The sequence below is a fragment of the Mesorhizobium sp. M1163 genome (assembly GCF_040318415.1).
GTDB lineage: Bacteria > Pseudomonadota > Alphaproteobacteria > Rhizobiales > Rhizobiaceae > Mesorhizobium.
Genome location: NZ_JAMYMF010000032.1, coordinates 1 through 56,509 on the forward strand (window position 1 = coordinate 1; position 56,509 = coordinate 56,509).

Annotated in this window: 54 protein-coding genes, 1 tRNA gene and 3 pseudogenes; 20 read left to right on the forward strand and 38 right to left on the reverse strand. The window is 60.5% G+C overall.

Annotated features, from left to right (window positions below):
* The first annotated feature begins 395 nt into the window (after window positions 1-395).
* The gene (locus NKH43_RS26130) at window positions 396-572 is read left to right on the forward strand and encodes a hypothetical protein (RefSeq protein WP_352479403.1); all 177 of its coding nucleotides are present in this window, start codon (window positions 396-398) and stop codon (window positions 570-572) included.
* A 658-nt stretch (window positions 573-1,230) separates the two neighbouring features.
* Here NKH43_RS26130 and NKH43_RS26135 read toward each other — a convergent pair.
* Together NKH43_RS26135 and NKH43_RS26140 are read right to left on the reverse strand one after the other, a co-directional pair.
* A complete protein-coding gene (locus NKH43_RS26135; RefSeq protein ID WP_352494340.1) occupies window positions 1,231-1,536 on the reverse strand; it encodes a hypothetical protein in 306 nt (101 codons plus the stop codon).
* A gap of 638 nt (window positions 1,537-2,174) precedes the next feature.
* Window positions 2,175-3,059 carry a hypothetical protein gene (locus NKH43_RS26140; RefSeq protein ID WP_352860677.1) on the reverse strand — a complete coding sequence of 295 codons (885 nt, stop codon included), beginning with the start codon at window positions 3,057-3,059 and terminating at the stop codon, window positions 2,175-2,177.
* Between the two features lie 359 nt (window positions 3,060-3,418).
* Here NKH43_RS26140 and NKH43_RS26145 point away from each other — a divergent pair, with 359 nt between their 5' ends.
* Window positions 3,419-3,661 (forward strand): DUF2905 domain-containing protein, encoded by a 243-nt coding sequence (locus tag NKH43_RS26145; protein ID WP_352494339.1) that lies wholly within the window; start codon window positions 3,419-3,421, stop codon window positions 3,659-3,661.
* A 381-nt stretch (window positions 3,662-4,042) separates the two neighbouring features.
* Window positions 4,043-4,168: a hypothetical protein gene (locus NKH43_RS26150; RefSeq protein ID WP_352860548.1), complete on the forward strand. Its 126-nt coding sequence runs from the start codon at window positions 4,043-4,045 to the stop codon at window positions 4,166-4,168.
* A 241-nt stretch (window positions 4,169-4,409) separates the two neighbouring features.
* Here NKH43_RS26150 and NKH43_RS26155 read toward each other — a convergent pair whose 3' ends face one another.
* Window positions 4,410-4,628, reverse strand: coding sequence for a DUF3072 domain-containing protein (locus NKH43_RS26155; protein WP_352860679.1), 219 nt, complete (start codon window positions 4,626-4,628; stop codon window positions 4,410-4,412).
* A gap of 310 nt (window positions 4,629-4,938) precedes the next feature.
* Here NKH43_RS26155 and NKH43_RS26160 point away from each other — a divergent pair, with 310 nt between their 5' ends.
* Window positions 4,939-5,979, forward strand: a complete 1,041-nt coding sequence (locus NKH43_RS26160; RefSeq protein WP_352860550.1) for a GSU2403 family nucleotidyltransferase fold protein — start codon at window positions 4,939-4,941, stop codon at window positions 5,977-5,979.
* A 227-nt stretch (window positions 5,980-6,206) separates the two neighbouring features.
* Here NKH43_RS26160 and NKH43_RS26165 read toward each other — a convergent pair whose 3' ends face one another.
* Entirely contained in the window at window positions 6,207-6,593 is a 387-nt protein-coding gene (locus NKH43_RS26165) for a type II toxin-antitoxin system VapC family toxin (RefSeq protein WP_352860552.1), read from the reverse strand.
* A complete protein-coding gene (locus tag NKH43_RS26170) occupies window positions 6,593-6,850 on the reverse strand; it encodes a type II toxin-antitoxin system VapB family antitoxin (RefSeq protein WP_352860554.1) in 258 nt (85 codons plus the stop codon). The genes NKH43_RS26165 and NKH43_RS26170 overlap by 1 nt, the downstream gene beginning before the upstream one ends.
* A 509-nt stretch (window positions 6,851-7,359) precedes the next feature.
* Here NKH43_RS26170 and trbB point away from each other — a divergent pair.
* The 11 genes and pseudogenes from trbB to NKH43_RS26225 form a co-directional block, all read left to right on the forward strand.
* Window positions 7,360-8,355: a P-type conjugative transfer ATPase TrbB gene (trbB, locus tag NKH43_RS26175; RefSeq protein WP_352860556.1), complete on the forward strand. Its 996-nt coding sequence runs from the start codon at window positions 7,360-7,362 to the stop codon at window positions 8,353-8,355.
* Between the two features lie 95 nt (window positions 8,356-8,450).
* The gene (locus NKH43_RS26180; RefSeq protein WP_254818676.1) at window positions 8,451-8,714 is read left to right on the forward strand and encodes a TrbC/VirB2 family type IV secretion system protein; all 264 of its coding nucleotides are present in this window, start codon (window positions 8,451-8,453) and stop codon (window positions 8,712-8,714) included.
* Window positions 8,714-8,977 (forward strand): VirB3 family type IV secretion system protein, encoded by a 264-nt coding sequence (locus NKH43_RS26185; RefSeq protein ID WP_352860558.1) that lies wholly within the window; start codon window positions 8,714-8,716, stop codon window positions 8,975-8,977. Before NKH43_RS26180 ends, NKH43_RS26185 begins: the two co-directional genes overlap by 1 nt.
* 10 nt (window positions 8,978-8,987) lie before the next feature.
* Window positions 8,988-11,495: a conjugal transfer protein TrbE gene (trbE, locus tag NKH43_RS26190; protein WP_352860559.1), complete on the forward strand. Its 2,508-nt coding sequence runs from the start codon at window positions 8,988-8,990 to the stop codon at window positions 11,493-11,495.
* Window positions 11,492-12,241 (forward strand): P-type conjugative transfer protein TrbJ, encoded by a 750-nt coding sequence (gene trbJ, locus NKH43_RS26195; RefSeq protein ID WP_352860561.1) that lies wholly within the window; start codon window positions 11,492-11,494, stop codon window positions 12,239-12,241. Before trbE ends, trbJ begins: the two co-directional genes overlap by 4 nt.
* Window positions 12,242-12,253: 12 nt before the next feature.
* Entirely contained in the window at window positions 12,254-12,619 is a 366-nt protein-coding gene (gene trbK-alt, locus NKH43_RS26200; protein WP_352860563.1) for a putative entry exclusion protein TrbK-alt, read from the forward strand.
* The gene (gene trbL, locus NKH43_RS26205) at window positions 12,616-13,986 is read left to right on the forward strand and encodes a P-type conjugative transfer protein TrbL (RefSeq protein WP_352860565.1); all 1,371 of its coding nucleotides are present in this window, start codon (window positions 12,616-12,618) and stop codon (window positions 13,984-13,986) included. Before trbK-alt ends, trbL begins: the two co-directional genes overlap by 4 nt.
* A complete protein-coding gene (trbF, locus tag NKH43_RS26210) occupies window positions 13,983-14,669 on the forward strand; it encodes a conjugal transfer protein TrbF (RefSeq protein ID WP_352860566.1) in 687 nt (228 codons plus the stop codon). The genes trbL and trbF overlap by 4 nt, the downstream gene beginning before the upstream one ends.
* Before the next feature lie 62 nt (window positions 14,670-14,731).
* Complete coding sequence (gene trbG, locus NKH43_RS26215; protein WP_352860681.1) at window positions 14,732-15,730, forward strand: P-type conjugative transfer protein TrbG; 999 nt, start codon at window positions 14,732-14,734, stop codon at window positions 15,728-15,730.
* A complete protein-coding gene (locus NKH43_RS26220) occupies window positions 15,727-16,938 on the forward strand; it encodes a TraB/TrbI/VirB10 family type IV secretion system protein (RefSeq protein WP_352860568.1) in 1,212 nt (403 codons plus the stop codon). Before trbG ends, NKH43_RS26220 begins: the two co-directional genes overlap by 4 nt.
* A pseudogene (locus NKH43_RS26225) lies at window positions 16,935-17,060 on the forward strand (DUF2274 domain-containing protein); the annotation flags it as partial. The gene NKH43_RS26220 and the pseudogene NKH43_RS26225, both read left to right, overlap by 4 nt.
* A 33-nt stretch (window positions 17,061-17,093) precedes the next feature.
* Here NKH43_RS26225 and NKH43_RS26230 read toward each other — a convergent pair.
* From NKH43_RS26230 to NKH43_RS26270, 9 genes and pseudogenes are all read right to left on the reverse strand, one after another.
* Window positions 17,094-17,240, reverse strand: a pseudogene (locus NKH43_RS26230) (DUF2274 domain-containing protein).
* A 27-nt stretch (window positions 17,241-17,267) separates the two neighbouring features.
* Window positions 17,268-17,651, reverse strand: coding sequence for a hypothetical protein (locus NKH43_RS26235; protein WP_352860571.1), 384 nt, complete (start codon window positions 17,649-17,651; stop codon window positions 17,268-17,270).
* A 36-nt stretch (window positions 17,652-17,687) separates the two neighbouring features.
* On the reverse strand, window positions 17,688-18,107 hold the full coding sequence (locus NKH43_RS26240; RefSeq protein WP_352642323.1) for a LysR family transcriptional regulator: 420 nt from the start codon (window positions 18,105-18,107) through the stop codon (window positions 17,688-17,690).
* 99 nt (window positions 18,108-18,206) lie between these two features.
* Entirely contained in the window at window positions 18,207-18,815 is a 609-nt protein-coding gene (locus tag NKH43_RS26245) for an acyl-homoserine-lactone synthase (protein WP_352860573.1), read from the reverse strand.
* Between the two features lie 81 nt (window positions 18,816-18,896).
* Window positions 18,897-19,703, reverse strand: a complete 807-nt coding sequence (locus tag NKH43_RS26250; RefSeq protein WP_352860575.1) for a helix-turn-helix transcriptional regulator — start codon at window positions 19,701-19,703, stop codon at window positions 18,897-18,899.
* A 126-nt stretch (window positions 19,704-19,829) separates the two neighbouring features.
* On the reverse strand, window positions 19,830-20,675 hold the full coding sequence (locus NKH43_RS26255) for an enoyl-CoA hydratase/isomerase family protein (RefSeq protein WP_352860576.1): 846 nt from the start codon (window positions 20,673-20,675) through the stop codon (window positions 19,830-19,832).
* A complete protein-coding gene (locus NKH43_RS26260; RefSeq protein WP_352860578.1) occupies window positions 20,672-21,286 on the reverse strand; it encodes a thiolase family protein in 615 nt (204 codons plus the stop codon). The genes NKH43_RS26255 and NKH43_RS26260 overlap by 4 nt, the downstream gene beginning before the upstream one ends.
* A 20-nt stretch (window positions 21,287-21,306) precedes the next feature.
* Window positions 21,307-22,074 carry an SDR family NAD(P)-dependent oxidoreductase gene (locus NKH43_RS26265; RefSeq protein WP_352860580.1) on the reverse strand — a complete coding sequence of 256 codons (768 nt, stop codon included), beginning with the start codon at window positions 22,072-22,074 and terminating at the stop codon, window positions 21,307-21,309.
* Entirely contained in the window at window positions 22,074-23,744 is a 1,671-nt protein-coding gene (locus NKH43_RS26270; protein ID WP_352860582.1) for an AMP-binding protein, read from the reverse strand. Before NKH43_RS26270 ends, NKH43_RS26265 begins: the two co-directional genes overlap by 1 nt.
* A gap of 329 nt (window positions 23,745-24,073) precedes the next feature.
* On the opposite strand from NKH43_RS26270, the gene NKH43_RS26275 reads away from it, so the two are divergent.
* Complete coding sequence (locus NKH43_RS26275) at window positions 24,074-24,688, forward strand: TetR/AcrR family transcriptional regulator (protein ID WP_352860583.1); 615 nt, start codon at window positions 24,074-24,076, stop codon at window positions 24,686-24,688.
* 93 nt (window positions 24,689-24,781) lie between these two features.
* Here NKH43_RS26275 and NKH43_RS26280 read toward each other — a convergent pair whose 3' ends face one another.
* The 20 genes and pseudogenes from NKH43_RS26280 to NKH43_RS26375 form a co-directional block, all read right to left on the reverse strand.
* Window positions 24,782-26,512 carry a CocE/NonD family hydrolase gene (locus NKH43_RS26280; protein WP_352860585.1) on the reverse strand — a complete coding sequence of 577 codons (1,731 nt, stop codon included), beginning with the start codon at window positions 26,510-26,512 and terminating at the stop codon, window positions 24,782-24,784.
* Window positions 26,513-26,568: 56 nt separating this feature from the next.
* A complete protein-coding gene (locus NKH43_RS26285; RefSeq protein ID WP_352860587.1) occupies window positions 26,569-27,375 on the reverse strand; it encodes an ATP-binding cassette domain-containing protein in 807 nt (268 codons plus the stop codon).
* Entirely contained in the window at window positions 27,372-28,445 is a 1,074-nt protein-coding gene (locus NKH43_RS26290) for an ABC transporter permease (protein WP_352860589.1), read from the reverse strand. The genes NKH43_RS26285 and NKH43_RS26290 overlap by 4 nt, the downstream gene beginning before the upstream one ends.
* Before the next feature lie 50 nt (window positions 28,446-28,495).
* The gene (locus tag NKH43_RS26295; RefSeq protein WP_352860590.1) at window positions 28,496-29,560 is read right to left on the reverse strand and encodes a substrate-binding domain-containing protein; all 1,065 of its coding nucleotides are present in this window, start codon (window positions 29,558-29,560) and stop codon (window positions 28,496-28,498) included.
* A gap of 434 nt (window positions 29,561-29,994) precedes the next feature.
* On the reverse strand, window positions 29,995-30,768 hold the full coding sequence (locus NKH43_RS26300) for an HAD-IIA family hydrolase (protein WP_352860592.1): 774 nt from the start codon (window positions 30,766-30,768) through the stop codon (window positions 29,995-29,997).
* Between the two features lie 653 nt (window positions 30,769-31,421).
* Window positions 31,422-32,174, reverse strand: a complete 753-nt coding sequence (locus NKH43_RS26305; protein WP_352860594.1) for an ATP-binding cassette domain-containing protein — start codon at window positions 32,172-32,174, stop codon at window positions 31,422-31,424.
* 10 nt (window positions 32,175-32,184) lie between these two features.
* The gene (locus NKH43_RS26310) at window positions 32,185-33,384 is read right to left on the reverse strand and encodes an alanine racemase (protein WP_352860595.1); all 1,200 of its coding nucleotides are present in this window, start codon (window positions 33,382-33,384) and stop codon (window positions 32,185-32,187) included.
* Window positions 33,385-33,396: 12 nt separating this feature from the next.
* A complete protein-coding gene (locus NKH43_RS26315; protein ID WP_352860596.1) occupies window positions 33,397-34,371 on the reverse strand; it encodes an ABC transporter permease in 975 nt (324 codons plus the stop codon).
* A 35-nt stretch (window positions 34,372-34,406) separates the two neighbouring features.
* Window positions 34,407-35,468 (reverse strand): substrate-binding domain-containing protein, encoded by a 1,062-nt coding sequence (locus NKH43_RS26320; RefSeq protein ID WP_352860597.1) that lies wholly within the window; start codon window positions 35,466-35,468, stop codon window positions 34,407-34,409.
* 61 nt (window positions 35,469-35,529) lie between these two features.
* Window positions 35,530-36,591 carry a substrate-binding domain-containing protein gene (locus NKH43_RS26325; RefSeq protein ID WP_352860598.1) on the reverse strand — a complete coding sequence of 354 codons (1,062 nt, stop codon included), beginning with the start codon at window positions 36,589-36,591 and terminating at the stop codon, window positions 35,530-35,532.
* Between the two features lie 34 nt (window positions 36,592-36,625).
* Complete coding sequence (locus NKH43_RS26330; protein WP_352860600.1) at window positions 36,626-37,882, reverse strand: M20 family metallopeptidase; 1,257 nt, start codon at window positions 37,880-37,882, stop codon at window positions 36,626-36,628.
* Complete coding sequence (locus NKH43_RS26335) at window positions 37,879-39,093, reverse strand: ROK family transcriptional regulator (RefSeq protein ID WP_352860602.1); 1,215 nt, start codon at window positions 39,091-39,093, stop codon at window positions 37,879-37,881. The genes NKH43_RS26330 and NKH43_RS26335 overlap by 4 nt, the downstream gene beginning before the upstream one ends.
* Window positions 39,094-39,191: 98 nt before the next feature.
* A pseudogene (locus NKH43_RS26340) lies at window positions 39,192-39,322 on the reverse strand (transposase); the annotation flags it as partial.
* A gap of 153 nt (window positions 39,323-39,475) precedes the next feature.
* On the reverse strand, window positions 39,476-39,904 hold the full coding sequence (locus NKH43_RS26345) for a type II toxin-antitoxin system VapC family toxin (protein ID WP_352451707.1): 429 nt from the start codon (window positions 39,902-39,904) through the stop codon (window positions 39,476-39,478).
* Window positions 39,904-40,149: a type II toxin-antitoxin system VapB family antitoxin gene (locus tag NKH43_RS26350; RefSeq protein ID WP_023722247.1), complete on the reverse strand. Its 246-nt coding sequence runs from the start codon at window positions 40,147-40,149 to the stop codon at window positions 39,904-39,906. The genes NKH43_RS26345 and NKH43_RS26350 overlap by 1 nt, the downstream gene beginning before the upstream one ends.
* Window positions 40,150-41,019: 870 nt before the next feature.
* Window positions 41,020-42,933, reverse strand: a complete 1,914-nt coding sequence (locus tag NKH43_RS26355; RefSeq protein ID WP_352860604.1) for a CHASE2 domain-containing protein — start codon at window positions 42,931-42,933, stop codon at window positions 41,020-41,022.
* A gap of 15 nt (window positions 42,934-42,948) precedes the next feature.
* Window positions 42,949-43,767, reverse strand: a complete 819-nt coding sequence (locus NKH43_RS26360) for a FecR family protein (RefSeq protein ID WP_352860605.1) — start codon at window positions 43,765-43,767, stop codon at window positions 42,949-42,951.
* An 11-nt stretch (window positions 43,768-43,778) separates the two neighbouring features.
* The gene (locus NKH43_RS26365) at window positions 43,779-45,050 is read right to left on the reverse strand and encodes a tetratricopeptide repeat protein (protein WP_352860607.1); all 1,272 of its coding nucleotides are present in this window, start codon (window positions 45,048-45,050) and stop codon (window positions 43,779-43,781) included.
* Between the two features lie 490 nt (window positions 45,051-45,540).
* Window positions 45,541-46,722: a magnesium transporter gene (locus NKH43_RS26370; protein WP_352860608.1), complete on the reverse strand. Its 1,182-nt coding sequence runs from the start codon at window positions 46,720-46,722 to the stop codon at window positions 45,541-45,543.
* Window positions 46,723-46,919: 197 nt separating this feature from the next.
* Window positions 46,920-47,297 (reverse strand): hypothetical protein, encoded by a 378-nt coding sequence (locus NKH43_RS26375; RefSeq protein WP_352860610.1) that lies wholly within the window; start codon window positions 47,295-47,297, stop codon window positions 46,920-46,922.
* Between the two features lie 28 nt (window positions 47,298-47,325).
* Here NKH43_RS26375 and NKH43_RS26380 point away from each other — a divergent pair, with 28 nt between their 5' ends.
* Window positions 47,326-47,526: a hypothetical protein gene (locus NKH43_RS26380; protein ID WP_352860612.1), complete on the forward strand. Its 201-nt coding sequence runs from the start codon at window positions 47,326-47,328 to the stop codon at window positions 47,524-47,526.
* Between the two features lie 748 nt (window positions 47,527-48,274).
* Entirely contained in the window at window positions 48,275-48,820 is a 546-nt protein-coding gene (locus tag NKH43_RS26385; RefSeq protein WP_352860614.1) for a hypothetical protein, read from the forward strand.
* 277 nt (window positions 48,821-49,097) lie between these two features.
* Here the strand turns inward: NKH43_RS26385 and NKH43_RS26390 are convergent, their stop codons facing one another.
* The 4 genes from NKH43_RS26390 to NKH43_RS26405 all read right to left on the reverse strand — a co-directional run bounded on the left by NKH43_RS26390 (window position 49,098) and on the right by NKH43_RS26405 (window position 53,388).
* Complete coding sequence (locus tag NKH43_RS26390) at window positions 49,098-51,167, reverse strand: calcium-binding protein (RefSeq protein ID WP_352860616.1); 2,070 nt, start codon at window positions 51,165-51,167, stop codon at window positions 49,098-49,100.
* A gap of 1,069 nt (window positions 51,168-52,236) precedes the next feature.
* Window positions 52,237-52,605 carry a VanZ family protein gene (locus tag NKH43_RS26395; RefSeq protein ID WP_352860618.1) on the reverse strand — a complete coding sequence of 123 codons (369 nt, stop codon included), beginning with the start codon at window positions 52,603-52,605 and terminating at the stop codon, window positions 52,237-52,239.
* A gap of 252 nt (window positions 52,606-52,857) precedes the next feature.
* Window positions 52,858-52,932: transfer RNA gene (locus NKH43_RS26400), tRNA-Gln, on the reverse strand.
* A gap of 195 nt (window positions 52,933-53,127) precedes the next feature.
* Window positions 53,128-53,388 (reverse strand): hypothetical protein, encoded by a 261-nt coding sequence (locus NKH43_RS26405; RefSeq protein ID WP_352860620.1) that lies wholly within the window; start codon window positions 53,386-53,388, stop codon window positions 53,128-53,130.
* Between the two features lie 14 nt (window positions 53,389-53,402).
* On the opposite strand from NKH43_RS26405, the gene ppdK reads away from it, so the two are divergent.
* Together ppdK and NKH43_RS26415 are read left to right on the forward strand one after the other, a co-directional pair.
* A complete protein-coding gene (gene ppdK / locus NKH43_RS26410; RefSeq protein ID WP_352860622.1) occupies window positions 53,403-56,078 on the forward strand; it encodes a pyruvate, phosphate dikinase in 2,676 nt (891 codons plus the stop codon).
* An 86-nt stretch (window positions 56,079-56,164) separates the two neighbouring features.
* Window positions 56,165-56,350, forward strand: a complete 186-nt coding sequence (locus NKH43_RS26415) for a hypothetical protein (RefSeq protein ID WP_352860624.1) — start codon at window positions 56,165-56,167, stop codon at window positions 56,348-56,350.
* Window positions 56,351-56,509 lie beyond the last annotated feature (159 nt).

Here is a 56,509-nt window from a genome sequence, read left to right on the forward strand (position 1 = left end):
ACTGGATGAGCTGCCGGCAAGACAGGCGCTTCAACAGCCCAAACCCCCGGTGCCGGATTGCGGAGCTATTTTGCGCGCAGCTGATACCCATCAGATCACCCTTCATCGGAGCGGCGGACCTCGGCATTCGTCTCCACAGTCGATCTCGGCTAGCAGTGTGCCTTGCCGGATTGGAGTTCTTTCGACCGCGCATGCTTGGTTGAATTCGAGCCTCGCCGCCCCGAGGAACAGGTTCTTGCCCGCGCCGTACCAAAGATTGATAATCACTTTGAAACTGCCCGGTGGCACGGTATCGCTGCCGAACCGGACATCAGGTCTTTCCTTGGCGCAATAACTTTGAAACAAATCCTGCTGGCAGGCGTTCCAGCATAGCGGGCGGGTTTCCGGAGGACCCAATGCCCGACGAATACAATGACATCGTCATCCCCCAAGACCACGACGCATTGCCACTTCGGGAGGAGGAGTATTTCGTCGTCTGCCCGGCGTGCGGCCAGGCGTTCGACATCAGGTGTATGGCAGAGGCGCTTCATCACAACGAGCTGGGCCATCAGCCCTACGACCTCGACTCGTAGTCGCCGGCGTTGCCGTCGGGTCAGCTTACAACGAATCCCTGTCGCGAGGGCGTAGCTTTGCCGGCACGCTGTGTCGTGACAGACACCTTGCAGGCTTTCAGCGACGACTTGATTGCCGTTGCGGTTGTTGTCGATGTGGCCGTGGCTGTCACCGACCGGTTGTTAACCCAGGGGAGGGCGCTTACTCCACCCAACCATGTCGTCCAGTTCCGTCGCGACGCACCGAAGCAGACTTTTTGCGGGCATCGGTGGCGGGACGAACATGTGATCTCCATAATGGATACGAGCCGGCGCCCATCGCGTCTGACCGGCGACCAAGCGCTCGCTGCAGAGAAAAGTTCCCGTCGAGCGGGATGCCGCGTTGCCTTCACACGGGATGTGCTGGTCGTCTCCTTCCACAGCGCACACGTGCCACGCGTCCTGGACGGGCGCGCCGCCTGTTGCCGAGAGCGACGATCGCGAATGCGAAGATCTGACTTGCTTCACCGGTAATCCGAAAGCGCCAGGAACGCGCTACGCTGAGCGCCTGCCCTAGCGTCGAGCTCCCATTTATCCGTTCGTCCGCTCCATATCCGACTGGACAGCGCGGCACCCTTGGGCTGTTCAAAGGCGCTTGCATCTTCCCCGCGCCGACACCGGCTGTTGTCTCGCCGGAGCGTTAACCCGTTGAAGCCCGGCGGGGCTTTCTCAGCCTAGTGATCGCCGACTTGTCGACAGTAATCACCCCGCCGCAGTCAATGCGCACAGTGAGTTTGTTCCCTCCGCAATCGATGCGGGTGACGTCCCCAACAAGAACCACTCGGTCGCCGGCCCGGACTTTCGGTGGCGGATCAATCGTATATGGATGGTCATACGAAGGAATGCTCACCCTGGCGCGCCCGCTGGGGAGAATCGCGATGACGATACCTGCTAGCGCAACCTCATCGCCGACCTCAAATTCACCAGGCATGTTAACGTGCAGCATGGTGTTCCTCCCGATGCTTTCCTAATTCACGCTTTGCTAAATTAATGCCCGGCCAACCAGGTTGGTTGCTTGCAATCGACTTCGTACGGTTCCGCACAATTCCAAGCTGGGGTATGCACTCCCAGTTGGCCTCGGATCGGCCTTTGTGTGCGTCAAATTCTGCAGAAATGGTTTAACATTTCAGCGATGACCTTGGCGCGCTTGCCCAACCACGTGTTAGCGGAGCGACGGACTTCCTCTCGGTCCGGCGATGGCCATAAAGGGTGCGTGGAGCGGAGGAACGCCGACGCCGGAAACAGGTATCGCGTGCTGTTCCCAAAGTGACGGCTCCCTCGGAGCGGAAGTTGAACACAGGCCCACCGTTAGGTCCGGCTTCCAAACGTCATAGAAGCCGCTCGACGGCTTTACCTGCCACGCTGGTTATTGGAGCCGAATAGTCAATGCGGGTGTCGTGCGCCTAAGCGCAAGTCAAATTCGTTTTCAGGCTCGGGATATTCAAGGCCAGCGGCGCTATCATCCGGTAATATTCAGCCAGGCCATATGTTGTTCGCTATCGTTGCACATGGGAGGCTCCGATCGGGGGACATTTCAATCACAATGGCAACCGGACAGACGCTGGAAGCGCCGGGCCTGAAAGGCTAGAACGATGACACAAGCTTTGCCCTTCTTCGCGCCAGGCTTCGAGCTTTTTGGCGAGCGATCCTGAGCTCGGGCAGCGTTGGCTGCCACCAGCCTCGTTGCCGTTCCGCTAACTCGGCAGCACGCCGAGCGGGCCATGTTCTAATCAATTCAGCCAACGTCGCCGGACGCCATCTGCCCCAGACATGGTCGACGTCCGCCTCGATCAAATGCGGATAGAACGCTGCTAATTCCGAGGCGTCTACGAGTTCACCCGAAATGTCGGTGAAGACGACGATGCCGTATTGCTCCGTCGCCACGGTAAGGCCAAGCCGGGGTAAATCGTCAGCAGGCAATGGATAGCGACGTCGCCTGCGTTCGGCATACCGCAATCTAGCGGCTTTATATTCCTCGGAGTCTTTGGACGCTTCCCGTCGCCGTTTCCTCTCGTCCGGTTCTGCGCGGCCTGCGGCCCTTTCGATGCTTGGCCAATGGCGCCTCAACTCCTCGTATGAGCGGAAAGGCACCCTCCAGGCCCGCAGTTCGTCGTCCCAGCTCGCCCATGGAACGGCTCGCAGTTCCTCGAGGACCGTCCGCGAATATGGCGTGCGGATGCGCAGGTCGTCCGCGATTTCCAGATACCGGCTCGACAGGGGATCGAAGGCGAAAGCATCCCGTCCCTTGCTGTCATCATGTGCTCCTCGTAGATCCGCCTCTTGCGCAAGCCAGCGCTGGATGCGCCGTGCTGCAGTCTTTCCCGGCACGAACCAGCTTTTGCGCTCGTCACTCCACCTGGCGCGCGGGAATGTCTGTCGAAACCGCTCAACCGCCGCGCGACCGTACGGAAAGCGCGCTTCGGCACCAGGAGCTGTCTGCGGTGAAGCAGGGACGTCGGATTTTTCCATCAGATTGCGAAGCACAGCACTGCTCGCAAAGAACGCGGTGCAGGTCATTTGGGTCCAAGACCACCAGAACGTATGGTCTGCCCGCAAGGGGAAGCCAATGAGGCGATCGGTGAACTGCTCAACGCGCCAGCGTGGAGAAACCTTCGCCGCGCCGGACCGTTTATTCTGCTCCAGGAGAGGTCCATTCATGCCCAGACGAGATGCAAAAAACCCAACGGCCAGACAGCCAACGAGCCCTCGTTCGCGTCCCTTGAAAGGTGAGGAGACGGAAGTGAACCACATCGTCGAAACGCAAAGTATATCGCCAGTCCAGGCGCGGGAGCTTGTGCGGCGCCACGGAAACGATTGGCGTAAGATCGATGAAGCCGCCAAATCTTATAAGGACGACAGCTGATGCCGCCATGTCCAGAACTCTGATTGTCATTGGTTTGATCATAGTTGCCATCGGCCTATTGTGGCCCTGGTTGTCGCGGGTCGGTCTGGGCAAATTGCCCGGTGACATCGTGATCCAACGTGAGAACTTCACGTTTTATGCTCCGATCGGCACCGGGATTCTGATCAGCATCGTGCTCTCGTTTGTTCTGTGGCTACTCAACCGATAGCGAGGACGGCGAGCCCGCGTCGCCGGAGGAAAAGAACGACGCGGGCCGGTCGGAGCTATCCGATTTGGCAGCAAAAATATGAGGGAAAGAGTTTGCTGCGTGGGCAGAACTTTCCCTGCGCGCCGGTGTTCCATCGCGTGAGGAAAAAAGCCCGCCGCACAGTTTGATGCGGCGGGGCCGATCAAGCGCTGTTGCAGGGCGGGGGCTCGGGGTCGGGCATGCCCGGTGCCCGCGGATCAAGGAAACTTTAGATGCATCAGTTGCAATGCGTCCACCAACCGACGGTTGGAGAACACGAAGTTTGATTCCGAGAGCTTTGCCGGGAACTCAGCCTTGGCGCGGCACGTTGCTAAGTCGTTGCCTTCGCAAAGGATGCATGCAATGGCGAAAGACATATCTCGCGAGGAAGAGCAACGCGGCGCCGAAAAAGTCCTCATCTGGGGCGCTGCAATCGCCCTTGTCCTTTTTGTGTCGCTGCTGGCCATATCCCTCATCGGGACGTCCTGATCTGTTTCGACTGCAGGATTGGACCGGCGGGCGCGAGGTCTTGGCGAGCGTAGAGGGATGCCGGGCTGCTGCACCCTATAAGCCGCTCCCTTCCGCCGTTTTGTCGTCTCTATCGCAAGTCGAGCAGCAACGCGCTCAATTCAGAAAAACTAATTGCGCGGGTCACAACCTGCAGCAAAACTGTCCCAATCCGACCCGATCGGCTGTCCTTCGCCGGGAGACGAAAAGCCACAAGCGGACGCTACAGGCCTAACTTCTCCCGGAGTACATCAATGCGTTTAGAAGCTTCCGCCTTGCTGAGGCCGTCAGCATAGGTGTCAGGGTCGTCGGCCTGTTCGGCCAGAGTTTTCAAATAGGAGGCTTGTGCGGGAGTCATTGGGTCATCTCCGCTGACCCAATCTTCCGGGTCCTTTTCGACATTTGCCGATTTCTCGATTTTTAGGTTGTGCCGGTCGCCCATGATCAATCTCCCTTGATGATCACCACAATGAGAAATGATCATGATTTGTTCCGCCACTTTGGTAGGCTTTCTCACACCGTTTGCACCGGCCCGGTCTGCGGATCGAATGGAACGAGCGAAGGCCGTGTCCGAGCGGCGCTTTTGCTTCGACTGCGTTGCCGTAGAAAAGCTGCTCCGTCGTCATATTTTTTAATTAATACAGCTACTTCAACAGTCGCAATGGAATCACGTGAGAGCTGTTGCAATTGGCCGCTCCGCCGCCTATTGTGTATTGCAACAGCTCGGAGCTAAATGCAGGGTAACTGTTGAATTGGCTGATTTTGTTGAATTAAATAACGATCAGCGTCGGGAAAAAGTCAATTCCGACCAACGCTTCATTGCGCTCAAGGAGGCCCAAAGGAAGGCGAAGAGCTTTCGGGGATCCCTCGTCTGGCACACCGTGAACGGCATTGACCACTTGATGCGAAGCTACTACGACGCCGCTGGCGTGCGACACCAAAAGGCAGAGGGTCGGCGCTCGCCGGCGAGCGAAGCTGTCAAGGCGGATTGGGAAACAGCTCGCGCGTCCGCCCAAGAAACGCTCTCTGCGCGACAGGAGCAGATGGAGCGCCAATCTGCTGTCAATCGCGCGCTCCGGCTTGGACGTGTTCCCCTGATCGCCGCAAGAATTATCAGGGCAATAGATAACGCCGGTCTTCTCGGGGAAGGCATTCGTATTGCCGGCACGAATGCGATCTACGCCTATGAGGCGGCGGCCGGAGTGTTCGTGGATCCCGGAATCACATCGACCCAAGATATCGATCTCCTCATGGACTCGCGCCAGTCCCTCCGGATCATGTCTGGCGCCAACGTCGAACATGGAGCGCTCATCAACCTTTTGCGCAAGGTCGATCGGTCTTTCGAGCGTTCATCCGCCACGTTCCGCGCGGTGAACCGCGACGGATACCTCGTGGATCTGATCAAACCGCTTGCAAACCCGGCGTGGAAGCCGAGCCGGGAAACTGTCGGGAAGGCCGACGACGAATTGGTGGCCGCCGAGATCGCCGGCCTGGCATGGCTGGAAAATGCCCCTGCTTTCGAAGCAATCGCCATCGATGAAAAAGGCGGACCGTTGCGGCTCGTGGTTCCCGATCCGCGTATTTTTGCCGCTCACAAATTCTGGGTCTCAAAACGAGCTGATCGCGAGCCAATCAAGCGCCGTCGCGACTTGGCCCAAGCGCAAGTGGTTGCCTGGCTGACGACGCAATATCTCGAGCATCTCCCCTACAAAGCAAGCGAGCTTCGGGTCCTACCAAGGGCCGTTTTCGACGAGGCCCATCATTTATTCGCGCGACCAGCGTCGCGGCCGTGAATGTCTGAGCTACAAGTTGGCCGGCTGGATTGGCCCTCAACTTCCAACCGATCGAAGACGCGGCCCAGCAGCGCCAGATCGGAGGGACGAAAGACGCCAGCTTGCTGTGCTTTGGGACCAATTGGCATGACACCCCTTGATGCAGGCCCAGCCGACAGAATCGAAACTAATTGGGCGCTATTACAGGGTTCAAGCTGGAGACAGCCGATGATCTTAGAGTCTCGTGCTCATGCCGGTTCGATATCCGTTTGGGAGAAGTCTTTGCCGATGAAAAGCAGCGGTTCGTCTGCACGCTTTGCCAAAGCATAGGAGAGGCAATCGGCAAAATTCAGCGCCGCCGGGTGGTGGCCTTTGCCGTAGGTCAGCCATCCCTGGGTCGCCAGATCAACCAATTCGGAGTCGACAGCAATGATGTCGGTCTCGATTTCGCGCAGCCAAAGATCGATCTCGGCCAACGGGTGTTCGCCGCGCCTGCTTACCAGCGCCATGCGTGCCTCGAGCACGCAGGTTGCCGGGACCGGTCGGACTGGGTCGGAGGCCAGCGCTCGTTCCAGCCTTGCTGCCTCAGGTTCGCTCCGAAGGATCGCTACAATAGCTGAGGTATCGATCACCATCAGTTAGGAATTCCATGCTCGTCATACCCGATGATCTCCTCGTCGCTGCGACTATCCAGTTCAGGCAATCGTGCCACTCTTTCTCGGATGGCGCGCAATTCTGCCAGCAGACGCTCCTGAGCGGTCTCTCCAAAGCCCAAGCGATGCAAGCGCTCGCTAAGGGCCTGATGGATGGCTTCTGTCTTACTGATGCCCTGGCGGCGTGCGAGTTCATCGGCGAGAGCGACGGTGGCCGGATTTTTGATGTTCAGGGACACGAGAAATCCAAAAATCTACCTTTCTGGCAATTTCCTACCACAGTTCTCTAGGCCTTCAACATACCTGCTAGCCTCGCCTGCACCCGCGCCGCGCCGGGGGCCGACCTCTATGTGAACCTGGCTCGTCGCGCCAACCGGCTGCTCGCGGCGCGCTGAACTTCGCGGCGGGGACGCGAGATGGTGGCGCTGCTGATGGAAGACGTCACCCCTTGAAGTGTCGGGCGGTCGATGACACCGGTCGGTGGGTCTCGATCGGCGAAAGCGATCCGTGTGGTCGATGCCGAGCAGTAGATATGCCTTCTCGTATAGCCGCCTGTTCTGCTGGAGCGGCGATGGCCAGTCGGGCCCCGGTTGCTGAGCTATCGCGGTCGCGGCACCGCATTTCGCAAGTCTCTGCACGTCATGCCACGATCGCCGGTTTTGCTTGTTGCAAGGCCGGCACTCCTGCCTTTTCTAATGATCCCCGACCGCGGCACGAACCAGTTCGTGGCGAGAAACGGGGACCCCGCATGGCGACCAACCATCATGCCAGCAAGAGAGTGGTGTCGCGCGGCGCGCGCATGCTGCGCACCGCCCTCGGCCCGGCCATCGCAGGCTTCCTTGATGATCCAGCCATTGTCGAGGTGATGCTGAATCCCGACGGTCGCCTCTGGGTTGATCGCCTCACCGAAGGACTTGTTGCAAGCAATGAAATCCTGATCGCGGCCGACGGCGAACGGATCGTCAGGCTGGTCGCGCACCATGTCGGTGCGGAGGTGCATTCGGGCTCGCCGCGCGTTTCGGCTGAACTGCCCGGGACCGGTGAACGGTTCGAAGGCCTGTTGCCGCCTGTCGTCACGGCACCAACATTCGCCATCCGCAAGCCGGCAGTCGCGGTGTTTACGCTTCAAGACTATGTCGCCGCCGGCATCATGACCGAAGGCCAGGCTGACGCCCTGCAGCTTGCCGTGGAGACACGGAAGAACGTGCTGGTGGCCGGCGGCACATCGACGGGCAAGACCACGCTGGTCAACGCGCTTTTGGCGGAGGTGGCTAAAACCGCCGAGCGCGTCGTGCTGATCGAGGACACACGCGAGTTGCAGTGTGCTGCGCCCAATCTTGTAGCGCTGCGCACCAAGGACGGTGTCGCCTCGCTGTCCGATCTGGTGAAGTCGTCCCTGCGGCTTCGGCCCGATCGCATCCCGATCGGCGAGGTACGCGGCGCCGAAGCGCTCGATCTGTTGAAGGCATGGGGCACCGGGCATCCCGGCGGCATCGGCACTATTCACGCCAATTCTGCCATTGGCGCACTGCGGCGACTGGAGCAGCTCGTGCAGGAGGCCGTCGTTACGGTCCCGCGCGCGCTGATCGCCGAAACCATAGACCTCATCGCGGTTCTCGCTGGCCGCGGTTCAGCGCGCCGGCTCGTCGAAATCGCCTTGGTCGACGGGCTCAATCCGGCCACCGGCGACTACCGCACCCTGGAAGCAAATCTCGAGACCACAACGACCGTGAATCACCACTAGCCCTATGGAGCTTCAGAATGACCCCGATTCGCTTCAATTCATCGGCTATCCGTAAGCTTGCCGTGGAGCTGTCGTATGCGGCTACCGCTGCGATCATGATGATTGCGCCCGCCCATGCTGCCGGTTCTTCCATGCCCTGGGAGGAGCCGCTTCAGCAAATCCTCGAATCGATCGAGGGACCAGTCGCCAAGATCGTGGCGGTGATCATCATCATCATCACCGGCCTTTCGCTCGCCTTCGGCGACACCTCAGGCGGATTTCGCCGGCTGATCCAGATCGTCTTCGGGCTGTCGATCGCTTTCGCGGCAAGTTCGTTCTTCCTGTCCTTTTTCTCCTTCGGCGGCGGAGCGCTGATCTGATGGATGAGGAGATCCGTGGGTTTTTCGCGCCGATTCATCGCGCACTCACCGAACCGATCCTGCTCGGCGGCGCGCCACGTGCAGTCGCGATTGCCAACGGCACGCTGGCCGGCGCGGTCGGATTGGGACTTCGTTTGTGGATCGCGGGGCTCATCATCTGGGCGGTCGGGCATCTCGTGGCCGTCTGGGCGGCAAAGCGCGATGCGCAATTCATCGATGTGGTTCGCCGGCACCTTCGCTATCCCACGCATTTCGGATGTTGAGGTTTTCGCCATGATGAACCTCGCGGAATACCGAAAGAAGGGTGCCAGCCTCGTCGATTATCTGCCTTGGGCCGCGCTGGTGGCGCTGGGCGTCGCGCTGAACAAGGACGGCAGTTTTCAAAGAACGGCGCGCTTTTGCGGGCCGGATCTGGACTCCGCCACGCCGGCCGAGCTGGTCGGCACAACCGCGCGGCTCAACGGCGCGCTGCGCCGCCTCGGCTCCGGCTGGGCAATCTTTGTCGAAGCCCAGCGCAATCCCGCCAGCGGCTACCCCGACAGCCGGTTCCCGGATTGCGCATCCGCGCTTCTCGACATCGAGCGTCGCGAACAGTTCGAAGACTCTCGTGTGCTGTTTGAAAGCAGCTACTTCCTCACTTTCGTGTGGCTGCCTCCGGGCGAGGAAGCGTCGCGAATGGAGAGCTTCCTCTACGAAGGCCGGGAAAAGGCGGGTGTCGATCCTTGGGAGCTCCTGAAGACTTTTGTCGATCGCACCGACCGCGTGCTCAACCTCATCCAGGGCTTCGTTCCGGAAGTCGGCTGGCTCGATGACGGAGAGACACTGAGTTACCTACACTCAACCATTTCGACCAAGCGGCATCGCGTTCGCGTGCCAGAAACGCCGATGCATCTGGACGCTCTCCTTGTCGATCAGCCGTTGGCCGGCGGGTTGGAGCCGAGGCTTGGCGATGCGCATCTGCGCACGCTCACCGTCACCGGGTTTCCGACGATGACCTTCCCGGGGATTCTCGACGATCTTAATCGCCTTGCCTTCCCCTACCGCTGGTCGACGCGGGCGATCATGCTCGACAAGACCGACGCCACCAAGTTGGTGACGAAGATACGCCGTCAGTGGTTCGCCAAGCGGAAATCCGTCGCCGCGATCCTCAAGGAGGTGATGACCAACGAGGCGTCCGTCTTGGTCGACACGGATGCCGCCAACAAGGCGGCCGAAGCGGACGCAGCGCTCCAGGACCTGGGCTCTGATCAGATCGGCGAAGCCTATGTCACCGCCACCGTGACTGTCTGGGATGCCGATCCCTCGATTGCCGACGAAAAGCTGCGTCTGGTCGAGAAGATCATTCAGGGCAGGGACTTCACTTGTATCGCCGAGGGCGTCAACGCTGTCGAGGCTTGGCTGGGCAGTATCCCTGGCCATGTCTATGCCAATATTCGCCAGCCGCCGCTTTCCACGCTCAACCTCGCGCACATGATTCCGCTCTCCGCGGTCTGGGCAGGGCCGATCGAGGACGAGCATCTTGGCGCTCCGCCGCTGTTCTTCGCCAGAACGGAAGGCGCCACACCGTTCCGGTTCAGCCTGCATGTCGGCGACGTCGGCCACACCCTCGTCATCGGCCCGACCGGCGCCGGCAAGTCGGTCCTGTTGGCGATGATCGCGCTTCAGTTTCGGCGTTACGAGAACAGCCAGGTCTTTGCCTTCGATTTCGGCGGCTCAATTCGCGCGGCCGTGCTCGCCATGAATGGTGATTGGCACAGTCTCGGAAGCAATGCAGCAGGCGGGCAGGGGTCTGACGATCCGTTGCCCTTGCTCACCTTGGCCGATCTGTCGGACGACGTTCACATCGTGTCGCTGCAGCCGCTTGCCGGCATCCATCATACGCCAGAGCGGGCCTGGGCGGCCGACTGGCTTGTCGACATTCTACTGCGCGAAGGCGTGCCCATCACGCCACAGGTCAAGGAACATCTGTGGTCGGCGCTGACGTCGCTCGCTTCGGCGCCAGTCCAGGAGAGGACGCTGACGGGCCTGTCCGTGCTGCTGCAGTCCTCGCCGCTGAAGCAGGCGCTTGGTCCCTATTGCATCGGCGGCGCTTATGGTCATCTGCTTGATGCCGAGCATGAGCGTCTCGGCGAAGCCTCCGTCCAGGCGTTCGAAACCGAGGGCCTGATCGGCACAGGTGCTGCTCCCGCGGTGCTTGCCTATCTTTTCCACCGCATCGAGCAGAGGATGGACGGCCGGCCAACACTGCTGCTCATCGACGAGGGCTGGCTGGCGCTCGACGATGGCGGTTTCGCCGACCAGCTGCGCGAATGGCTGAAGACGCTGAGAAAGAAGAACGCCAGCGTGGTCTTCGCCACGCAGTCGCTTTCCGACATCGACGGATCGCCAATCGCGCCGGCAATAGTCGAAAGCTGCCCGACGCGGCTGTTCTTGCCGAACGAGCGCGCCATCGAGCCGCAGATCACCGAGATCTACCGACGCTTTGGTCTCAACGATCGCCAGATCGAGATCATCGCCCGGGCGATACCGAAGCGCGACTATTACTGTCAAAGCCGCCGCGGCAACCGTCTGTTCGAACTGGGGCTCGGCCCGATCGCGCTGGCGCTCTGCGCCACATCGTCCAAATCCGAGCAGGCCGCGATCGACCGGATTATCGCCGAGGCCGGCCGTGACCATTTCCTCGAGGCCTGGCTAGCGGAGCGCGGACTCTCCTGGGCGGCAGACCTCATCCAAAATCTCACCAATGTGATCGACCAGTCCACAGAGGAGATTTCGTCATGAATTCCATTCTTGCGGGCAACCGTATCCGCCGCCTGGCGGCAGCCGGCGCCATCGCCGTCGCCACGGTGCTGTCATCGGCACCATCATCAGCGCTGATCGTGTTCGATCCCAGGAATTACGCCGAAAACCTGCTTTCGGCGTCGCGTGCCCTGGAGCAGATCCACAACCAGATCACCTCGCTGCAAAATGAAGCGCAGATGCTGATTAACCAGGCGAAGAATCTCACTTCGCTGCCGACCTCGCTGCTTGGCCAGATTGAGGCCAATTTTTCCGAGATGAAGACCCTGCTCGGCGAGGCCGAGAAGCTGGCCTATAGAGTCCAGGACATCGAGAGCCAGTTTACCTCCACTTACAAGAATTTCGGGTCGGATCTCTCCAGCCAGCAGCTTGTTGAGAGCGCGCATCAACGCTGGCAGACCTCGGTGTCTGCCTTCGAGCATTCGCTGAAGGCGGGGGCCGTCGCGGTCGACAACATCGCAGGGACACAAGAGCAGACGAGCGCGCTGGTCAGCGCCAGCCAGTCGGCTGTGGGCGTGCTGCAGGCGGCGCAGGCCGGCAACCAGCTTCTTGCCGTGCAGGCCAAGCAAGTTGCCGATCTCACCGCGATGCTGGCGGCACAAGGAAGGGCCGAGGCCCTTGAGCAGGCGAGAAGGGCGGCCGCGCAGGAGCAGGCGCGGGAACAGTTCAGCCGTTTCATGACGGGCAGCAGCTACAGCCCGTCATCCGTAAAAATGTTCCACGACTGAGGCGAAGAGCGCATGGATCTCAAGATCGCCGCCCGGATGACAGCCGTTCTTGCCCTTGGCGCCGCCATGACCGCCGCCTTCATGGCGCTGCGCGGCGACGGCTCGCAGGACGCGTCCTCCCCGCGCTCCGCACATCCGGGCGGCGAGCCAAGTGTCGAACTTGCCCGATGCCGGGACATTGGCATGGCGGCGATTGATGACGACGCCTGCAGGAAAGCCTGGGCGGAAAACCGCCGGCGCTTCCTGCGGCCATCTCGTCCCGTAGCGCCAAACGCGGCTCCGTCGACCGAAAAGGACTCGAGCCGAATGTTGCCGCTGCAACCGCCAAAGCCGTCTCCCGCGGAAGACCGACTCCATCCGGAAACGGTGGCGCCATGAACGACACCGGCGTTATCGACCGCTTCCTCGAGACTTTCACTCGCTACATCGATTCCGGGTTTGGCCTGCTCGGCGGCGAGGTGGCATTCCTCACCTCCACTCTGATCGTCATTGACATCACGATTGCCGGCCTGTTCTGGGCTTGGGGTGCTGACGAGGACGTGCTGCACCGGCTGGTGAAGAAGACGCTCTATGTTGGCTTCTTCGCCTTCATCATCGGCAACTTCAATCGTCTGGCCGGCATCGTCTTCGAGAGCTTTTCCGGGCTCGGCCTGAAGGCTGGAGGCTCGGCACTTTCAGGCTCGGCACTGCTGCAGCCGGGCCGCGTTGCGCAAGTCGGCATCGATGCCGGCAATCCGATCCTCGAGGCCGCCAGCCAGCTGATGGGCTACGTCTCGTTCTTCGAGAATTTCGTCCAGATCGTAGTGCTGATGATCGCCTGGGCCATCGTACTGATTGCGTTCTTTCTTCTGGCCGTCCAGATCTTCGTCACGCTGGTCGAATTCAAGCTGACGACGCTTGCCGGGTTTGTGCTGCTCCCCTTTGCGCTGTTCAACCGGACCGCCTTCCTTGCAGAAAAAGTGCTCGGCAACATCATTGCCTCCGGCGTGAAGATCCTGGTCCTTGCCGTCATCGTCGGCATCGGCTCCGGCCTGTTCGGCGAATTCACCCAAGGCTTTGGCGCCGAACAGCCCACAATCACGGATGCACTGTCGCTTGTCCTGGGCGCCCTGTCGCTGATGGGGCTGTCGATCTTCGGTCCCGGCATTGCGACGGGGCTGGTCTCTGGCGCCCCGCAACTGGGCGCAGGTGCCGCTGTTGGCACGAGCCTCGTCGCTGGCGGCCTTGGCGTGGCTGGCGCTATGGGTGCCCACGCCGCAATAGGCGGCGCTGCAGGCGCACTCAATACCGGTGGGCGCATATCGGCAGCAGCCGCACGCGGCGGCGCACATCTGGCCGGCAGCACTTCGGCCGCCTGGGAACTTGGCGCAGCGACATCTGGAAGAGACGGTGCAGGCTCGATCGCCGCCGGCATGGCGGGTGTCGCCAAAGCTGGCGCCAGAGCTGCCGTTCAACCAGCGAGGCAGGCCATGTCGCGCGCTGCGTCGGCCCTGTCCGACAGCTATGAGGCCGGCCGCTTTGCGGCTTGGAGTGCGACGAGTGGAAAGCACTCGTCGGGCACGGCTTCCTCCGGTGACTGGCCGACCACCGAGGCCAGTTCCGACGCCCCGCCCGCTTGGGCAAAACGCATGAAGCGCAGCCAGGCCATGAGCCATGGCGCCAGCATCGCCGCGCATTCAGTTCACTCGAGTGATCATGGCGGCGGCTCAATGAATGTTTCTCTTGATCAGGACGACCGCCGATGACCCCGCTTAGACGCTCTTTCGTTCGCTACGGAAAAACACCTCATCTGGAGACGCCATATCAGCGTGCAGCCCAGATTTGGGACGAACGCATCGGCTCAGCTCGCGCCCAGGCGAAAAACTGGCGGCTGATGGCCTTCGGCTCGCTCGTCCTGGCCGGCGGTTTTGCATCCGCATTGGTCTGGCAGTCGACGCGCGGCTCGGTGGTTCCCTGGGTGGTTCAGGTCGACAAGTTTGGCGAGGCGCAGATTGTCGCCCCGGCCGTTGCCGACTATCGGCCGACCGATCCTCAGATCGCCTGGCATCTGGCCCGCTTCATCGAAGGAGTCAGAAGCATTCCGGCCGACCCGGTCATCGTCCGCCAAAATTGGCTGCGCGCCTATGACTACACGACCGACCGCGGCGCGATTTCGCTCAATGATTATGCCCGTTTGAATGACCCTTTTGCCAAGCTCGGCAAACTTCAGGTTGCCGTCGATGTTTCCAGCGTCATCCGCGCTTCGCCAGACTCCTTCCGCGTCGCCTGGCTCGAGCGCCGCTACGAGAATGGCAACCTGGCCGGCACCGAGCGCTGGACCGCAATCCTCACAATCGTGATTCAGCAACCCCGCAACGCCGACCGGCTCAAAGCCAATCCGCTCGGCGTCTATGTCAACGCCATCAACTGGTCGAAGGAGCTTTCATGATGCGTGCGGCACGAACAAGAAGATCGGCGAGACCGGCCACGCGCAATGCGCCCAAGGCACATATGCTTGGCTTGGCGTTGCTGTCAGCGATGACGCTCGTCGGCTGTGCTTCCAAAAAATACATTCCGCCGGAAATCGCCTATGACGATGCGGTGGCTGCCGTGCGCAAGGTCGACCCGCCTGGTCCGGTGAAGGTGGTGGAAGTGCCGAAACCGCTTCCGCTGCCAGGTCAGTTGAAACCGGTCGAGGCCATGAAGGTGAAGCCGGAACCGACCGATCCGAAGCAGCGGATCAGCCAGGCGAACGAGGCAGCGAGGATGCAGCCGGTTCGCGACGGGTTCGTCAATGCCATCCAGCTTTATCCCTGGAGTGAGGGCGCGCTCTACCAGATCTATGCCGCGCCCGGCCAGGTCACAGACATCGCCTTGCAGCCCGGGGAGCAGCTTGTCGGCTCCGGGCCTGTGGCCGCCGGCGACACGGTGCGCTGGATCATCGGCGATACACAAAGTGGGGCAGGGGAGCGCCAGCAGGTCCATATTCTTGTGAAGCCGACACGGCCAGATCTCCAGACCAATCTCGTCATCAACAGCGACCGCCGCACCTATCATCTCGAGCTGCGCTCGACCGAAAAGACCTACATGGCTTCCGTCTCCTGGCAGTACCCGCAGGACCAGCTGATTGCGCTGCGGCGGCAGAATGCGCAGGCTTCCGCCGCACAGCCGGTCGCGTCCGGCGTCGACATTCAGAAGCTGAATTTCCGCTATCGCATCGAGGGCGACACAGCACCCTGGCGGCCGCTTCGCGCCTTCGACGACGGTGCAAAAGTCTATATCGAGTTCCCGTCAGGCATAGGGCAGGGCGAAATGCCGCCGCTCTTTGTCATCGGCCCATCGGGCGGCTCGGAACTGGTCAACTACCGTGCTCGCCAGAATTACTACGTCGTCGATCGGCTGTTTGCCGCCGCTGAATTGAGGCTCGGCGACAAGACGAGCGAGAAGCGCGTCCGCATCGTACGCACGGACGGGAAACGAACCTCGCCCAGCACCAGGCTGTTCCGATGAGCGACCCTGCAAATGTGCCCAACCAGGACATTCGAGCGGAACTGCGCCTGCGGCCCGAGCCGGCCAGGGTCACGCGATTGTCGCGCAAGACGCTGTTAGGCGTTGGTGGAATTGCCAGCGCTGCGATCCTCGGCACGTTGATTTGGGCGCTCGACACCAGACGGCGCGGGATCGAGCAACCGCCCGAGCTCTTCACCACCGAAAACCGCACGACAGCCGACGGGCTGCAGACCCTGCCTAAGGATTATGCTGGCGTTCCGCAACTCGGCCCTGCGCTGCCTGGCGACCTCGGCCGGCCGATCTTGCGTGCCCAGGAGCGCGGCCAGCCGATTGGGGCCTCCAACATCAGTGCACCGCGCGCCGATCCGGAAGAACAACGCCGACTGGCCGAGATCGAGGCCGCACGCGTGGCGAAGCTCTTCACCGATACGAACGCGAGAGCTGGTCCGGCACGACAGGGTGCTGGCAGCAGAGTCATAGAACCGGACACCCAATCTGGTCTAACTCTGCACCCCGGGCCGCCACCGATCGATCCTGGTGCCGCGCAAAACATGCAGGACCGCAAGCTCGCCTTCGTCAATGCCGAGCCAGACCGTCGCACAGTCAGTCCCAACCGGCTCGCCGAGAAAGCCTCGCCCTATGTGGTGCAAGCTGGTACCGTTATACCGGCTGCCCTTATCACCGGCATCCGCTCCGACCTGCCCGGCGAGATCACCGCTCAGGTCACGGAAAATATCTACGACAGCCCGACAGGATCCAATCTTCTGATCCCCCAGGGTGCGAGGCTGATCGGCCAGTACGACAGCCACGTCGCCTTCGGCCAGTCGCGCGTGCTGCTGGTCTGGAACCGGCTGATCATGCCTGACGGCACCTCGATCGTGCTGGAGCGCCAGCAGGGCGCAGACGCTGAAGGATTTTCCGGGCTGGAGGACGAGGTCGACCGTCATTGGGGCCAGATGTTCCGGGCCGCAGCACTCTCGACATTGCTGGGCATTGGGACATCGCTTGGGTCCAGCGACGACGAAAGCGAAATCGCCAAGGCCATCCGCGAAAGCGCGCAGGATTCGGCCGCCAATATTGGCCAGCAGCTCGTACGCAATCAGCTCAATGTCCAGCCTACGCTCACCGTGCGGCCCGGTTTTCCGGTTCGCGTCATCGTCAATCACGACCTGGTGCTGGCGCCACACGGCGCAGAGGATCCATCATGACCAAGCTGAAACTCTCCGCCATTCCCGATGACCGTGCGGTCAAAATCACGGTCGAACTGCCTGCCGCCGTCCATCGCGACCTTGTCGCTTATGGCTCTCAGTGCGGACAACCGTCAGGCCGAGCAGACAACCATCAGGCCGATCGCCGCCTTTGATCACCCCGACCTCGTGTGGGAACGCATTCGACCGAACGCCCTGTCGGTTGCCATGAATCGTGCCAGCATCGGCGCGATCAGCTTTGCCGGGTCTGCGATAGTCTAGCCGCTTTCACGGCCAAGCACATCGGCGGTCTTTCGATCTATCTCGACCTCGAATTGGACACTGACCGCTCACCGCGGCCGACGCCGCCGGCACGCTGAGCAATTTCTACCGAACAGCCGCGGGCATCCGATGCGCCCATGATCGCCAGCCGACCGCAATGCCGATCTTGAGCAGATGCGGGGTCGCCGTTCGGCTATTTCCAGCGCTAGGGTTGTCTTGCCGACCTGACGCGGCCCGAACAGCGCCACAGCGGGCGTGCTGTCCAGCATCTCGGCGAGTTCTGTGCTGATGCGGCGTTCAATCATCCTTGCAATTCTGGAGTCCAGTTCCAGTTTTGCAAGGAAGAACCGTGGCCCCGCGGTGCAGGCGAGCAGAGGGAAGGGCGTTAAAAGCGCGAACGCCTTGGTGAGATTGGTCCGGGAACCAATCGCGCCGATGCTGGGACGGGTCATGGCAATCGTTCGGCAGGAGCCTGGCGCGAACCCAGATCACCTCAGGCGAGCAGGGCGCTTCGTCTCCATGAAGCGCAGCGCAACGTCCGGCCTGCTTCGAATGAAGTCAGCAACTGCATCCAGGAACTCGATTGCGTGGTCGGATGCATCGAAGTCGACAGAGGCCGCTGCATCTCGTCCTTCCCCAGCTGCCTCCGCAAACGCAAGCGTTCCGTCGAGATCGGTCAGGACGCGTCGAAGGTTGTGCAAGAGTCGCGCGCCAGCCAGGGTTGGTCGAACACCGCCTGCGTGACGTTCGAACAGGACCGTTCCAAGTGCGTGTTCAAGGTCACGTATGCGCCGGCTTAGCGCGGAATGATGGATTCCCGTGCGTCGAGAGGCGCCGAGGAAACTGCCTTCCTCGGCCACGACAAGCGCGCAATCAAGAGTAATGAGCTGGACCCTTCGCCGCCGCACGGCGCCTACCTCCTCAACAGGAACTGGCGCCGACGGCTCCAGCCGCGGGTCGCCCTTTCACCGGCGAAACCTTTGGGCCAATTCGCTGCTTTGTACGGTTCAATTGTCCACTATGCCTGGTTGGGTGCTCGCCTTGCGCATGTCGCGGAGTCTGGTGAGTGTCCGCTCATCGAAGCTCGCTGTCACGGCCACCGTTTCCTCGAAGCCGACAATCTGTGGCAACCCGAGAGGGACAACCCTGAAATGCAGTTGCACGAGCCGCAAGAGCCAGAGCGGGTTCATCTCGATGATGATCGTGTCGACACCGCTGGCAAGGCCCCACTCGACAATGCCGGACAGAAGGGCGTTCGCGACTGGACTGAGTATGCGGCCACGCTCGCGGTGGCTGGCCTCGACACAATAGCGTGTCCATTCCCATATGTTCGGACCAACTGGCCGCTCGCCTTCGCAAAGAAAGGGGAGAACGTCTGACAAGAGGTGAGGCCGCGTCGAGGGCAGCATACGCTGGTAACCGATGACCTGGTTCTCCAGGATATAGAGCATGTGAACGGCATGATCATCGTCGAAGCGGTCGATCTCTTGACCGTCTTCACGCTCCAGGCCGCTCCAGCCTTTCTCTTGGACAAATACTCTGTGGCGAAGGCGGAAGGCCTGTTGCATTTCTTGATGATAGGCGTGCGCATTTTTGCTTGTAACAAGGTGCAGCATCTCGGTTGTCCTCCACAGTTGAGGTCAAGAGATGATGCTCTTCGTGGCGACGGTTGAGCATAACGCAATCCCGTAGGGTGTTCACGTAATCAGGCCGATTCTGAAGGCTTCCGCGACGGCGTGAACCGTGCTCCTTACGCCAAGTTTCTGGCGGATTGCGCGCATATGAATGTCCGCGGTGTGGCTGCTGATATCGAGGCGCTCTGCGATTGCATCGACGGCAAGGCCCTCGGAAGCCCAGCGGAGAACGTCCAACTGCCGTGGCGACAAGTGGACGGACCGGTGATCCCGTTTTTTTGTAAGAATAATTGTGCAGCCGAGAGCATAGGCAGCAACAAGATGGAATGCCATTCGGTCATTGGGGTGGGGCTCTAACTTCTCGCCTGCGATGGAGAAACCTACTGGCTGCTGACCTGCCGTCGCAAACGCCATCGTCAAACCTGCGCGGAGCCGAAACTCACCGGCTTCCTTCATGATTCGACCGCCTGCGTGTGAGACGCTGGATATTTGCCCGATCTCGTCCCACAGGAAAGGAGAACTCCCCCGGTTCACCAGCTGAATCGTTGGATCCCGGCAAAGGTAGCTGTTGGAGAAGTAGCGCTCAGACCACTGATGGGGCCAGGCATCGAGTAGCACATGCGAAATCTGTTCCCGCTGTAGTGCCCCGGGCGGCGGGATCAAGCCAGCAAGCAAGTTCGTCGCTCCAAATCGCCCTGCAAAGTCGAGCAAACGAGCACAAATTTCCGTTGTGGTCGAACTCGTCTGGAGTTTGCGCATAAACTCATATGTATCATCCAGGGTCCGACGCCACGCGGGAGTTCGGTAGTCGATAGTTCTGCGGCCCGCCGCGTTACTTTGGATGAAAGGTTTAAGTTCGCGATTCCGCATCGACAATTGCTCCAACACGAGCTGTAGTAGCGCTGCGGCTTACCTTGTTTGGGGTTGGCATACCTCGCGCGCTTGAGCCGAACATTCAACTTGCGAGCGACCTCGGTGAAGCCGCGTATGGTTTCGTCAACCTTGGTCCTCAGGCCCAACTGGATCGCCGTCGATCCTTGCTCGGCCGCCGCACAGAAACCGGTCGATTCCGTGCCTAAATGCGGTCGAATGGCAGTGCGCCTCGAGCGTCGTGATCTCCGCCTCGAGCGAGGCGCTCAGCGGTTGCTCCCCCACCATCGACAGAAGCCGCTTGGCCCGTTGCACCGTGGCACTGTCGATATGGGTCAGGCGATCAGCAAGACGGCGGACAGCAGAGTTGAGGTCGCCATCCTCGACCACTTCGAATACCAGACCCCAATCGCAGGCCGTGACAGCATCAATCGATGCAGCACTTAAGATGAGCCATTTGGCTCGTTGCCAGCCGACCGTTCTTGGCAGACGCGCCGTAGACCCCCCACCGGGCAAAAGGCCGTTCGCCAGATGAGCGTCGCCGAAGGTCGCAGACCGGGCGGCGAGCACGACGTCGCATGCCAGAGTAAGCTCCAGACCGCCGGCTCGAGCTGCCCCGTGTACGGCCGCAACGACTGTCAGACGGGACCGTTCGAGGCGGGTCGTGAAGTCCTTGATTAGCTCAAGGAGATGCCGGATGCCTTCGGGCCCACCGGCCCTGAGCGCCATCAAGTCTGCGCCTGCGCAGAAATTCCTGCCCGCTCCGCTGAGCACCAGGACGCGAGCTTCGGGCGTTCTTTCGGCTGCGTCCAAAGTGGTGAGGAGAGCTTCGAGAGTGGCAACGTCGAGCGCGTTGGCTTTTTCCGGTCGCGACAGGGTGACCCATACAGTCGAGCCCACGAGTTCGGCGATCTCGCTGAGACTCCTTGGAATCGCTACGTCTGGCGAGCGAAATTCGACGTTCTCGTTCATCTGACCAGTTCAACCTCGATCGCGATAGTCTCACCTCCGTCTATGCACTGGGAGGCGACCCCACGCTTGGTGCCGCCGGCTTCGAGCGCGGCCCGCAATATTGCGGAAATGCCGGCGCCGCTTGCGCCGATTGGATGACGGGACGCACGCGCACCGCCGTTGAGAATCAGCCTGTCGCGGCAGATGAATTCAGAGCCGCCGATCATCGGGACGATCGCGAACGCCCCGTCGACCTCGAAGAGATCGCGGCCGTTCGGCCTCCAGCCCGCGCGCGACAATACTTCGCGGATGGCTTCGGCCAGCGCGGTGCGAAAAAGCTGCGGTTTGCTTGCATGCGCCGCATGCGCTGTGAAGCGGGCCTCGAAGAGGGCGCCGTGTTTTCTCGCAGCAGGCTCGCGCGTCATCGCAAGTGCCGTCGCATCAAGGCATTCGCCGCCGTGATCGCACCGTTCGCGACGAGGGCAAGCTTTAACGTAGAGATCTCGCCGACATCGACCTTGAACGGCTGCTCGTTGTGCTCGAAAAATGGCCTTCAACGTACGAAACGCCCTGTGAAGCCAGCCTATGGGCGTGCGGGCATAACTGGTGTTCACGACAGGGTCGGTCAGCATGTGGCGTGGTTCCGATTGCATCAGGCTGGGAGCCGTGCCGCGCCATCCAGGCGCAGGCACGAGCCATTGAAATACGGATTATCAATCACGTGACAAACGAAGGCGGCGAACTCGTCGGGCCGGCCCATCCGGTCGGGGTAAAGAAGCCCTCGCCTGAGCGCCTCAATTCCCTTGCCGGGAAGCCGGCTGGACATTTCCGTGTCGAACAGTCCTGGTGCGATCGCGACGCAGCGTATCGCGTGCTCTCCCAGGTCACGGGCGACAGATAGCGATAGACCCACGACCCCCGCCTTGCTTGCCGCATAGGCCACCTGTCCGCGTTGACCGTCAAAGGCGGCGATCGAAGCCGTGTTGACGATTACGCCGCGCTCACCTGTCTCGGGATCGGGCGGGTTGTCGATCATGCGACTGGCCAGGAGACGAACCACATTGAAGGTTCCGGTCAAATTGACTTCGACGACCCGACGCCAAAGTTCCAGATCGTGAGCTTTGCCGTTAGACACCGTCTTGGCGGATGAGGCGATGCCGGCGCAATTTATTGCTGCGTAGACGGGGCCAAACCGCTCCCCAGCGAGATGGACGGCAGCCTCGATCTGCTCGTGGTCGCAAATGTCGGCAGGGACGGCCAGCGCGTGTTCACCCAGCTGTGCAGCAAGGTGTTGCAATGGCTCCGTAATGATGTCCACCAGGACCAGCGTTGCTCCAGCCGCAGAGAGCGCCTGCACCGTCGCACGTCCGAGACCGGAAGCAGCGCCGGTCACCAACACACACCGCCCCTCGAGCCGCATCAGGCGTTCTCCCAGGAGGCGGTCTTGCGTGCGGTCTCCCTCAGTTGCTGCCGCACCACGAAACGCTGGATCTTTCCCGATGGGGTTTTCGGCAGGTTTGGCGCATAGTGGACCTGACGCGGATAGGCGTGTGCGGCGTAGCCCCTCTTCACCCAAGCCTGAATTTCGGCGGAGAGTTCATCGCAGGCCGGGTAGCCTTCCCGTACCACGACGACCGCTTCGAGCACTTCCCCGCGGATGACATCGGGAACGGCGACGACGGCGCACTCGCTGACTGCCGGATGGGTCAGAATCACCGATTCGACCTCGAACGGGCCAATCCTGTACCCGGCCATGATGATAACGTCGTCGTCGCGGGCGGAGAAATAGAGATAGCCTTGCTCATCGACCTTCGCAGTGTCGCCGGTGACATACCAGCGACCGTCCGCCGAGAATTTTTCGGCGGTTTTGCCTGGCTCGTCGACGTAGCCCTCGAACCAGGCGAGCGGGCTGTGGGCGAGGTCAAAGGCAAGTCGCCCGATCTCGTCCGGCCCGGCGGGTTCATCCTCGTCAAGCTTCAGGATTGTGCCCTTCCATCCAGGCATTACGTGACCCATGGATCCCGGCTTGACAGGCCGCCGCAGGGCAGGGTGGTGATGGTTATTGACGAGCATTCCCGCCTCGGTCTGGCCATAGTGGTCATGAACGACGATGCCCAGCGCCGAGATGGCCCAGTCGTTCACTTCCGGGGTCAGCGGCTCTCCCGCGCTGGTCGCTCGCCGTAGCTTGACTCCTGCCGGCGGCGTCAAGCCTGATATGCGCAACGAGCGGAAAACGGTCGGGGCGGCGGCAAAGTTGGTGACGTGGTAATTGGCGAGAACGCCGAAGGTTGTTTCAGTTGAAAATCCGGCATTCAGGAACAGACCTCTGGCCCCCGTTGTGAGAACGGCAAGAACGCCGAAGTAAAGGCCATAGCCCCATCCCGGGTCGGCTGCGTTCCAGAAGGCGTCATCAGGTTGCAGGCCGAGCCCGAATTCCGCATAGGCATGGAAGCTCGCCAGGGCCTTGATGGGAACAACCACCCCCTTTGGCTTACCTGTTGTCCCCGACGTGTAGATCTGGATCAGGGGAGCCAAACCGCCAAGTGCCGCGGCTGGAAAACCCGGTTCGGCGCTTTCCATCAGGCCGTCGAAGGTGAGGTCGTCAGTGTCCGCGAGCCCAGTTGTTATCACTTTCCATGACCGGTCGGCGGGCATGTCGTTACCCGGCGCAAGCTTAGGCTTCTGAACAGCATCGCAAAAAACCAAGCGGCACCGGCTGGAGTCCAGCCGCAAAGCGATGGCGGATGGAGCGAAGGCGGTGAACAGCGGAACGTGCACCGCTCCCAAACGCCAGATAGCCAGGATGGTGACGAGATACCGCTCGCTCTTGCGCATCAACGTGGCAATCCGATCGCCTTCCCTCAGTCCAAGTGACCAGAGAGCACGGGCAAGCCGCTCCGAGCGTTCCCGTAACTCACCAAAACTCACGTCGATTGAGCTTAGATCGGCGTTGACAACGGTATAGGCGAGCGAATCCCCTGGATGACGGTCGCACAGAACGTGCGCTGCGCAGACCTTCTCATCTTTATAAACTGCAAGAAGTTCAGCAACTCGGTTTTCCGGTCGTTTGAAATGCTCCCTAATCTCCACGACGGCCTCCTCCCGTTCTATTGCAATTCCCTTGTTCCTCCGCAGCGAGCAACTCGACGAATTGATGCTACTGGCGCCGTTCTAGCGATCTAAAGTCAGAAACTGAACATATGTTCAGTTGCCGTCATGTTTATGTGCGGCAGAAGGCTCTGTCAAGCGCGTGGTATTGTTTTCGGGGGAACCAAATCACACAGTAGCCAGGATCAACCGTCGCCCCAGCGTGTGATGTCGGCAAATGCCGCAATGGACGACTGAACGCCTGCGCAGTATGTAGTCGTTCATCAGTGTCCGCTGGCGGACACACAGCATTTCCCATTAAGGCCTGGTTGATGAGCATCCCACTTACTCTGGATACAAAATGGTTCTCGACACATGAGATCGCTATTATCCGGGGTACCTACGAAGCCATGGCACGCGTAGGAACCCAGCAGCTTTCGCTACGGCGGATCGCCAAGGAGCTCGATGTGAGCCCGGCGCTTCTGATCTATCACTTCGAGTCGCGGGATAATCTGCTCATCGAAACGATGCACTGGGCCTTGGCCGGAACCGTGCGCCGCATCGAGCGTCGCATTGCTGGCATTGAGAATGCGGAGGATGCCCTGACCGCGCTCATGGAGGCTGTTTTCCTCGGTCCACGACAGAATAGGAACTTCCATCTGATCTATCTGGATCTGGTTCAATATGCGGTCCGGCAGGAATCCTTCACCAAACTGGCCGAACTTCTACGCGAGCATATCAACGGCTCCTACGCTGCAGTCATCCGCCAGGGTGCTGAAGCCGGCGTGTTCAAAGTCGACGACATTGCACTCGCTGCCCGCCGTGCCCGTGCAATCGTGGAAGGTGGCTTCATGCAATGGCTGCAGGAGGAAGATTGGGAACAAACGCACGCCAAGCTGCAGCGCGACTGCCATGAGGCGCTTCTGCTCCTGTTTTCCGCGCGCTGAACATGACGCGCAGGTCTAATAGAGAAACCGGCATAAGTTGACTCGCATTTCATCCAAATCGGGAGCGCTCGGCAGCGCCAAGCATGCAGCAAGTCAGTTAACGATCGGGAGCTCGATATATGACGGCCGGTCGCTGCGATGAAATACGCGCTGGCGCGCAATCTCGTATCGACTGCTGTCTTGCTGAGCGGTGTTGAGGTTTCGATCCCAGCGGGGGAACGAGCTGCTGGTCACGGCGACTCTCAGCCGGTGTCCGGGAAGAAACACGTTGCTCGTCGACCAGAGGTCGATCTCGTGCCGCGACAAACCATCTGCGTCTTGGACGACCCGCACGATCCCGTCGCAGAGATTGAAAGAGCATCCGTTTGGATGCACGTCGCACAATCGCGCAACCCAGTCGGTCGAGGGAGCGGAACTTTGCGCACTCAGGAAGACCCGGACGCGGCCGGTCACCTCGAGTTCGCGCTGTAACGGTTCGGAGGTGAATAGGCATACGTCGCTCCGCGCTTCGACGCGCGTCTGGTCCATTGGTCCGGCGGGAAAGGCTGATGACATTACTGTCTGTCCTCCGACCGTCGGAACGGGATCGGCCGGGTCGTAGAGAAACTCCGTGACCTCTTCGTTGGCGTTGGGGGTCTCCTCTGTCAGAGACCCATCGCCGCGCAGGAACCATCGCTGCATATTCGCTCGCGAGAGCGGCCACGCATCTTCATCTCTCCACACGTTGCGGCCCATCACGAATATTCGCACCGGCTTCTCCGGAGGCGCTATTTTCGGATCAGGCGTCAGATGACGGCGCAGCCAATTAAGCTGCAGGTCACCGACATCGCCATGCGGATGCGAAGGCACGCCAAAGCGGCTCGCGCGCAATCCGAAGAGATGGTCCCCGACCAAATCGCCAAAATCGAGATGGGACCATGGCCCGACGATCAAGCGCGCTTCACGGTTCAGGCCGGCCATGGCCCCGTAGTTATCCAGCGTTCCTTGCAGGAAGATGTCGTGCCAGCCCGCTATGTGGAAGGTAGGCACCGTGACGCGCTCATAGCTTCCCGCGACGAGACAGCGCTCGGCAATACTTGGATCCGCAAGGGCGCGAATGCTGCCGAGGTCGGGGACATCGTGGCGCCGAAGTACATCGCACTTGTCGACTGGCAGATCGTAGTAACCCTGCTCCGTAAGGCTGTCGTAATCGTTGAGAAGCCCCTCGGCTCGACGCTTGCGCTCGGCTGCAGGAATCTCCAGCTTTCGGACGTAGTCCAAACTGTGCAGGAGCGTCCAGGAGATTGCCAGCCCCAGCTCGACCGCACCGCCGCGGGCAAACAGCCCGTCCATCGGGTCCGCCCAGGTCAACGCGGGCGAAATCGCGGCCAGCGACGGCGGCTGCTCGATGGCAGCCATCCATTGTGTGTTGCCGAAGTAGCTCTCCCCATACATCCCAATACGACCGTTGGAACCAGGCAGTTTGGCAGCCCATTCGACCGAGTCGTAGCCATCTTCGCGCTCGAATCGGAAAGGATCCCATTCACCGTCGGACATGAACCGGCCGCGTGTGTCCTGTATGGCGACCATAAAACCGCGGCGTGCTGCCTGGACAGGATCGAGCTTGCTGACGATGCCCATCTGATCCTTGCCGTAAGGAAGGCGGGCGAGCAGCGTTGGCCACGGTCCATCTCCAGCAGGTCTGTACACATTGGCGCGGAGTATGACACCGTCACGCATGATCGCTGGAACATCCAGCTCCACCGTAATCCTGTGGCCTGAAGCGTTGCTTGGATCGCCGTCCTGGACAGTTTCGGTATCGTGCGAGGAAGTGGGCGTGTCCATAGAGATCTCCGTGGTGGCCAAGCTTGACCAATGAAGAGTGTATTGAACCGATTCTGCTAGCTGGGCAGGGCACCGGCTTGATGAAGGCCCTCCATTTCGATCTGAAGGGTTTCAAGTTCCTCGCCGCCAGCCATTAGGTTCAGCAGTTCCTCCTTAGATCGTTCGCCGCGCCGGAACTGAGCAGCCACTGCACCCTGGATGAGTACCGTAAAGCGGTCGCCGATTGTCAGCGCGTGATGAGCATTGTGAGTGATGAAAACGACAGCCACCCCTCGTGCTTTGGCTTGTTGGACAAGGCGCAGGACGATCCCGGCCTCTTTGACGCCCAGCGCCGAGGTCGGTTCGTCGAGGATCAGGAGTCGTGCGCCGAAATACAAAGCGCGGCTGATGGCAAGCGCTTGGCGCTCTCCGCCGGAAAGTGTTCCGACCGGTTGGTCGCCACTGCCAACACGAGTGATTCCCATCGCGGCGAGCTGCTCGACGGCCACGGCGCTCGCCCGTCCGCTGTCGAGGCGGCGAAAAAGCCCCCAACCCGTCTTTATCTCACGCCCAACGAAGAAGTTGCGCGCGACGCTCATGAGAGGAAAGGTGCCGATGTCTTGGTATACGGTGGCAATTCCTGCGTCCTGTGCGTCCCGTGGCGATGAAAACAGAACCTGCTTCCCATCGACGCAGATCGTTCCGGAGGAGGCTTGGTGGACGCCAGACATGATCTTGATCAGCGTCGACTTTCCCGCGCCGTTGTCTCCCAATAGGCAGGTGACCTCACCGGCATTGATCGCGAGACTTACATTGGTAAGCGCCGAAATGCCGCCGAAGTGCTTCGAGACGGATTCCAGTTGCAGGATCGGTGTCTGGTTCATCGATTCGCACCCCGAGCGCCGTTCGTCCGAAACGTGTTGGCCGCGGTCCTGCGCACTGCGCTATTGGCCAGAACTGCGATCACCATCAGCACGCCGATCACCACCTGCGCGTAATCTGTGTTCCAGCCCGTGTAAAACAGCCCGGCACTCACGAACCCGTAGATTAGGGTGCCGAGCACGACACCCAGCACCGTTCCATAGCCACCAAGAAGTAGCACGCCGCCAATGACCACTACCATTGGCGCCTGGAAGACATAACCTTGCCCTGTGGTCGCGTCGCCGGTGTGGAACTGGACCGCCTGAAGCGCCCCGACGAATGCCGATGCTAGGGCTGTGCAGAGGTAGAGGACGATCTTCACCCACGCGGTCGGCACGCCTGCCCGTCTTGCCTGCTCGGCATCGCCGCCGGTGGCGAACATCCAGTTGCCGAACTGCTTCTGACCGAGCACCCAAGCTGCAACTGCGATTATCCCCAGCCACCACAGAATTGCGACATCGAAATCACCCCAATGCATCGCAAGCGCTTCCGATACCAGGCCGTCGCTTTGAACTTGGATCGACGTGCTATTCACCATCGATCGGGAGATCGCCAGCGCAAGGCCAGCAATAATGAAGTTCGAGGCGAGCGTGACGATGAACGATGGCACGCCGGTTCTTGTCACGAGCAAGCCGTTGCCGAGACCACCGATCATGGCGACGCAGAACGCGATTGCTAACCCAAACAGCAGGGGCTGGCCATAATAACCCGTCACGATGCCGACCGTGACCGAACCAGCGCCGACCATTGATCCGATCGATAGATCGAATTCGCCGGCGATCATCAGCATGCCAACCGGCACGGCGATGATTCCCAACTGCGCTGCGGTGTTCAGCCAGCTTGCAGTTCCGCTGATGCTTGTGAAGCCGTTTCCCGCAGCGGCGATTGAAAAGAAGATATAGAGTAGGATTGCGGCCACCGCCGCGCCGAGTTCCGGCGCACGCGCCAGGCGCGCGACAAGGGACGGACTTTCAAGTCGTCGCGGAACGCGCGTCGGCGTCACGTCTGATACACTATCACTATGAATGGTCATTGGATTCTCTCCTCCCATGAGAGCGGGCCCACTGGGTACTGCCCCTACGGCTATTCAGCCCCTCGCAAGCCAGGAAACTGCTTTTGGATGGCGATCACGTCGTTCACATTGGTCTTGTCAATCACCAATCCGCCGGTCAGGATCGGCGCCGTCGGGTGAACCTTGTAGCGTGCATATTGCGAAGCCATTGCGATGCCATAGAAGCCTTGCAGGAATGGCTGCTCATCCACGGCGTAGGTGATTTCACCATTGGCGATGGCATCGAGCACCGAACTCGACAGAGTGACTGTTCCGATCGTGACTTTGCCCGTCTTGCCGGCCTTCTGGACGGCTACAACCGCATTGTTTGCGATAGCTGATCCTAGTGCCAGGACTCCGTCGATTTCGGAATGTGACAACAGATAGCCTTGGATCGTCTGCGTGACCGCAGCCGGGTTGCCCGAGTCCGCAAACGGGATGTTGAGCTCATCCACAGTGCCGCCGGCGGCGGCCATTCGTTCGCGGGCCGCCTTGCAGCGTACTCCCAGCGTTGGATTGACCGGCGCGTGGTTGATGCACAGGAGATGGCGCACTCCTGCCTGCAGGGAGGCGCCTCCCGCAGCGGCGCCCAGCCCCTCGGGAACAAAGCCGACAAATCCAATGGCGCCATCTTCTTGCCAGGTGTTGAGCCCGGTATTTACGACAACGACCGGGATGCCGGCGACACTGGCCTTCTTTATCAAAGGATCGAAGGCGGAGGGCACGAAATTGCCAATCACTATGGCATCGGGCTTGCGCCCGATCGCCTGATTAATCAGCGTTGTATAGTCAGGAACGAAGTTCTTGATATCCGACGGGGCGGCGTACTGGTAACTTATGCCTAGTGCTTCGGCCGCAGCGTCGGAGCCCTGCTTCATAGCCCCGAAATACGGGTCCGCGAGCGGGCCATTGAGCATGATGATGGTCTGGCTTGCGCTTTCGCTCGCCGCAGCCGACGCCAAACGGGTCGGGCAGCCTTCGCTCCAACCGCTGGAAAAGACGGCGATCCCGAGAAGCGCGCCAAGCCCCGCATTAGATTGGCATCGGCTAGGTGCACGTCCCGTCGTCTGAAGAGTCACGGCTCCAGCTTTTTTCATAGATCGACCTCCTCCCTTAATCAAAAAACCTGATCGGTGGCTCGGCCGGATCCAACGCAAGGGATCCGCGGAGCCATGTCAGTCAGTCTCCGCCTTTCCTCTAAGGCGTACTGAACAACTGTTCAGTGATTATCCTGCCTCTGAACACTTGTCAAGCACATGAAGGCACGGCAGCTCGCGCCAAGCTTCAACCAAGGCAGGTAACGGCGAAGAGCGGCGCCAGCTAGCAGGTCATTGGACAGCGAGTTTTGAAAAATGATTACGCCGGTTACGAGCACCGTGTTGTCGGGTCCGAACCTCCCGCTGCCATCCAGGCCTGCATGGCAACGGCAGCAGGCTCGATCATGGCGCCCGCCGACTTCGGACAGGCGGCAGACAAGCGAGAGCAACTTCATCGAGAGAAGCAAGCGCGGCCGGGTCCTGGCTGTTTGGTGTCATTCCCTCACGACGACCTGGCGTAAATCGGCGAGACACTCGATCACGTAGTCTGGTCTGAATGGAAACCGCTCTATGTCAGTTCGCCTGGTCACTCCAGTAAGCACGAGTGCTGTCTTCAGGCCTGATTCCAATCCAGCGATTACATCCGTATCCATACGGTCGCCGACCATAATGGTATCGACCGCCCGCACCTTTAGCCGGTCAAGCGCGCCGCGCATCATGAACGCGTTCGGCTTCCCGACGAAATAGGCTTGGCGGCCCGTGGCCTTCTCGATGAGTGCTGCGACCGAACCGCAAGCGGGATGGAAGCCACGCTCGGTCGGACCAGTAGCATCCGGATTTGTGGCGAGAAACCACGCGCCCTTTGCCACAAGGTTGGCACCAGTAGCGATCTGCTCATAGTGGTAGGAAACCGTATCGCCGACGATCACGAAATCGGGGTCAAACTCAGTGATTCGGCAGCCAGCCTGCCGCAGGGCCTCAACCAAGCCCTGCTCGCCGATGACGTAGGCGGATGATCCCGGCCTTTGCAACTCCACGAACCGCGCAGTGGCGAGCGCCGACGTGTAGATGTGCTCAGCCCGCACCGGGAAGCCAGCCGCCTTCAGACGCTCGGCATGATCCTCCGGCGTGAACCGCGAGTTGTTGGTAAAGATCTGAAATGGCTGACCCTCGGCGACCAATCGGGCGACGTAGTCGACCGAGCCAGCAATCGGTTGGCCGCCGCGGACAAGGACCCCGTCCATATCGAGCAGGTGCGCTACGACCATAGGATATCAACCCTCAACGTCATTGGTTGCGCGGCCCACCGCAAATTGTGTTTCACCACGTTGTTGCTCCTCCAGGCGAGAATGCCGGCGGATGTACGGATCCAGAGCGATGCGGGAAGGGTGCCTAACCGCTCATACGGCAATTAGGACGCCGCAGCGTACAAAAGGGACGGTGGTGCGATCCGCCGGCAGGACAAACGGGCTGACGGGTGAGTTGACGCTGCGCATGAGGCCAGCCAAATCTCGGCCGTTAGACCTTTCCCCACGAGCATGCGGGGCGCGTCGCCAGCAGACTCGCGCGGACCCCGTCAGCGGCGCATCTTATTCATCGAAGCAACCCGAACCTCTGGCGAGGGCGGCCTTGTCTACCGCGAGAGAGCGGCTGAAATTTGTGTGGATCGAGCGGGTCGATGATGCGACCCTGGCGGCGCTGCAGGCGTGGTCGAACACCTCGGCCATAAAGTGATTGTCACGAAGGAGTAGAGATCGCCATCTGTTCAATCGGCGTCGCGGCTGCACCTGGGGAGAGACCATAGCCCAAATGCGCTCACCTGCGTGCCTTGCGTTTGGTCCCTTGGCGCATATGACGAGTCGGCGCCGGTCGCTCACGACGCGGACCACTTCGTTTCTGGTGTTGCATCGGGCAGACCAGGCTAGTGCTGAAGCCCGGTGATCATGGCTACGATCTCGTTTTTGTCGGTCTCGCTGGTCTTGCGCACACCGATCTGTTTGCCACGTCGCAGAACACAGATGCGATCGGAGAGCTTGAACACCTGGTCGAGGCTGTGGCTGATGATCAGTACGCCAATATTGCGCTGCTTCAGCGACAGGACGATCGTTTCGACCTTTGCAGTCTCGGCAACCCCGAGCGCGGCGGTCGGCTCGTCGAGCAGGATCAGCTTGCTCGCCCAGTGCGTGGCGCGGGCGATTGCTACGCCCTGGCGCTGGCCGCCCGAGAGATCGCGGATGGTGGCGTGAGCCGAAGGGATGCGAACGTCGAGATCCTTCACCAGCTTTTCGGTGTCTTCAATCATCCGGCGTCGGTCGAGCAGGCCGAAGCGGTTTACCGGCTCGCGGCCAAGGAACATGTTCATATAAACGGTCTGCTGATCGGCGAGTGCAAGGTCTTGGTAAACCACTTCGATGCCGTGGGCGCGCGCCATGGTGGCGCTCGACATTGCCACAGCTTGCCCCTCAATGATGATCGTCCCGGATGTCGGAGCGTGGACCCCGGTCACGATCTTGACCAGCGTCGACTTGCCGGCACCGTTATCGCCGACCAGCGCCACGATCTCTCCGGGATAGAGCTCGAGCGAGAAATTTTCGATGGCGGTGAGGCCGCCGAAATTCTTGCGGATGTCCTGCAGCTGCAAAACAGGGGGTGTTCCGGTCGTGGCGGCGCTCATTGAGTTGCTCCTAGACCGGCCACGCGGCGGCTTCGCCGAAACCGTTTTCGATCGTTTCGATCTTTGGCACGCCTTTGGAGACGCCGGAGACGCCAACCACGTAGGCGCGGGTTACGAAAGCCTGGCCGCGAAAGCCGAATACCGCCGAGTCGCCCGGGCGCGGAACATTGGCGCCGCTAGCGTCGATCATTGCGTAATAGTCGATTGCCGCAGGCGGCGGCACCTCGACGCTTCTGAGCGCGCTGGCGACTGTGGTCGGCTCTGCCGACACGATTGCCTTCACATCATAGTCTGGAAAAATCGGATCGATATAGAAGCCGCCGCCAAGGCAGTAGGCCTTGCCGCCAGCCAAATGCGACACCTCCGTCAGATACAGAACGGCAGGAAGCTCGGGCAGGTCCTCCATGACGTGCAGCGCGGTGGTGCCGGCCAGGCCGTTGCCGGGTTCACATTGCGTTGCGCCAGCCTCGGCCAGCGTGCCTAGCAATACGCTCGACGTCGTGCCCGGCGCGTTCACCTCGATGTTGCGGTGGCCTGCCTTTGCGAGTGCTTCGGCGGCTCTGCCCAGCGTCGCCAGATTATTGGTCGGCAGCACCTTTCGTGCCGCCTGGTCGAATAGCAGCGCTGGGAAGGTGGTGATGCCGGCGAAGCACCCGCCGTCGAGACCATCGAGTCTTTCGGCGACGGCGGCAATATCGACAGCCTCAAAACCACCCTCGTGGCCGCGGTAGAAGACGTCGCCGTCAGCGCGGATGCGGGCAAGCAAGTTCTGCGTATACCCCGCGCGCCTTGCGCCGGCAGCGGCTTCTTCAGCTTTCGTATTGTTGAAGACGGTCCAATAGTCCGGTCTGAACGTCTTGGCCGCAGCATTGGCCTCGTACCTCGCGACCTGCTGCAGGTGGCCGAGATGGCCGAGCGTCAGGCCGGCCCTATACGTTGCCCGTGCGCAGGCCATGTCGACAGCGACAGCGTGATCGATGCCGCCGCGTTTAGCCGCCTGGCAGAACGAGCTAGCGCGGCCGACCTGCTTGGTCATGGCGAAAATCTTCAGGCCGAACCGGTCGGCCTCGCGCTTCAGGATCCGGGCATTGGCTTCCACGGTGTCGAGGTCGAGCACATAGGAATTGGCCGGCAGCTTTCCTTCTTGGTGCAGGCGCATGGCGCTTTCTATAAAGGTCGGATTGCGGCGCCGCAGAACATCGAGGAACATGGCTACCCTCCTTCAACGGGACTTTTCGCGCAGCGATACCGCGACAGCCGCAAGGATGATCAAGCCGCGCACGATCATCTGGTCGGAGACGGACAGGCCCATCAGGATGAGCCCGTTGTTCAGCATGCCCATCATCAGCGAGCCGACCAGCGCACCGACGATCGAGCCCTTGCCGCCGTTGAGCAGGGTGCCGCCGACGATGACGGCCGCTATCACCGTCATAAGGTCGGTTTCGCCGAGCGTATATTTCGCGGCCTGCAGGCGGCCGGCATAGAGCAACCCCGCAAGGCCTGCGAGGCCGCCACTTATTGTCAGAACGGCCAATCGTATCTGCGCCACGCTTATCCCGGAGACATTGGCCGCACGGCTGTTGTCACCGGTGGCCAGCACATGAGCGCCGAAGCGTGTCTCTCGAAAGATGAGATGTCCGATCGCCACGGCAATGACCGTCCACCAGATCAGCGACGGAACTCCCAGCAGGGAACCCGAGCCGAAAAAGCCGGTGAAGGCATCGTTGGTGACCGGGATCGACCGCAAATCGGTCATCGAGCGAGATACGCCGGCGAACAGACCGAGCGTCGCCAGCGTTACCAGAAATGAAGGCAACTTGACGTAAGCCACCAGGGCGCCATTGAGCAGGCCGATCAGGATGCCGGCGCCGAGGCCGGCCAGCACGCCGGCTAACATGCCGTAGGCGTTGATCGCCACCGCGGCAGCAAGGGCAGCCACGGCCACGATGGAACCGATCGAGAGATCGATCTCGCCTGCCGACATGACAAAGACAAGGCCGATCGCCATGATCGTCACAGGCGCCGTCTGCAGCACGATGTTCGACAGGTTACGGACGGTCAGGAAACCGCTATCCTTCAGTACGATTGCGAAGAACAGAAAGATTGCCAGAAATCCGAGATAGACGACATATTGCTGCAGGTTGAAGCGGCTGACCAAGCTCGCTGCCCGGCCGGGGCTGGTGTTGACACTGGTCATTCTGACTTCCTCCGGCAGGGCGGCTTTCTCTGCCGCTATTTTATGGCGGCCGCGATGGTCGCGGGCACGTCCTTATTGAGAGACCGCTTCCACCCGTCCTTCACAGTGTCCTTGGTGACGGCGAGGGAATCGACCACGATGAAAGGCGCGGCATTCTTGCCGATCAACGAGGCGGCGGTGGCGCGCGCCAGCGTCACGCCGATGTCGTAGGCTTCGTCTGCGATGAGTGCGGCAACGTTGCCGCCTTTCACCATATCCAGTGCCGCCGGTTCGTTCAGGTCGAGCGTGACGATCTTGGTGTGGCTGTTGCCGGCCGCTCGCAATGTGGACAGGACGCTAAGCGCCGGCTCAGCCCAGGTGACGTAGATACCGTCGAGGTCTGGATGCTGCGTGATCATCGCCTGCGCGATTTCCTCGCTGCGCGCCGGATCGGCCATTCCGGCCTCGGCCACGATCTTCATGTCGGGATAGTCCTGCTCGATCGTGCGCTTGAATGCTCCGTCGCGCTGGTTGGTGACGTAGAAATCGGCATCGTGAAAGATGTAGCCGACCTCGCCTTTTTTGCCGAGCGCCTCGGCCATTGCGATGCCGGCCTTGTTGCCCATCTGGAAAAGGTCGTCCGAAACGATGGTCACATAGTCCTTGTCGTGAACGTAGCCGGCCGGCGAGTTGTCGACGAATCCCAATTTCACGCCGGCCTGGCGCGCCGGATCATAGACCGTAGCTGCACTTGCCGGATCGACCGGGAGGGACAGGATGATCGATGGCTTCTTGGCGAGCACCGTCTCGACATCGGATTTCTGCCGGGATGCATCGAAACCAGCGTCGGTCTGCGCCACCACCGTGATGCCGAGCCGCTTGAACTCGTCCTCCGCACCGCTGTTCACCGCGTTGGTGTATTCGCTCATCTCATGCCAGACCAGTGCGGCGGTATATTTGCCGTCCTTGATCTGCTGCTCCTCGCGGGGCGTCAGCACCACGCTGCGTGCCGGTGTCGGCTTTTCCCCGTTCGGTCCCGTGGTGGCGCCGTCGGCTGCGAAGGCATTGACGACGACGAGTGCGATCAGCGCCGACAAGATTCCAATTGTTGTGCGCATGTCAGTTCCCCTTGTTTCCACAGCTGTGGCCAGCCCGAATTGACCGCCGGGCATTCGCCTGTCACTTGGCCGCGTCGAGCACCGATTGCGGCGCGTCGCGGTTCAACGAGTCCTTCCAGCCCTGCGCAACGTTCTGCTTGGTCACGGTAAGCGCTGGGGCAACGACGAAGGCCGGCGTCTCCTGGCCGAGCAGCGCCTTGACGCCGACGGCGGCCATGGCGCGACCGAGCTCATAAGCTTTGTCGGCGACCAGTGCGGTCACATTGCCGCCCTTGACCATATCGAGTGCCACCGGCTCGGCGAGGTCTAGCGTAACGATCTTGGTCTTGGTGTTGCCGCTTGCTCGCAAGGCCGACAGCACGCCGTCGGCCGGTTCGGCCCAGGTGACGTATATGCCGTCCAGATCGGGATGCTGCACAAGCATGGCGCTGGCCAGCTCTTCTGCCCGCGCCGGATCGGAGATCCCTTGCTCGGCGACGATCTTGATGCCGGGATAATCCTTCTCGATGGTCGTTTTGAAAGCCTGGTCGCGCTGGTTCGTCACATAGTAGCTGGCATCGTGGAAGATGTAGCCGACCTTGCCCTTGCCATCGAGCGCCTTGGCCAGCGCGTCGGCCGCCTGTTTGCCCATTTGGAACAGATCGTCGGTGACGATAGCGGCGTAGTCGGTTCCATGCTTGTAGCCCTTCGGCAAATTGGAAAGGAATACCAGCTTGGTGCCGTCGGTGAGCGCCTGACGGAACGCCTCGGCCGACGTAACCGGGTCGAGGGGCAGCGACAGCATTACGTTTGGCTTGGCTGCGAGCGCCGTTTCGATGTCGCTGCGCTGCCGCGCCGCGTCAAAGCCGGCGTCGGTGGTCACGACGATCTGAATGCCAGCACGGGCAAATTCATCCTTGGCGCCGGCGCTGACCGCATTGGTGAAGTCGGACGAGGTGTGCCACAGCAGCGCGGCCTTGTAGCCCTTCTCCTTCACTGCGGCCAGATCTGTGTCCGACAGAGTAACCTCGGCGCTGGGCGTCGCCGTCTCGCCGCTTGGGCCCACTGTCTGTGCGCCAGCACTGCCGGCCATTAGCATCAGGCTGCCTGTAAGCGCAGCAGCAAGAAATCTGTCTATCAGCATGGTCGTTCTCCCAGTTTCGCTCTCAGTTTCTAGTTCATTCCGTAATGCCGCAATAATCCACAATGAAGCGGGCAAAGCCGACGACTCCGGCCAGATATTCCTCGACATCGACGTGTTCGTCGAAGGTGTGACAGTTACGAATATCACCCGGCGCGCAGTAGACGGCGGGAATGCCGAGGCGGTTGGTGAAGAAGGACGCTTCTGACCAAAATGGCGCGCCTTCGATGGCGCCGCGACCAGCCATCGATCGGGCCATGGCAGCAGCCAGGGCTCCAACCTCGGGCATGTCAGGTGCAATCTCGGCGGCACTTCCGCCGAGCGGATGATCGCGGCCCGCTGGATAGGCAAACGCCACGGCAATTTCAGGATCGGTGATGGCGTCGCGCACGGCAGCCTCGATTTCGGCGGCTGCCTCGTCCAGCGACTCGCCGGGCAATAGCTTGCGGATTAGCGACAGAGTGCAGCGTTCAGGCACCGCGATGTAGCCGCCGCCCTCAAGGCCGGTGATCAGCAGGAAGCCGCGCCCAATCAGCGGATGCTCCGCACGTGTTGCAACATCTTCCGAATGCTTCCACAGCGCGCTCATGACGGCGTGGCTTGCGCGCAGCGCATCCTTGCCAAGCTCGGGTACGCCGAAATAGGCCGACCGCCCAGTGATCGTGATGTCGGTAATGAAGAAGCCGATCTGCGCCGGATAGATGGAAAGGCGAGTGGGCTCGACGTAGACCACGAAGTCGGGCGCCACGACCTCGCCTTTCTCGATCCGGCCGACGAAGTCCTTGATGCCGGCGGAGATGCCGGTTCCGGGCTGGCCGCTTTCCTCGTCGCCGACGAAGGCATAGGCAACGTCGCTGGCCAGCCGGATGCCGGCACTGTCGAGTAGGGAAAGGGCCGCCAGCGCGGCGCAGATGCCGGCCTTGAGGTCGCCGGCGCCGCGGCCCCAGATCTGTCCGTCGACGATTGGCGCGGCAAACGGATCCTGTTTGGCAGTGCCAGCCCAATGGTCGTGCCAGCCCTCGACATGAACCGTGTCGGTGTGACCGATGAACAGCAGCCGCTTGCCGGCGCTGGTGCCTTTCCGCTCGCCCCAGATGTTAGGCCTGCCCGGCGCGAATTCCGCACGCCGGATTTCGCTCATCCCAAGCGCGCGCATGCGTTCCTCGAGCAAGGCGACAAAGTTTGCCTCGTTACCGGTTATGCTTTCGCGGCCGATCGCGGCGCGCAGAAGCTCCACCGCCACATCCCGATCAAGCGCGGCGCGCAGGCGCGTGGTGATGTCTGAGGCCGTCATAGCGCAGCCTCGCGCAGCACGCCCGAATTGGCCGGGGGAAGCGAAATGCGTCCGTTTGGCGCTTCGACGCCGAACAGAGTGTTGTGCAGCTGACCAAGCCCGATGGCGGCCGCCCCGATGAGCGCGGCGCGCGAGCCGAGCTCGCTCGCTTCAACGGCGATAGGGTAAGGGAAGCAGCGTGGCAACAGCTCCCTGACGTGCAACAGGATTTCCGGCCGCAGCCCAATCGAGCCCCCCAGGATCACCTTCTGCGGATTGGCGATTGCGGCTAAGGCCACAATGCCTTGCGCCAGATAGCACGCGGTTTCGTCGAGCACCGTGGCGGCGTGGGTATCTCCGGCCAATGCATTATCGAAAATCGTCGGCACATTGACGCTGTTGCCGGTCAGCGCCGCATAGCGCTCAACCATCGCGTTGGCAGCCACAACCCGCTCGAAGGCGCCGGTGCGCTGCGATGTTGGCGCGAACGGATCGGCGCCGATTGGCAGGAATCCCATCTCGCCGGCTGCATTGCTGGCGCCGCGCACCAGGTTGCCTCCGACCATGAGGCCGCTGCCGACGCCGGTACCCAGCGCTATAAAGGCTAGATTGTCGATACCGCGGCCGCATCCCTGCCAGTTTTCCCCAAGGACCGCCAGGTTGACGTCGTTCTCGATCATCACGTGAAATCCGAATGCTCGTTCGAACGCGCGAACGACATTCATCGTGTCAAAGTCGGCGATGTTCGGGGCAAGCAAGATGCGACCAGTCTCCTCGTCGGGTACGCCGGGAACACCGATCACGGCCAGCCGTATCTTTGTGCGGGGAATCCGGTGCCGCTGGGCGGCCTGAATCGCTAGATCGACGATCTGGTCGACGACGTACTGGCCGCCCCTACGATCTGTTGGAGCCGTCTCCTCCGCAAATATCTGGCAGGCGAGATCGGTGAGAGCGACCCGGACCTTGGTGCCGCCGAGGTCGACCGCCGCGATGTAGGCAGCATCGAATACGAGCTCGTAGGTTACGGCAGTCCGCCCGACATGTCCGCTTGTGCGTCCGGTCTCTTGGACCCACCCTTCCTGCTCAAGTGTCCTGACGATCTCGGAGATTGTCTGCTTGGACAAGCCGGTCTGCTTGGCGATTGACGCGCGCGAGATCGGCCCACCTTGCACTATCGCCTCCATGACGGAGCGCTGCGAGAATTGACGAGAGATGCGCGGGACGTCGTTCAAGAGCAACTCCGATTAATTCGTTCTGTGACCGAACTTAATCGTCATTCCAGATGGCAGTCAACCAGCAAATGCGCCTCTGCGTGCAAATCACTGCCATGCATGAGGCGGTCCCACACACCTGCTTTCCGCCATCGAACGAAGCGATTGTAGCAGGTGGTGCGTGGGCCGTATCGCCCCCTGGAAGATCGCGGCATGGCGCACCCGATCGCAGCACCCAGAAGATGCCGTCTGCCCGCTGTGCCTGGACGGTGATCGTGCCGAAGAAAACCGGTGCTGCAGCGAACGTTCCTCGTAATATTGCGTTTAACCATGAAAGACGACGATTCGCCCAAAGCATGCAAAAGGGCCCATCGGCTCTCGCGTCGCGATGCAAGGCCAGGACTTACGCCAGATCAGTTTGTGAAAAGTCATTGCCCTTGTAAAGCAGGGCAAGCCGGTGAGCCTTCGCGCAAGCGTAGGCAAAACAATCGCCGAAATTGAGATCGGCTTTGTGCCCGACTGCTTTGCCGTATTTCATGCTGGCTTCGATCGCCCGGTCGCCGATGTCGCCGGATATCATGATTTCCTTGCCGGCGATCTCGATCAAAAAGGCGTCGACGGTATCACGGGCTTGCGCCAGCATGTCGGCCGTGGGCTTGGCGTTCTTTTTGATGGCTTCGGCCGATGCTCGCGCGAGACCCTGGACTGCCTCGAACCGGACGAGCGGGGAGATATACAGCGGCTTGGTCGCGGCCGCGAGCCGCTTTTCCAGTTCTTCCGCGCCAGGTTCCTCGTTCAGGATGGCAACGATCACCGAGGCATCGACGAACATCAGTCGTCGCTCCACATTTGGTCGGTGAATTTCTTCATATCGAAATCAGGGTTGGCCGGCCCGATCCGCCGCGCCATTTCCTTGACTTTGGCAAGTCTCTCGCGCAGCGGGACGCTGCCGCGGTTGCGCTCGATCTCATGGCGCAAGGCGGTTCTGACGGCCTCGGTCTTGCTGCGCGCGTTGGTAATCTGCTGCAGCTCGACGGCCATGGCATCGACGTCGGGATCGCGAATGAAGAGCGGCATTTGTATATCCTCTGAGTGACATATGTATATCATATCGCAGATATACTGGCCAGCGAATTCGCGAGCGGCGGTTTTGATAAGGAGGGGAGGGAGGAATGCAGCTCGCGAAAATCCGTCGGAAGGTTCGGTTCTGGTGCTCAGTCCTTGGAATTGCTCGGCGTCTGAAACACGTCGCTGCGGCCATGTCACTGTCAACGCCCACATGCCCAAGGCGCATCGGCGCTACGTACGCCGACGCCTGCGCATCCCAACATCCGCGGCGACCGATTGATGTCGATAGACCGCCCACGCGCCCGACGAGGCCAGCGCCAGCTGCATCGATTGCGTCAGGTTCATAACGGCCATAATCCCGGCCCAGCGAACTCTCTCGTTAGGGCAGCTCGGCGAGTGCTACGGCTGGATGCTCTTGGGAACATCCCGAGCGCATGATCCAGCGGCGAGGATAAACAATCTGAACCACGCGCTGCCTCCACATGATGGCGCCGGCGAACTCAACGAAGCCGTGCTGCCATTCGTGGTGAACTGGATAACACGGCCTATCTTCTCGCTCGAAAATTCGGCGGCCTCGACAATCATTGCCGGGTTACCTCGACGGATCTCTTCGCCGTCTATCCGCGTCTCATCGGCTGTCGCGCTGATCCGGATTGACAGCCACCCGCAATTAAAGGGCCGTTTGATGACACCTAGGCCTCCCCAGCAGTATTAGTTCACAAAGCAGGTCGGCACCCCTGCCATCCGCTGGATCCGGTCAGCGTGTGCTTCGGGTTCGGGGTGCAAGATCAGGCGGTGCCATTTGCACGGATGGCGGCGAACCAACCACCACGGCAGGGGCGCCAGATTGCTCACCACGTTGGCTCTCTACTTCGCGGCTCATTCATGGTGCAGCTCCGGAACGGTGAAAACCGGCACTTCGCCCTTGAAACCCTGGAGCTCAAAGGCGCCCGCTTGGACGACCGGCATCGATGCTCCTTTCGCAAAACCGGGACCAAGCACCAGGGGGATGCCCAGCTTCTTGGTCGTCGACTCGAGCCGTGCCGTGCGGTTCACCGGCGAGCCGATCGCGGTGTAATCGAAACGCCGTTCGGAGCCGAAATTGCCTACCGAGCAAATCCCCGTCTCGATGGCGACGCCGATTGCGATAGACGGATGGCCGTCCGCGCTGAAGGCGGCGTCTTCGCGCTTCACCCGCTCGATCAGGGCAAGGCCCGCGTCGAGCGCGCGCTCGCGATGATCGGGCTGATCAAGCGGTGCGTTCCAGAAGGCCAGCACCGCATCGCCCATGAACTTGTCGATGGTGCCGTCGCGCTTGAGGATCTCATCGGTCGCAATGCCGAGGAAGTGGTTGACCACCTTTGCGATCTCTTGGGTATCGAGTTGTTCGCTCATCGTCGTGAAGCCGCGTATGTCGCTGAGCAGGATTGTGATCTCGCGCTTCTCGCCGGACAGGATCGCTTCGGTGTCCGAGCTTGCGAGGCGCTGCACCACGGAGGGCGACAGATATTGAGAGAACTGCCGTGCCAGGGTGGACCGGCGCTGCTCGCTGCGCCTGTAGAGGACATAGCCTTCGAAGCCCGTAACCAGGATCGTCGCAAGCGCCGGCTGCAGCGGGTCATAGAGTGCACCCTGCAGGCTGTATTCGAGAGCGCCGAACACGAACGGCGTGACGGCCAGCAGCGCCAGAGCGAGGGCGCCAAGCACGACACGTCCGGCGAGCACTCCGGAAAGCCCGATGAAAACGACGCCACTGAGGACAAACCAGAGCCGCTCGAGCGTACGTGCGTGCGTTGGCTCTGCAAGATAGCGCCCGGCAAGCATCTGGCCGATAGCATCGGCGTGGATGTCCGCGCCTGGGCACGCTGAACGCGTCGGGGTGGGTAGATACTGCGTCAGTCCCACGGCCGACAGATCGACAATGGCGATGGCGTCCCGCAGCCGCGGATCACTGTCGCCCGAAAGGATAGTGCTGGCGGATATATGGGGTGTATCCGTGATGGTTTCCCAAAGGCGGATGCTCCCCTCCGGCTCGAGCGGCACAATGGCGCCAGCCATCCTGAGTGCATTAAACCCTGCGGCATTCAGGCGGGCTATGTAGCCGTCCTGCCCGGCATAAAGGCGCAGGAGTTCGAGCGCGAAGGACGGCCAGAGCTGCACGCCTTGAGCGGTGTTGCGAAGCCAGAGCAGCGGCACATGGCGCAGTACGCCGTCTGGATCGGGCAATGTGCGAATTACGCCGAGGCCCGCGGCGGCGTTCGAGAATTCGGCAAGCGAGCCGGTCAGGCCGGTGAAGCCGGGAAGTGTGTCGGGTACTTGCCCGACGATCGACCAGCCGGCTTTGGGCTCTGCTTCTGAAACCGTCGCCTCGTTGCCCAGGCTGACGGCAATCGCCGTTCGATTTTTCGCCAGCGCCGTTGCCAGGCGCTTGTCTCCGGCGATGCCCTCAGGCGAGGTGTCGGCCTCGGGCAGCACCAGCGCAAGCCCGATCACCGCGGCGCCGGATTCGGTGATGCCATCGACCAGATCGGCCAAGAGGCCACGGTTCCAAGGCCATCGCCCATGTGCCTGGAGGCTGGCGTCGTCTATCGAGACGATCACGACAGGATTGCTCGTCGCCTGGCGTGGGGCGAGAAACTGGTAGAAGTCGTAGGTGCGTTCGCGCAGGCGCGACAGCGGCCCGTCGAAAGCCAAATGGCAAGCGAGCAGCAGGAGCACGACCGCAAGACCGGATATTTTGCGCCTGGCAGCTTGCCGCCAATCAGCCCAGCGCCAACCGGCCAATAGGCTCATGTCGCGCTGCCGGGCCTAATTGCAGTAGTAGGAGCAGCCGTCGCCCTCGCCATCCCCCTCGCCATAATCATCCACGCCGCCGCCCACAGGTGGCGTTGGGCTGTCGGGGAACTCCATGACCACTCCTGGCAATGCCCCGTCGGTGGAATCGCAGACTTTGAGCGAACCGCCGAGTGCCGACGCACAAATCGCGCTTACGTCCAATCCCGGACCCGGTGCGCCTGGCAGGCCGGTGCCGGCTATCCGGTCGATGCTGTCCAATATCGGGAAGGTGTCGATTCCGCCGTAGCCGGTCAGCAGCTTGCCATTTTCCGACGTGCAGGCGAAGCCCGGGTTTGTGATGACCAGCCGTTTGCCATTTATCGTGCAGGTCATGCGGCCGGCGCGCAGTATGCCGACGGTCTGGCCGGCTGCCACCAGCACTTCGATGATGCCGCCTCTGGCCCCGAGCACCATGTGCGGCGTCGCAATCTGCATGACGCCGCCTTTCGAAACCTGGCCGCCATAGAAACGGGCCAGGCCGCTATTCATCCCGATGTCGATCTTTCCCGACCCGGAGCCCGGATTGTAGACGAATTCATCGATCGTCAGGCTGGTGTTCGGACCAATCTTGGCGCTCGATTCGTCCCGGAACACCAGCATTCCAAGACCAGTGGGATTGCTGCGCAGCTGGTCGCCGAGTTCGACGCCGGCACCGACGTTCATTGTCCCGCCGTTGTTGCGGACGATGTTGGTCTGGTAGGCCGTCATCGACCCGACCGTTTCAGCGGCGGATGGTGCCGCAAAGGCAAGGCAGGCGACAAAAATGGCGATCTGACGGTACGGGGTCCTCATCGCGGCCTCTTTCAATTGAGCGTCAACGTGTAGCTCATGAGCATTTCGAACGATTTTCGGTCGCGGCTGGCGATGTCGAAGTTGGTTTCGCGATAGGCGAGATCGACGCTGATCTTCTGCGACTCCGTCAGCTGAAAATCGCTTTCCGAGGCAATGCGCCAGAAGTCGCTCTTGATACTTGTGCCGATGCCGATGGACAGATCGGGAGCGTCGCTATGTCCGGCCGAGAAAGCGACCTGATGCGACCATGCGAAAAGATCCGGTACGTTCATCAACAGGCCGCCATAGCGGACCTCGCCCGTGTAGCTGCGGCCGATTTCAGATCCGGAGGCGAAGTCATTCGAGCCGACAAAGCGCAGTCCGAGCGCCTGGCCATTGCGGAAGCGGTAGCTGCCGCCTGCCTCATAGAAAAGCCTGCTATCGGCGAAAATGCCTTGCGAGGCGCCTAGATCGATGTAGCCGCCACCGGCGAAGAGCGTCGTCTCGACCGTCGGGCGCACAAGAAAGCGCCCACTGACGCCGATGCCGGTTTCCTGGATATCGCTGTCGAAGCGATCCGTAACTGTGAACGCGGAAAGCAGCAGGCGCAGCGAATCGATCCCACTGTTGGGTAATCCCTTGTCCCAGGTGATCGCGGCGTTGCCGTGGATGAAGGTCTCCTTGCCACCCGGAACCGACAGGTCTGGCGTGAAAAAGCGCTGTGTCGCCGTCAATGACCCCGAAAGAACGAGAGCGTCGGCACTTGGCGTGCCGAGGTCCCATCGGACAAAGCCTTCCGCCCGCCCATAGGGCGAGACGAAGCTGTCGTCGTCCTGCGCCCCGCCGGGCTCAAAATCGGTAAATGCGCTGAACACGCCGCCAGTCAGGGCGAGTTCCCAGGTGACGCCACGCAACGCGCGCTCGATGCGGGCGAGCAGGCGAACAGCTTCCTGCTGCTCACTTGCCGACAAGCCACCGACTTCGATGCCGTACTGCACCTGCCGGCGGGCCAATTCATAGGAGCCGACATGATAGTACAACCGGCTGGCCGCCAGCCGGGCGCGCGCATCGCGGGGATATTTGATCAGATACTGCTCGATTGAGGAGATCGCCTGATCGTACTGCCCGGCGTTGACGGCAACCGTGACGAACTGGGCGAGCGTTCCGTTGTCGGCCGGACTGGCGATGCGGGCCGAAAACGCATCGTCATAGGCCGTAAAAAGACCTTGTGCGCCGGCCGGCAATACGCCGGTACAAAGCAGCGCCGCAGCGAAGCTGAAGATCGTCCGAAACGAAGATTGCATGCCGAGAACCCACCCCAAACCCGACCAGTGCAAAGGACTTAGCACGACCAAAAGAAAAAAAGCGACTGAACTTTGACGAAATCGTCCGAGTTTTCAACAGCTGTTGCAGCCGCGCAACAAACCATCGGAGTTATTCGTATTGCGGCTGCGCTGGTTGTAAAAAATCTTCTCACCGTTGCAGTAACAATTGCAGTATTCGGCACGATAGGCAACTAACTCAAATCATCACCAGTCGTGGATTGCACGGCCGACAAGATTAATATTGTTTTGCGCGATCCTGCGCGTATCTGGTCACCAAATGAGCCATCACGGTCACGCCACGGCTCATCCAAAGGTCTTCCGTGGCACTGCGCAAGCGATCGGAGAGCTGCCTCGAGGTGCTTCTCACCACGTCTACGCGACGCGGCATTGCTCTTGCTATTTCGTTGAACGCGACGAGGTCAGCTTATAGGAACCTATCTCTCCATGATGCGTCACCAGACGCGCCTTGCTACAGCACGAGCATGGTGGCCAGCCCCAGCATCAGTCCCATGCCTACGATATCGGTCACGGTGGTGAGAAAGATCGCCGAAGCGACTGCCGGATCGGCGCCGACCCGCCGCAGCCCTAACGGGATCAGCACGCCGGAGATTCCAGACATGAGGCAAGATCCGGACATTGCGAGCAGGATCACAAGTGCCAGCATGGGCGCCTGGGCTGCCGACTCCGGTTGCCGCGAGGCGTAGAACCACATCGCCGCAGCCGCCACAAGACCGACGAGCACGCCGTTGGCGATCCCGAGGGCGCCCTCCCTCATCACCAGGTGCAGCTTCGGCCGTTTGTCCACATCGCCCAGGGCAAGGCCACGGAGCGTCATAGCCAGTGCCTGGCAGCCGGTGTTTCCGCTCTGCCCGGCCAAGACCGGGAGGAACGCTGCCAAGGCGACGATCTTCTCGATCGTGCCTGTGAACGAACTGACCACGAAAGCGGCCATGAAGGCCGTCAGCAGGTTCAGCTGCAGCCACGGATGACGCTTCAGGAAGGCTGAAATCAGCGGCGTGAAAGAACGCTCCTCCTTCTGGACACCCACCATCTGGCCAGACTGGGCGGAAATCTCGATGATTTGCTGCTCGAACAGCCGCCAGCCGCGAACCTGCCCGAGCAGCCGGTTCTCCGCGTCCACCACGGGATACACCGGATAGTGGCGGCGTACCGCCGCCTTGCAGGCTTCGCTCAAAGACATACTGACGGGAAGGGCGAACGGTTTCGGCAGCATGATCTGATCCACGGTTGCGTCCGGTTCGCTCAGCATCAGATCGCGCAGGACTACGAGGCCAACCAGTTTGTCGCCCTCGTCGGTGACATAGAGATAAGTGAGCTCGGTCGGCACCTGAGTGCGTCTGACGGCGTCCACTGCGGCGGCGACCGCCGTACCGACAGGAACGCTGCCGGGGATCGGGTCCATCAGCTCGACGAGCGACTCCGGGATCGCGATGCCATCGCTATGAGCCTTGATAGGCCTCATATGCGGCGGCAAATGCTCCACCACCTTCCGGGCGTGCCTATCCGGCAACAACTTTAGTGCGTCCTGGATGAGCTCGGGAGACTCACGGGCAAGCAATTCAGCCGCGTCATCAGGTGCTCGAGCACGCAGCGTGCGCACCAGCTTCTGAACGTCGTTCTCTTCCTTCATCTGTTCCCCCGAATTGCGAGTGTCTTGCCTCTGACGGTATGACACGAATCTGATCGCTCTGCCCTGGCGCAGTGCCCAAGCGGCTCGATCCGGGAATCTTCGCCTTCCCCAGGCGCCGAGTAGACCGTACCCAGACAAATCTGAGCCACTGCGGGGTGCATACAGGCGGGCTGTAACCTCTGCGTGTCGCCGAGAATTCAACGTGTTGCGAACTTCACCGATCTTTTCCTGGGCTCCTGCGAGCACGCCGCACCGATGAAACGCAAAACCCGGAAATTCTGCAGAGGCCTCCGGCGTTCGAATTGATTTGCCTCATCCGGCACATCTTGCCAGTTCCACCAGCTATCGACGCCATGGCGGGTTAAGATCTGCGACTGGTTGCACAGAAGGATGTGGAGCACGAGCTCCTTCGAGGGCGATTTATGACTGTCTTGCACCAAGGCAAAAACTTCGGCAAGTTCGTTGCGTCTTGGGAGAGGGCCAACAACAATGAAATTATCTTGCATTTGCATGATGCCGCTCGCGGCAATGGTGATTTGCGCAAACTCGTTCGTTCCAACCGCCGCCCACGCCAACTCGGTTGCCTTCGATCATGGATATCGGATGGCGGCTTATTTGTTTTGCTCTCAATCGATCTATGACGACAGACGTTTTGGCGACTTTCTTGTTGAGGATAGGAAGTATGACAAAACTAAAGAGTACAATCGTGGCGTTGCCGCTCTGAAAGCCGCGCTCAAAGCCACCCATCCTAGGAAAGTGTGCTTCGATGCCGCTCGCGCCAGCGGCTGGTGGACCGACCGCTGACGGCTTACCATATAACTCCAGCCTCATCGAACTCGGCCTTTTGTTGGTTGCTTATCTGCACGCTTGATTCTGCGTCTCCCAACGGCACGAGGAAATTACGGTGACAGCGCATTATTTCTTCGCCGCCTGCCTCATTTGTGGTTTTGACGGGCTTTGCCGATTTGTCTGCGAAGCCCTCAGTCAGGGAGCATCGCAAGTCAGGACGTCGGTGACACCGCAGTGGTCGACGAGGAGCTAGGCGTCTTGGTAAGAGTTCACTGTCACCGTAATTCTTGTAATTCCTGGTAATTCTAGCGCGCCTGCATGCGGTACATCCAAGCGTAGGTTACGCGCTCCTGGCCCTTCTTGGCTACGGCCATAATAATTCCCGCCATATGGATTGGCCCCAAGGCAGACATCTACCGGTAACTATCTGGGTCCTTGGCCTTCGCGGCCTGGCAATCAACCTTACTCAGAGCAGCCTTGCGGTAAGCGCCTTCAAACACGCGGATAGCCCTCTCGAATTTAGCCGGATTAGGCGCCAAATGTTTATCTCGCCCGTCATACAAATGGATGGAGACAGCCATCATGGCTTTTCCACTTTCGCTTGGTCTCAGCGCCGGGCACCTTTTCAATACGCCATAGATGTTACCTGAAATTGCTGCAGCCCGATGCAATTTGCCATCTGCCAAACGTGCTAAGTAATTGATGTTTTGCTTCTCTCCCGGCCCGGCTGAAGCAGTCGATATTGTGAAGCAGATTGCTACGGATGAACGTTATCAAAATGCGGCTCAAACGTTTCCCCTCTTCTTGCAGGCAACTCGCCCTACTAATCACCCCTTATCACAAGCTAACCGAGAAGCTTTGCCGCATGCAACAACGCCTGGAGATGAGACTTGTTGAGAGCGTCGGCTTTCCTTGTGCGATCGTCCGCTTAACTGAGGGTGACGAGGTGACGGTCCATTCTGTCGAGGCGCTCAATGAAGTGCTCGGCAAAGGGCCGGACACGTCGGCTCTGCGTCAGAAAGTTGAAGCTGATTTCGCCTTGCATCAGGCACGCTGGGATGCAGCTGCCGAGCAAACCGGCTACAACGCCGCGCTCATGGCCGAGCGCGAGGCTGGCAACCGGACGAAGGATCTTCTGGCAGCCCTCTCGACCACCCCCGCTACGACTCTTGGGGGTGTGGCGGGCAAGCTTGATGCCTTATTGCGGGAGGGCGAAACGTGGGAGGAATGCTCCGAGTTCCCCTGGCCGCAGATCCGCTCAGCACTCGGCGATCTGATGCACATTGCCCGGCAGACGACGCCTGGATAGCCCCCTCACGGGGAACTGCGTCCCAAGCTCTCTGGGCGCCAAGCTGGCAACTGTGTCCGCAACTGAAAGACAAAGTGACGGTGAGATATGAATATGTATCCACCAACTTGCTGTCTCAGGAGAACCTTCAACTTCCAGGCAAACATCGTTCTCAGCATTGCCGACGGCCTAAAAACGTCAGCCCGAAGTGGGCGTCCACCTGCTTGGAAAATCGGGTGCTTGAACAAAGGCGGAGCGGCGGACCGGCTCGAGTTGAAGGTCCGCCGTTCCGGGTTGTTCAGATCACAAGGAACGAACCTGCTGCAAGCGACAGACCTGGAGAGAGAGTGGCGAACTGTATTTGAGCTGCGCCACCGATCCCGTCGCTGTCGAAAGAGAGCGCTCCGGTTGAGCTGTTGTAGATGATATGGTCGGAGCCGTCATGGGCGGACGTGCCAGCAAAGAAAGCATCGGATGAAAGGCCGCCCAACTTAAGCCCGGCAAAAACCGCGTCATCGAGCTGGATCTTGTCCTGGAGCTTGTTGAAGTCGGTGATCCTGTCGATATTGCCGGCTCCAAGAGCACTATTGAACACGAAAGCATCATTGCCTCCGTTGCCGGTCAAGATGTCGGCACCGCTACCACCATTAATGATGTTCGCGCCAGCATTGCCCTGAACCGTCTGAGCAAAGCCATTGCCGGCGAGATTGATCGCTGTCGTGCCAGACGGGTTGCTGGTGGCGAGGACCTCAATCTGCGAGCCAGATGAGAGCGCATGGCTCACCGAAGCGAGCACTTTGTCTGTGCCGCCCCCCACCGCCTCGTACATCCTGTCGCCAGCATTGTCGACATAATAGGTGTCGTTGCCACCATAGCCGACCATCATGTCAGCGCCGGCGCCGCCGTTGATGACATTGGCGCCGGCATTGCCCGCGATGATCTGGGCGAACTCGTTGCCGGTGAGGTTGATTGCCGTCGTCCTGGTCGAATCAGTGGTGGCGAGAGCCTCAATCTGCGAGCCGGCCGAAAGTGCATGGCTCACCGAAGCGAGCACTTTGTCTGTGCCGCCCCCCACCGCCTCGTACATCCTGTCGCCAGCATTGTCGACATAATAGGTGTCGTTGCCGCCATAGCCGACCATCATGTCAGCGCCGGCGCCGCCGTTGATGACATTGGCGCCGGCATTGCCCGCGATGATCTGGGCGAACTCGTTGCCGGTGAGGTTGATTGCCGTCGTCCTGGTCGAGTCAGTGGTAGCGAGAACCTCAATCTGTGAGCCGGCTGAAAGTGCATGGCTCACTGAGGCGAGCACTTTATCCCCTCCTCCGCCCAACGCCTCAATCACCTTGTCGCCGGCATTGTCAACATAGTAGCTGTCGTTGCCACCATTGCCGACCATCGTGTCGGCGCCATCGAGGCCGTTGATGACATTGGCGCCGGCATTGCCCTGAATGCTCTGGGCGAACTCGTTGCCTGTAAGATTGATGGCCGTCGTGCCGTACGGATTGCTGGTGGCGAGAAGCTCGATTTCCGACCCGGCCGAAAGGACGTGACTTACGGAGGCGAGTGCTTTGTCGGTGCCGCCGCCCGCCGCCTCAATCTCCTTATCGCGGATGTCATCGACATAATAAGTGTCATTGCCGCCATAGCCGATCATTGTGTGGCCGCCGGCTCCGTGAAACACATCGTCGCCGCTGGTGCCATACAAGGTGTCGCTTGTGTCGACGGGAGGCGGAGTGGTCCCCGTCGTTGAGAGGTTGTGTTGCCGGAAAACGGCCTGCAGTTCCGAAGAGCTCTCCAACGCTGTGTCGCCTCGCTGCGAACCCCAGGCGTATGCGTAGTCGAAGGCGGGTGACGGAACCAGCTTGGCCCAGTGCTCCATCATGATTTCCATCTGGGCGGCGGTGGGCACCACATATTTGCCACCCATGTCGGTGTTATACTCGCCACCTCCAAACGCCTGGTAGCCCGGAACGATCTGGCTCGTCGGGATGCCCGATGCCTGAGCGGCGGCGACGAATTTGTCGATCATGTTGTAGTCGACCGGGCCATCCGTGCGGACGGGATAGACATCTATGCCGTAGTAATCGATACCCGTATTGGGGGGATTGTACGTGCCCCTAAAATCCGGATTCGCCGACGTCCCCAGGCTCATCATTGTGATGTAGGTCTTGGCGCCTGGAAAATGCTCATGGATCCAGTCGGATTCTGCCTTCAGATTCGCGGCAGAGGCGTAGGTACCCCATTGGCCGGTGGGATCCGGCTCGTCAACCAGGAAGAACCCAAATACGTTCGGATTGCCGAGGAAAGGCGTAACCTTGTCGATAAAGGATTGGGTTACGCCGTTGGCCTCGTCGAGGTAGACCAAGCCTTTCATGCCCTCTGGCAGCTCGTTGACCTGGTCAACATATTGCACGCTAGCCAGATTGAATCCGGCTTTTGCAATGTCCGTGCCGGACCCGCCCGACGTGTAATGGAGAGTCGCCATCCATAATCCCTCATTTTGATTCGATAGCGCCCCGCGGATGTCTGCCTACTAGAAGGTGTATATTAGCGCCAAATCACATACCTGCACGCCCTGATAGAATGGTTGATCGCTAGCAGGGGTGCCACACTGCCGCGAAAATTATACTATTAAGATAGCCGGGCACTGCGGGATAAATAAATTCTGTTTCAGAAGAGTGCCAATGTATCGCCTCAGATATAAGCTAAGATATTCCTATATTCTATTCTCCCTCACAATGATAAGAAAATCTACATGAACATTCATTAAGAAAATATAATTTTTTTACAAAGTTAATTGAACAGTAAAAATAAAAGAACAGCTTTATGCGATAGCAACTCTAAAATGGCGTCAGAAAAAATATGTATTATTATGATAGTCACAAGATATAATGTATAACACAAGATCTCTGCCAGGCAAGTCGCCCGTCCTCCCAGCATGCATTTGATTGCAGGCCAATAGAGTCGCCGCTAAGCTAACATGTTAGCTGGACCATGTTCTCTGCCCGGCGACACCAATTTGTTGTGGATAGCTATTGGGCGCGTGCCAGCTCACGACCAAGTCACTCGCAAAATGACATTGCGGCCGCCGGAGATGTCACGTCTAGATTCGGTCCTGGCTGGACGGCGGGTTCTGCCAGGGACTGTTGTGACGGAGATGCAGCTCAACCAAAATATCATAGCGCCTGGCCACCATCAGATTGAACCCGGCATGTCGGCGATCGCAGCGCAGATGGAAAAGTCTGGGGGCAACTCGAAGCGAAGCGCCCCCCCCCTCAAGGGCTTGCGGCCTATCCGGAACGGGTCGACGTAGTTATTGGCCCGAAACGCCTGCTAGTTGCGAGGGGCTGAAAAAAATCCTCATCGGCGAGGACGTCTCCGAACGGCTTGATGTATGTCTGCAGGAACAGATCGGCGCAGTCCCCGGACACTCCTTAAGCCGCTCGTCTAACAAGCGAATTAGCACAGCCAATGGCTACCAGGGCGCATGTGATGCCTACGCAGTCAGCCGCCCAATCAAATCCATCGAGATCGCGCCCTATTAAGGTCGTACCCTGAAGGATTTCAATCGCGGCACCAACTAAAGCGAGAAAGATTGTCAAACTCATTTTGCGTTCCGGCCAACCGAGGCTCCCAACAACCATCAGTGCCGCGAAAGCGATACCGTGATTAAGTTTGTCATAATGGAAGCCAATATCGAAGCCGAACTCCTTGAGACGGAGAGATGGCAGAAGTGCAAGCAGCATAACGGCAATCAGGGTGACGAAAAGGGCTACTTTTTCAGCGATTGGGTGTAATCTCATTCTGCTCCGACGTGTTATTGGCAGGCTGAACGCTGCTAGGTAAAGCCGGCACCGAGGTCGAACCGGCTCCGCATGACGCAAGGCGAGGTGATACCTTCCCCGCCACGATCGCATCCGCTTGTCCAAAATCAACCAAGCGTCCATGCGAGCCGCCACATTCGTCTTCAAAAATTGCAATACTTGACACGACTTGCCGTCTATTTTTCGTGCGCGCAAAATTAATTTCGTTGTCAAAAGCTGACCATGTGAAATTGGCTGGGGCGCCAGGATTCGAACCTGGGAATGTCGGTACCAAAAACCGATGCCTTACCACTTGGCGACGCCCCATCAGGCGGGACGTGCCCGCTGCGCGCGGCCTTATAAGACGAGCCGAGGGAAAGCTCAACGACGAAGATGCACGGCGAAGATACAAAGATATCCCCATTGCTCCTTTATGCACGACCGAACCATTGTCTCTAGCCCACAATACGTCGCGTTTGTACGATGCCCGGCCATTCGCCTTAGCCTGCCACTTCCTACCGCTTACAGCCCGGCACCACGAATCGCTTTAAGATAATGCCGCCCTGTCCCAGCGTTCCGCCCATCGCTGCCATAATCGAACTTTCCGGTCAGTTCTGTCTGTTTGTTCTCGTTATGTGCTGTGGCAGGTACGCCCGAGAACCCGGTCTTCTGGGCATCAATATCGCTTAATCGATTGTAGAGGGCCGCCGGCTTGGTCGATGCCTTGCCTTTCGCACTGCACCACCATATCGCTCGATTTGCCAGTACTTCCAGCTCCTGCAAACCGGGGATCAAGCATGACCAAGTGGGTCTACACCTTTGGCGACGGCGCCGCGGAAGGCCGTGCCGGCGACCGCAATCTGCTCGGCGGCAAGGGCGCCAACCTTGCCGAAATGTGCAGCCTGGGCCTGCCGGTGCCACCGGGCTTCACCATCACCACCGAGGTCTGCAACGCCTATTACGCCAATGGCCACACCTATCCGGCCTCGCTGGAAGCGGATGTTGCGGTCGCGCTTGACCACATCGGCCGGCTGACCGGGCGCCGCTTCGGCGATCCCTCGAAACTGCTTTTGGTGTCAGTGCGCTCCGGCGCCCGCGCTTCCATGCCCGGCATGATGGACACCGTGCTCAATCTCGGCCTCAACGATGAGTCGGTCGAAGCACTGGCCGCCGATTCAGGCGATCCGCGCTTCGCCTATGACAGCTACCGCCGTTTCATCCAGATGTATTCCGACGTCGTTATGGGCCTCGACCATGAGGTGTTCGAGGAAATCCTCGAAGACCAGAAGGGCGGGCTTGGCCATGAGCTCGACACCGAGCTGACAGCCATCGAATGGCAAGGGGTGATTGCGCTCTATAAGGCGAAGGTCGAGGAGGAGCTCGGCAACCCGTTTCCGCAGGATCCGCATGAGCAGCTCTGGGGTGCAATCGGCGCGGTGTTTTCCAGCTGGATGAACAACCGTGCGATCACCTACCGGCGCCTGCACGACATTCCCGAAAGCTGGGGCACGGCGGTCAACGTCCAGGCCATGGTCTTCGGCAATATGGGCGATACCTCGGCCACCGGCGTTGCCTTCACGCGTAATCCGTCGACCGGCGAAAAGCAGCTCTATGGCGAGTTCCTTGTCAATGCGCAGGGCGAGGATGTCGTTGCCGGCATCCGCACGCCGCAGAACATCACCGAGGCGGCGCGCATTGCCGCCGGCTCCGACAAGCCGTCGCTGCAGAAACTGATGCCGGACGCCTTCCAGGCTTTCGTCAGTATCTCCGACCGCCTGGAAAAACATTACCGCGACATGCAGGATCTCGAATTCACTATCGAGCGCGGCAAATTGTGGATGCTGCAGACCAGGTCCGGCAAGCGAACCGCCAAGGCGGCGCTGAAGATTGCCGTCGACATGGCCAGGAATGGACTGATTTCGAAGGAAGAGGCCGTCGCCCGCATCGATCCGGCCTCGCTCGACCAGTTGCTGCATCCGACAATCGATCCAAAAGCGGCGCGCGACATTATCGGCGTCGGCCTTCCGGCCTCCCCGGGCGCTGCGACCGGCGAGATCGTGTTTTCCTCGAACGACGCCGAGGAAGCCAAGACGCAAGGCCGCAAGGCGATCCTGGTCCGCATCGAGACCAGCCCCGAAGACATCCATGGCATGCATGCGGCCGAAGGCATCCTAACGACGCGCGGCGGCATGACCAGCCACGCCGCCGTGGTGGCGCGCGGCATGGGCAAGCCTTGCGTATCAGGAGCCGGCTCGCTGCGCGTCGACTACAACGCCGGCACGCTGATGGCGATGGGCGCGACCTTCCGCAAGGGCGACATCATCACCATCGACGGCGGCAACGGCCAGGTGCTGAAAGGCGCGGTACCGATGCTGCAGCCGGAACTCTCGGGCGATTTCGCCGCCATCATGGAATGGGCCGACGGCGCGCGCCGCATGAAGGTGCGCACCAACGCCGAGACGCCGCTCGACGCGCGCATGGCGCGCTCCTTTGGCGCCGAAGGCATCGGCCTTTGCCGCACCGAACACATGTTCTTCGACGGCGACCGCATCATTGCCATGCGCGAGATGATCCTGGCCGATACGGAAAAGGACCGGCGAACGGCGCTGGCCAAGCTGTTGCCGATGCAGCGCTCGGATTTCCTCGAACTGTTCGAGATCATGGCCGGGCTGCCGGTGACGATCCGCCTGCTCGATCCGCCGCTGCATGAATTCCTGCCCAAAACGGAGGAGGAGGTGGCCGAGGTCGCCGCCGCCATGAACGTATCGCCGGACAAGCTCCGGCGGCGCACCGAAGCGCTGCACGAGTTCAATCCGATGCTCGGCCATCGCGGCTGCCGGCTTGCCGTCTCCTATCCCGAAATCGCCGAGATGCAAGCGCGCGCTATTTTCGAGGCCGCTGTCGAGGCCGGCAGGAAGGCCGGCGCACTGGTCGTTCCAGAGATCATGGTGCCGCTGGTCGGGCTGGTGAAGGAGCTCGACTTCGTCAAGGCACGCATCGACGCCGTGGCCAAAAGCGTGATGGAGGAGAGCGGCGTCAGGATCGGTTATCTGACCGGCACAATGATCGAACTGCCGCGCGCCGCGATCCGCGCCCACGTCATCGCCGAGGCTGCCGAATTCTTCTCCTTCGGCACTAACGATTTGACCCAGACCACCTTCGGTATCTCGCGCGACGATGCGGCTTCGTTCCTCGAGACCTACCGGCAAAAAGGCATCATCGAGCAGGATCCATTCGTATCGCTCGACATAGAGGGCGTCGGCGAACTGGTGCGGATGGCGGCCGAAAAGGGCAGGGCGACGCGGCCCGATCTCAAGCTCGGTATTTGCGGCGAGCATGGCGGCGACCCGGCCTCGATCCATTTCTGCGAGAAGGTCGGCCTCGACTACGTCTCGTGCTCGCCCTACCGCGTGCCGATCGCCAGGCTGGCCGCCGCGCAAGCGGCGGTGCAAGCCGCGAAAGCCGGAGCGTGAATAGATCCCGACCTAAGATTCCTCCTCGCAGCAAGCAAGGTTGATGTTTTTGACCCGCCGTGTGAAATGGCCGCGGGATGGTGCACATGCCTGATGATGAACAAACCGCTGCGGCGCGCTGGACGGTGAGGTCCGAGCTCCACGCCGTCGGTCGCGACAAGCCGCTGCTCGCGGTGCTGGCAGCGATCCTCTGCCTTTATTGTGCGTTTATCGCCGGACCGATCGTCTATGCGGTGCTGGCCATCAACGGCATTGCGGATTTCTTCAAATAGAGCCGGTTTCGGCGATCTCGCGCCGGTCCGGCGCGCTGTACCGGCCCCGAAATTGCTCGGCCTGGATGAAATTGCTTAGCCGGGATGAAACTGTTCGCGTATATCGTTCGTACCTGTAGCGGGTGCGGGAGGACACGTGACGATAAGAATCAGACTTCC

Excerpts from the sequence above, each read along its gene's own strand:
- NKH43_RS26285 (WP_352860587.1), bottom strand. The coding sequence starts at position 27,375 with ATGAACCAGACACCGATCCTGCAACTGGAATCCGTCTCGAAGCACTTC.
- trbB (WP_352860556.1), top strand. The coding sequence starts at position 7,360 with ATGGCGACCAACCATCATGCCAGCAAGAGAGTGGTGTCGCGCGGCGCG.
- NKH43_RS26305 (WP_352860594.1), bottom strand. The coding sequence starts at position 32,174 with ATGAGCGCCGCCACGACCGGAACACCCCCTGTTTTGCAGCTGCAGGAC.
- NKH43_RS26130 (WP_352479403.1), top strand. The coding sequence starts at position 396 with ATGCCCGACGAATACAATGACATCGTCATCCCCCAAGACCACGACGCA.
- NKH43_RS26415 (WP_352860624.1), top strand. The coding sequence starts at position 56,165 with ATGCCTGATGATGAACAAACCGCTGCGGCGCGCTGGACGGTGAGGTCC.
- NKH43_RS26235 (WP_352860571.1), bottom strand. The coding sequence starts at position 17,651 with ATGACCCGTCCCAGCATCGGCGCGATTGGTTCCCGGACCAATCTCACC.
- NKH43_RS26345 (WP_352451707.1), bottom strand. The coding sequence starts at position 39,904 with ATGTTCGTCGATGCCTCGGTGATCGTTGCCATCCTGAACGAGGAACCT.
- NKH43_RS26265 (WP_352860580.1), bottom strand. The coding sequence starts at position 22,074 with ATGCGGCTCGAGGGGCGGTGTGTGTTGGTGACCGGCGCTGCTTCCGGT.
- NKH43_RS26220 (WP_352860568.1), top strand. The coding sequence starts at position 15,727 with ATGAGCGACCCTGCAAATGTGCCCAACCAGGACATTCGAGCGGAACTG.
- NKH43_RS26315 (WP_352860596.1), bottom strand. The coding sequence starts at position 34,371 with ATGACCAGTGTCAACACCAGCCCCGGCCGGGCAGCGAGCTTGGTCAGC.
- NKH43_RS26365 (WP_352860607.1), bottom strand. The coding sequence starts at position 45,050 with ATGCAATCTTCGTTTCGGACGATCTTCAGCTTCGCTGCGGCGCTGCTT.
- NKH43_RS26360 (WP_352860605.1), bottom strand. The coding sequence starts at position 43,767 with ATGAGGACCCCGTACCGTCAGATCGCCATTTTTGTCGCCTGCCTTGCC.
- NKH43_RS26320 (WP_352860597.1), bottom strand. The coding sequence starts at position 35,468 with ATGCGCACAACAATTGGAATCTTGTCGGCGCTGATCGCACTCGTCGTC.
- trbG (WP_352860681.1), top strand. The coding sequence starts at position 14,732 with ATGCTTGGCTTGGCGTTGCTGTCAGCGATGACGCTCGTCGGCTGTGCT.
- NKH43_RS26180 (WP_254818676.1), top strand. The coding sequence starts at position 8,451 with ATGATGATTGCGCCCGCCCATGCTGCCGGTTCTTCCATGCCCTGGGAG.
- NKH43_RS26185 (WP_352860558.1), top strand. The coding sequence starts at position 8,714 with ATGGATGAGGAGATCCGTGGGTTTTTCGCGCCGATTCATCGCGCACTC.
- NKH43_RS26295 (WP_352860590.1), bottom strand. The coding sequence starts at position 29,560 with ATGAAAAAAGCTGGAGCCGTGACTCTTCAGACGACGGGACGTGCACCT.
- NKH43_RS26380 (WP_352860612.1), top strand. The coding sequence starts at position 47,326 with ATGGCGGCTTATTTGTTTTGCTCTCAATCGATCTATGACGACAGACGT.
- NKH43_RS26350 (WP_023722247.1), bottom strand. The coding sequence starts at position 40,149 with ATGCCGCTCTTCATTCGCGATCCCGACGTCGATGCCATGGCCGTCGAG.
- trbF (WP_352860566.1), top strand. The coding sequence starts at position 13,983 with ATGACCCCGCTTAGACGCTCTTTCGTTCGCTACGGAAAAACACCTCAT.
- ppdK (WP_352860622.1), top strand. The coding sequence starts at position 53,403 with ATGACCAAGTGGGTCTACACCTTTGGCGACGGCGCCGCGGAAGGCCGT.
- NKH43_RS26300 (WP_352860592.1), bottom strand. The coding sequence starts at position 30,768 with ATGGTCGTAGCGCACCTGCTCGATATGGACGGGGTCCTTGTCCGCGGC.
- trbL (WP_352860565.1), top strand. The coding sequence starts at position 12,616 with ATGAACGACACCGGCGTTATCGACCGCTTCCTCGAGACTTTCACTCGC.
- NKH43_RS26275 (WP_352860583.1), top strand. The coding sequence starts at position 24,074 with ATGAGCATCCCACTTACTCTGGATACAAAATGGTTCTCGACACATGAG.
- NKH43_RS26155 (WP_352860679.1), bottom strand. The coding sequence starts at position 4,628 with ATGGGCGACCGGCACAACCTAAAAATCGAGAAATCGGCAAATGTCGAA.
- NKH43_RS26355 (WP_352860604.1), bottom strand. The coding sequence starts at position 42,933 with ATGAGCCTATTGGCCGGTTGGCGCTGGGCTGATTGGCGGCAAGCTGCC.
- trbJ (WP_352860561.1), top strand. The coding sequence starts at position 11,492 with ATGAATTCCATTCTTGCGGGCAACCGTATCCGCCGCCTGGCGGCAGCC.
- NKH43_RS26250 (WP_352860575.1), bottom strand. The coding sequence starts at position 19,703 with ATGCGGAATCGCGAACTTAAACCTTTCATCCAAAGTAACGCGGCGGGC.
- NKH43_RS26255 (WP_352860576.1), bottom strand. The coding sequence starts at position 20,675 with ATGAACGAGAACGTCGAATTTCGCTCGCCAGACGTAGCGATTCCAAGG.
- NKH43_RS26150 (WP_352860548.1), top strand. The coding sequence starts at position 4,043 with ATGGCGAAAGACATATCTCGCGAGGAAGAGCAACGCGGCGCCGAAAAA.
- NKH43_RS26140 (WP_352860677.1), bottom strand. The coding sequence starts at position 3,059 with ATGGAAAAATCCGACGTCCCTGCTTCACCGCAGACAGCTCCTGGTGCC.
- NKH43_RS26290 (WP_352860589.1), bottom strand. The coding sequence starts at position 28,445 with ATGACCATTCATAGTGATAGTGTATCAGACGTGACGCCGACGCGCGTT.
- NKH43_RS26245 (WP_352860573.1), bottom strand. The coding sequence starts at position 18,815 with ATGCTGCACCTTGTTACAAGCAAAAATGCGCACGCCTATCATCAAGAA.
- NKH43_RS26310 (WP_352860595.1), bottom strand. The coding sequence starts at position 33,384 with ATGTTCCTCGATGTTCTGCGGCGCCGCAATCCGACCTTTATAGAAAGC.
- NKH43_RS26280 (WP_352860585.1), bottom strand. The coding sequence starts at position 26,512 with ATGGACACGCCCACTTCCTCGCACGATACCGAAACTGTCCAGGACGGC.
- NKH43_RS26260 (WP_352860578.1), bottom strand. The coding sequence starts at position 21,286 with ATGCTGACCGACCCTGTCGTGAACACCAGTTATGCCCGCACGCCCATA.
- NKH43_RS26325 (WP_352860598.1), bottom strand. The coding sequence starts at position 36,591 with ATGCTGATAGACAGATTTCTTGCTGCTGCGCTTACAGGCAGCCTGATG.
- NKH43_RS26370 (WP_352860608.1), bottom strand. The coding sequence starts at position 46,722 with ATGAAGGAAGAGAACGACGTTCAGAAGCTGGTGCGCACGCTGCGTGCT.
- NKH43_RS26165 (WP_352860552.1), bottom strand. The coding sequence starts at position 6,593 with ATGGTGATCGATACCTCAGCTATTGTAGCGATCCTTCGGAGCGAACCT.
- NKH43_RS26145 (WP_352494339.1), top strand. The coding sequence starts at position 3,419 with ATGAAGCCGCCAAATCTTATAAGGACGACAGCTGATGCCGCCATGTCC.
- trbE (WP_352860559.1), top strand. The coding sequence starts at position 8,988 with ATGATGAACCTCGCGGAATACCGAAAGAAGGGTGCCAGCCTCGTCGAT.
- NKH43_RS26330 (WP_352860600.1), bottom strand. The coding sequence starts at position 37,882 with ATGACGGCCTCAGACATCACCACGCGCCTGCGCGCCGCGCTTGATCGG.
- trbK-alt (WP_352860563.1), top strand. The coding sequence starts at position 12,254 with ATGGATCTCAAGATCGCCGCCCGGATGACAGCCGTTCTTGCCCTTGGC.
- NKH43_RS26385 (WP_352860614.1), top strand. The coding sequence starts at position 48,275 with ATGAACGTTATCAAAATGCGGCTCAAACGTTTCCCCTCTTCTTGCAGG.
- NKH43_RS26135 (WP_352494340.1), bottom strand. The coding sequence starts at position 1,536 with ATGCTGCACGTTAACATGCCTGGTGAATTTGAGGTCGGCGATGAGGTT.
- NKH43_RS26395 (WP_352860618.1), bottom strand. The coding sequence starts at position 52,605 with ATGAGATTACACCCAATCGCTGAAAAAGTAGCCCTTTTCGTCACCCTG.